Origin of the sequence: Campylobacter pinnipediorum subsp. pinnipediorum (genome assembly GCF_002021925.1) — a bacterium.
Taxonomy (GTDB): domain Bacteria; phylum Campylobacterota; class Campylobacteria; order Campylobacterales; family Campylobacteraceae; genus Campylobacter_A; species Campylobacter_A pinnipediorum.
In genome coordinates this window covers 1,672,473-1,730,143 of record NZ_CP012546.1, presented here as the reverse complement: position 1 = coordinate 1,730,143, position 57,671 = coordinate 1,672,473, and the positions used below count along the sequence as shown (strand labels likewise).

Sequence of the window (57,671 nt, the reverse complement as noted above, 5' to 3'; positions counted from 1 at the left end):
GGTTATTTTTACAGATATTTCAAATAAAATAACTTATGTAAATAAAGAGTTTGAAAGATCAAGTGGATATAAATCAGGTGAGATTATAGGCAAAAATCCGAGCATACTAAAATCTTCATTGCATGGTGATGAATTTTATGAGAATATTAGAAGTAGTATTATGAACCTTGAGGAGTGGGATGCTAATGAACTTGTAAGTAAAACTAAAAGTGGTCGATACATACACGAAAAAGTAAAATTTTTACCTTTTGTATATGAAAATAAACTTTCTGGTTTTATAGGCTTGAAAATGGATAGAACAAAAGAAACTCGTATGGTCTATGAGCTTGAATTAAAAAATGAACAACTAAAAGTGCAATCAGGTATAGACAAACTCACTGGTTTTGGAAATTATTTTGCGATGACAGAAAGACTTGAAGAGAAGAAAGATGGTATTGTTGTTAGTATAAATATTAAAAATTTTGATAATTTACGCTTTTTTTATCAAACAAATACAACTGAAGCAATGTTAAAAGCTTTTGCAAATACACTTAAGCTTTGTGTTGATACTTCTGAGATTAAAGGTGAACTTTTTAGGTTTCAAGATGATGAGTTTTTTATGTGGTATATTGGAGATGATATAGATAAAGATATAGGTTATATACAGGATTATTTTAGCTTTAATACTATAGAGGTTAAGGTTGGTAATAAGATAGAAAATTTACCTGGTGTAAAGATTGTGATAGGAGTAAGCTCCTTAAATGATACAGAACAAACAAATAGACTTATGCAAGCAATTCTTGCCAATCAGGAAGCAAGAAAAGAGGCTGTAGATATATATACCTATAAAGAAAATGATGCAATAGAATTAAGGTATTATAAAAATCAAAATATAACTCAACTTATAGAGTATGCTCTTGAAAATGATACTGTAGTTGTTGAGTGTCAGGGTATTTATGATGTATCAAAAATAGGCGAAAAAGCGACATATTATGAAATTTTAGTTCGTATTGTTGATGAAAATGGAAAGATAAGATATCCTGGAGAATTTTTGGAAATTGCAATGCAAGCGCAGCTTTATACTCAGATAACTAAAAAAGTTATAAGTCGTGCCTTTTTGCTTGTAGAAAAATATCCTGATTATATGTTTTCTGTAAATCTTTCCGGAATAGATATCATAGATAGTTCTGTTCGTGAGTTTTTAGAAGAAAAATTAGAACTGTGTTCTGATCCTAGTCGTATTTGTTTTGAGATATTAGAAAGTGAAGAGGTTAGTGATTATGGTATAGTAAATTCATTTATCAAGCACATAAAAGGCCATGGGTCTCAAATTTCTATTGATGATTTTGGCTCAGGATATTCAAACTATTATCGAATTTTAGAACTTGATATTGATAATATTAAAATAGATGGTTCGATTATCAAAAAATTACCTTATGATAAAAATTCCCAGTATTTGGTCGAAACTATATTAAATTTTGCTTCAAAACAAGGATATAATGTTGTTGCAGAGTATGTTAGCTCTGAAGAAATTTTAGAACAAATTAAGAAATTTAAAATACCTCTTGCTCAAGGCTTCTTGCTAGGTAAGCCTCAACCTTCCGATTCTCTTTAAAATTTTGGCTATTGTACTTCGGTACAATAGTATCATTTGTTTTTTAATAGTATTCTAAACATAGAATTGAAAAGGAGATACTACATGGCAACATCAGGTATTATAATACAGTTAGTAGGAAATGTTGTCGCAATTGATGCGACTGGAAAAGAAAGGGTTGTCCAAGTAGGCGATGAAGTAGTTTTGGGTGAAGTTATCAAAACGATAGGCGAATCAAGCAAAGTTACTATATCTACAAATGATGATAAGGATATAACATTACTAGGCAATGACACGCTTAGCTTTGATAATAGTGTTACTCAGGTTCAAAGTTTTGGAGATGATGCCATTGCTGATGCTAATTCTTTACAACAAGCAATTTTAAGTGGTGCTGATTTAACTCAACTAGAAGAGACTGCTGCTGGTGGCGACAGTGCTGCTGGAAACGGTGGGGAAGGAACAGGCCAGCTTAATGATAGTGTTTTTGCACAAGGTGGACATGAGTCAAATGTTTATGCTGATTATGGAGATTTAGAAAACATTGCTACAGTTGCAGCTTTAAATACTATCAATGGCGTAGATGGCGGAAGAAGCACTAATACTGACAATACTCCTCCTGTTGTAACCATAAATTCCATTAGCAACAATCATAATACAATCACAGGTATAACAGAACCAAATACTAAAGTTGTTGTAGCATTAGTAGATGGAACTAAAATACCTACAGTTTCAGACAGTGATGGTAAGTGGTCAGTTCCTGTTGATCCAACAAAAACTAAAACAGGTGATAAGGTTACTGCAACAGCTACTGATGGAGCTGGTAATAAAGGTGAAGATACTACGGATATAACTGATGGTACAGCTCTAAATGGTAACACTACAAAATTAATTATAGATGATATTACTGCAGACAATGTATTAAATGCAAAAGAAGCAAGCGAAAATATTAAAGTTACTGGTAAAGTAACAGGAGAATTCAAAGAAGGTGATAAGGTAATTATAACAGTAGATAATACACCATATGAAACTACTGTAGATAGAGATGGTAACTTTGTTGTTTCTATTCCAGGTGAAAAATTGGCAAATGAAAGTGATAAAATAATTGATGGTAAGGTTATTGCTACTGATGAAGCTGGAAATAAAGGCGAAATAACAGCTACTAAAGCCTATGGTGTTGACACAGTAATCCCAGGTGATAGTAACAAAGATGGTCAAATAAATGGTAGTGATAATAACAGTGGCGCTCCAGTAGTAACTATTACAGGAGATGTAAATAATGATGGCTTTATAAACGCTAAAGAATTAACTGATACCATTACTGTTAAAATCGATATACCAGCTAATACAGAAGTTGGAGACACACTAGTTATTACTAACCCAAACGGTTCAGTAGATAAAATTCCTGTCACAGAAGATATAATCAATAAAGGTTATACAAAAGAATATCCAAAATCAGATTTCCCAGAAGGAGTAAAAACAACTGTTTCAGCTAAAGTAGTTGATCTGGCAGGAAATGAAAGTGCAACAGGAACTGATAATGTAATAGTTGACACAACAGCTCCAAATACACCAACAGTAGAAATTCTAGATAGTAATAATATTATCAATATCAATGAAGCTAATAATGGTGTTAAGGTAAAAGTTACACTAGATAAACCTTTGGCAGAAGGCGAAAAAGTAAATATTAAAATTAATGGCGAAGATTTTCCTATAATTGTCAAAAATGGAGAAAAAGACATTGAATTTCTTATTCCTTCAGATAAAGTTCCAACGAATAATACTCCTATAAAAGTAACAGCAACTGTAATTGACAATGCAGGAAATAAATCAAAAGAAGGAGTGGACCAAGTTGATGTTGATACAACACCATTATCACCAAAAGTAACAGAAAATGAAAATGGCACTATAAATATCGACATAGATACAGATAAAGCAGGTGATGCCCAAGAAGCCGTTATAACATATACCCCAGCAGATAGTAATACTCCAGTAACTGCAACAATAAGCAAAGATAGCGATGGAAATTGGACAAGCAATGATTCAAAAGTTCATGTTGATCCTAATACGGGCAAGGCTACTATTAACCCCGAAGATATAAAAAATGATACCGATGTGTCAGTTGTTGCTACTGATAAGGCAGGAAATATAAGTGATGATTCTACGCATATAGCTAATCCAGTTATTAATATAGTAGTTGACAAAGATGAGATAACGGAAGGAAATAATGCAACATATACAGCAACTCTCAATAAGCCTTTAAGTGAAGATAAAACATTAATTGTTAACTTTAATAATGGTCGTGGAGAAACACAAAGCGTAGAAATTACTATACCAAAAGGTAAAACAAGTGTTAAAATTGATTTAGATACAAACTTATTTAGACCTGATGATGTATACAAAGAGTCACAAACTAATGTGGTTATAAGTAATGCTAGTGTTAAAGATAGCAATATTAAAGTAATTCTTGGAAAAGTAACAACAAATATAAAAGACGATCACGATGTTACAGATATATCTCTTGGATTAATAAAAGTATCTACAATTACATCAGGCAACATTAATAATAATAATGGCCTAGTAACAGTTATAGCTAAAAATGAACAAGGCGTAGATATTACAAATGAAAATGGTTTAGGGAAAGGTATATCTCATCATATAGATCCTGAAGGTTTTGGCGTAAAAGGTGATATAACAAATCCTAATAGTGATGGTTCAACTGGTCATCCAGATGAATTACAAAAAGGTGAGTCTTTAGAATTTGGATTTAAAAAACCAGTATTTAGTTTAGATGTTGCATTATCTTGGAGAGCTGGTCAAGAGCATGCAAAAGTTGAATTTTATGATGATAATGGCACTAAATTAGGAAGTGCTCTTATATCTGGTGGTCAGTCAGACTCAGCTCACAGTTTAGCTAATATTCAATATTTTGATGCATCTGGTGAACCAATAACTGTTCTTAAGGATATTCCTGGTGGCAGCGATAGTGTTGATCCTCTATATGCATTTACGCCTGGATATGAGTTTAGTAAAATTAAATTTACAGCACCAGAAGAAGGTGATGATTATTTAATTAATAAAATAGTCTACAAGGAAAAAGTTGATATAACAAGTGAAAATATTGAAACTTTATTAAATAGCTCATCAAAAGTAGAAAATTCACAAAACGAAGAGCATTTAGAATTAGTTGTTACAACATCAAACCCCCCACATAACAATACTACTGTGGTAAATGTTAATGTAAATGGGGAGATACAAAAAGTTCATATAGATGAATATAGTGGTATAGGCAAGATAAAAGGCAAAACAGACCTTAAAACATTTGATGCCAATATAGTAAGTATCGAAGGTGATAAATTTGAAGCTACAAATATAGTAGCAAACAGAATAGTATCGGCTCCAAAAATTAATTTTATAAATGATGGTGAAGATAATATCTTAAATAAAACAGAAAACGAAAATAAAAATGATGGTAATTCTGAAAATACAAAAGCAAACATAACGGTTCCCGATGGTGTTGTTGCTGGAGATAAAGTTTTTGTAACTATAGATTATGATAATGGCACTTCTCGAACAGGGTATTACACAATTGGCTATAACAATCAAGGAATTGGTGAGCATAAAACATTTGAAGCTTTATTACCTGTTGTTAAAGAGGGTGTTATGAAAGTCAAAGCTTATATTAAATCTTCTGACGGCACAAGAATTTCAGCTGATAGTGATGTTGATACAATAACAGTTGACTTAACACCACCAGAGTTAACATTAAACACATCTGATGATATACATAATAATACACCTACAATTAAAGGTGTTACAAATCTACCTAATGATTCAAAAGTTAATGTAGTAATAGTAGATAGTGATAATAATTCTCAAACTATCAAAGCTACTGTCAAAGATGGTCATTTCTCAGTAGCTCCAGAAAATCCTTTGGCTGATGGTGGCTATACTGTTATAGCAACTGCTACAGATGAAGCTCATAATACAACAACTGCTAAAATTTCAGGCAATGTTGATACAGGAGTTACATTAACTATAACTGCTCCAGAAACAGAAGTGGAAGGAGATCAAATTCCTTATACATTTACTTTGTCTAGATCAGTAGATACTAAAACAACAGTAGATGTTCAATTTGTAACAAATGATGGTAAAACTATGACTAGAGCAGTTGTTATAGAAGCTGGTAAAACAGAAGCTACTGTAAATGTTGCTTCTCCAAGAAGCGATAATCCATATCATGACAGCAACATAAATGTGGGTATTTCTAATGTAGCTGTAACATCAGATAATAGAAGTAAAATTATAATAACAAAAGATAGACCTATCACTACAATAGTAGATGATGATGATCCTACAACTGTTTCTATAGCGTTGGTAAAATCATCTGAGATAACAATAGAAAATATTGGGAAAAAAACGTCAGATGGTGTTACTGTTAAGGCTATAAGCGCCAATGGATATAATGCAGAAATTTCTACATATAATGATTACCAACGCGACGGATTTGGTGTGGATGGTGAAAATGGTGTCAAAAAAAGTGACTTTAGTGGAGATATAAGAGAGTTGCAACACGGTGAATCTTTAGAATTTACATTTCCTAAATCAACATTCAGTCTAGACGTTTCATTTGCATGGAGAAATGGCTCATCTGAGACCGCTAAAATTATATTTAAAGATGCCGAAGGTAAAGAGAAAGGAAGTGCTACAATATCTGGTGGTGAAAACGGTATAGATGACAACCATTCAACCACGGTTCAATACTATGATATAAATGGAAATAAAACTCATGCTGAGCTAAATATATCTGGAGGTACAGATAATAATGATAAATCATATACATTTGCTCCTGGATATGAGTTTAAAAAGGCTGAATTTACAGCACCAAATGAAAATGATGATTATTTGATTCACAAAATAGTTTATAAAGAAAAAGTTATAGATAATGAAACTATCAAAGATTTGATAGAAAATCATTCAGAAGATGTAGAATGGGTTGTTACAACTTCTAATCCTCCACATAATGATACCACTGTAGTTACAGTTGATGTAAACGGAACTACGCAAGAAGTTCGTATAGATGGTGCTAGTGGTATAGGTAAAATCAAAGATATGGAAAATCATAAAACTTTTAATGGCAATATTACTAAAGTTGAAGGTCATCCGTTTGAAAGTGTAAAAATAGAAGTGAAAGCCACTCCTACTGACACTAATGTTAGAGATACATTAGATGATGATTCTGATGCAGTGAATGTTACTTTAGATGGCATCATAACAAAATCAACAAGTATAACAGTGGATACAGTAACAGACAAAAAAGTAGAAGGTATAACACTAACCGCCGAAGGTCCATATGGAGAATCAGCTAGTATTTCTACTGTAAAAAATACAGAACACGATGGATTTGGTGTAGAAGGAGATACTTCTAGATATTATGATAAAACTGATTCCGATGGCGGTGCAGACAGTAAAGAACTTGGATATTTAGCCGATACAGGCAGTGAAAAAATTATACTAACATTAAAAGATAATCAAGCTGATAGTATTCAAGCTAAATTTGCTTGGAAAAATTCACAAGAAAGTGCAAAAATTGAGTTTTATAGAGGTGATGAATTAGTTGGAGAGCAAACTATTACAGGAGAAAATAGCAATGACCGAGTTGATGAGACAAGGATATTAAGACCAGAAGGTAAAAATAATAATACTTTCTTTGATAAAGTTGTATTCTCAGCTCCTAACAAAGGCGATGATTATCTAATCAACGAAATAAAAGTAAATACTATCACTATAGACAAAGATGCCAACATCACAAAAGAGATCATTAAAGAAGATGGCGGAGATGTTATACTTACCGTTAAAACTTCAGTTCCTCCGCAAGATAAGTATCCAGCAACAGCTGTTATCGAACTAAATAATGGTGTAAAAAAAGAAGTTGTGCTTGATGAAAAAGGCGAAGGAATAGTAAAAGTTAAACTTTCAGATATCCATCAAGAAGCTAATGCTAAAGATTTTATTATCAATGCAAAAGTTATTGAGATCAAAGGTGGAAATTTTGAAGATGTAAATCTTAAAAATGCAAATTGGGATCAAATTAAACATATAATAGATTCTGAAAATAACAAAGAAGAGCAGTCTGCAGAAAAAGAGACAGATGGCAAAGTTACATCTCTAACCGAAAAAGAAAATGGTGGTAAAGAGGGTGTTTCTCAAAGCATAGATGATGATCAAAATGATAATGGTTCTGTATATAAAGAAATATCTATTGATAGTAAATATAAGGGACTTTCTGGTGAAGCTTATTTGTATCAAAGTAGTATTTCAAGTGGTCACGCAAATCATGTGTTTGAGCCAAATAAAGATGGAAGTAGGAATAAAATAGCTTGGAAAGGCGGCGATGTATCAGATGAAAAATACATATCAAATGCTGAGTATTATTTAAGTGATCCAGAAAAGGTTGGTATCAAGTCAAATGCTTCATTTACTATAGATAAACTGGAAGCAAATCATGGAAATAATAGGAATTATCATGAAGATTTAATTAATGGTTTAAAAGGACAAAGCCACATTAAGAATTTTGAATCACATGAACATCATACAAAAGAATATGGTAAAGATACTATATTTAAGTATAGTGGCACTTTCCTTACTGCCGGTCATGATGCTAAAATGTTTATGGACTTTGGTCAAACTAACGGTCTTGCGGTAGTTAAGATAGATGGTCAAGTGGTTTCACGTTTCTCATCTAATGGTAAGTATGGATTTAATATATTTAATTGGCAAGGTAAATTACATAATGAATTTAATGTTCATTTTGATAACATAGAGCCGCATAAAATAGAAGTTATAATTGCACAGTCTGGAAGTAAGTCTACTGCTCCAATTAAAGTAGGCTTTATTGCACCAGATAAAACCCATGTTCCATTGGGAGAAGAGCATACAGGGCTTGATATAAAAGTATACAACAATGACTTTAAAGTTCCTGAAGGTGTTCATTATGATGCCGATACAAATTCTTATGTTTACGATGCTACTTCGGAAGGACATGCTTCTAGTGTTGTTTCTCATCCTCAACCAAGAATGGCTTCATCTTATGGTTCTGAAAATGACTATGAACAAATAGATAGCGAATTACTAGAGGATATAATCTCAGAACAAAAAACAGATGTTAAGTCTTTTGCGGCTACAAATACATTACTTATCAATGTAGATGATGGTAGTGTTGATTTGTCAAAACTTGATAGCATTAAAAACAATGATGAGCCTATCAAGCCAAGCATTGATAAGGTTAATCTTGTTGATGTAGGTTTAGATGATGATAAAAATTCTTTAGATACAGTATTGCCTGAAACTAAAGAAGCTCAAGACATTAAAACAGAAGTTTCTGAGATAAGCCCAGCTTCTGAGCTTAGTTCTGAGCAAAAAGTTGAGAATTTATTGTCTAGTAAAACTCAAAAAACAATTACAACACCACACTCAGACACTGATGTTGGTGGTGTTGACAATGTTCAGCCATTACAAGAAGTTAATTCTGCAGATGAGTTTGTAAACAAACATTAATCAGGGTAGTATAACTTCTATCTTTCTTGTTCGGGGTCTTTCTCGAACAAGAAAATTTATACGACAAGCATAGACTATCTTTGTTTGTCGTATCTTATAAATATAAAATCAACACTCTTTTTATTACATTTAACAACGATATGCTTATCTACTTATATTAAAGATATAGGTTAACCAAGTCTTATTATGAAAGCTTTTTATTACTAAAATAAATTTTTGCTAGGATGTTTTATAAAGACAACTATAACTTACAACTATATTGCAGTAGCCAAATTCATATCCAATTACCACTCAAAATCTTAAATTTACAAACAACAAATACCTATTTTTATCATTTTTTTGGTAAAATCTATACCAAATTTATAATCTTTAGGATTTATTATGAAACTTTTTGGAACAGATGGTGTCAGGGGAAAAGCCGGAGAAAAGCTATCAGCTCAAACGGCTATGAAACTCGCAATGGCAGCTGGAATTTACTTTAGAGATCATTCAAATACAAATACGATATTAGTCGGAAAAGACACTAGAAAAAGTGGCTATATGATAGAAACAGCCATAGTCGCTGGACTTACAGCGGTTGGGTACAATGTCCTTCAGATAGGCCCTATGCCAACCCCTGCGGTTGCATTTTTGACAGAAGATATGAGATGTGATGCTGGCATAATGATAAGCGCTAGTCACAATCCTTACTATGATAATGGCATAAAATTTTTTGATAGCAACGGTGATAAACTTGCAAAAGATATAGAAAAACAGATAGAAGATATATATTTTGATGATGAGATGATACTAAATGCACAAAAGACTATGGCACAAATCGGTGCAAACAAAAGGATAGATGATGTGATAGGGCGATACATCGTTCAGATAAAAAACTCATTTCCAAAAGAGCTAACATTAAAAAATATGAGGATAGTCCTAGATGTGGCAAATGGTGCGGCTTATAAGGTAGCCCCGACTGTATTTAGCGAACTTGGAGCAGATGTAGTTGTGCTAAACGATGAGCCAAATGGAATCAATATCAATCAAAACTGCGGTGCATTGCACCCTGAGTACCTTGCTAGTGAGGTGCAAAGACTTAGAGCTGATATAGGCTTTGCTTTTGATGGCGATGCTGATAGATTGGTTGTTGTTGATGAGCTTGGCGATATAGTTCATGGAGATGCTTTGCTTGGTGTTTTGAGCATGTTTTTATCACAGCAAGGAGCATTAAAAGGCAATGCACTTGTAGCAACGATAATGAGTAATCAGGCTTTGGAGGACTATCTCAAAGCGAATGATATAAAGCTACTTCGTTCAAATGTAGGCGATAAATATGTGCTTGAGATGATGAAAGAAAATGGCATAAACTTTGGAGGCGAGCAAAGCGGACATGTTATTTTTAATGATTATGCAAAGACTGGCGATGGCTTGGTGACTGCTATGCAAGTTGTTGCTATGATACTTAAAAAAGGTAAGAAAGTAAGTAAAATTTTTAGCGAGCTAAAGCCATATCCGCAAATTTTATGCAACCTTCAAGTTACGGATAAAAAACCACTTGAAGAGATTGACGGGCTTAAAGAGCTAGAACAAGAGCTTCAAGCACAGTCTATAAGGACACTTTTTAGGTATTCTGGGACAGAAAATGTCATCAGGCTTTTGCTTGAAGGCAAAAACGAAGCCTTGATAGATAATAAAATGCAAGAAGTTAAAGCATTTTTCAAAAAAGCTCTAAATAGATAAGCTTTGAAAAGACAAATTTATACTTTTTTATCGGTTTTTGTTGTTATCTTGGTTATAGACCAAGCTATAAAATACTTTTTTGTAAGCACAAACTATCAGCTTAACGGCGAGTATATCTCGCTTGTCCTTGCTTACAATACCGGTGTCGCTTTTTCTATGTTTGCATTTTTGGCCCAAAACTTGAAATTTGTGCAAATTGCACTTATTTTTGCGCTATTTGGCTATCTTTTGTATGAAAAAAAACTCCTAAAATCAAACCTAATAAACTTTGCGATGATTTTTGGCTCTGGGATATCAAACATACTAGATAGGTTTACTTATGGTGCAGTGGTTGATTATGTATTTTGGCATAAGTGGTTTGAGTTTGCGATATTTAACTTCGCTGATGTGATGATAAACATATCTGTGTTTTTGATTATTATAAAAAACTTCATTAAAAAGGAAAAAGATGAATAACCCTTATATAGCTTATGCTCTTTGGTTTTTTGTGGGTTGGCTTGGTGCCCATAGGCTCTATCTTGGAAGGTTTATAAGTGGCTTTTTTATGATGGGACTATTTTTTGTCGGAAGTGCTTTTGCTTGGATATTTATAGGTTGGATATTTTTAATCATCTGGGGTATTTGGTGGCTTATGGATGTGTTTTTGATAGGTGTTTGTATAGAACAAAACCTAAAAAAAGATAGTTTTAAAAAAGACCTAGAGCTAAAAGACAAAGAAGAAGAGCTAAAAAAGCTTTATGAACTTTACGAACAAAACAAGATAACAAAAGCCGAGCTTGAGGCCAAAAAAGAAATTTTATTTAGATAGGAGGAGAAGATGGCGGATTATTATTTATATTTTAAATTTTTACACTACATATTTTTTATATCTTGGATGGCTATGCTTTTTTATCAGCCAAGACTTTATGTGTATCACGCTGAAAATATCCACAATCCTGAGTATGTAAAGATAGTTGAGGTGATGGAATATAAGATGTATAAATATATAGGCTATCCAGCGCTTATAGGCTCTTTTGCTACTGGTGCTTTGATACTTTTGGCTATGCCTGACTTGCTTAAAACAGGACATATTCATCTAAAGCTTGTGATAGTTGTGCTTATGGCGGCTTATCATTTTCATCTTGGTAGCTATATGAAACAACTAAAAAACAAAACCTGTAAAAGAGATGGTATGTTTTTTAGAGCGTACAACGAAGTTCCTACGGTTTGTATGCTTGTAATTATTTGGATTATGATAGTAAATCCATTTTGATTTTGCATTTTGCTAGTGAAATATATCTTTTTGCTGGCAAATTTTATATTAAAATCTTTTGACTTTTTGTATCATTAATGATTTAATCAATAAAAAAATATTAAAGTAGCTATATAGTATAATGAAACCAACTTAGCAAACCACACACAAAAAGTTTGCAAGATGGGTTTTGGAAATAAAAACAAAATCAAGTGAAGGTATAGCGCGAAGTATCTATTGTTATCAAAAAAGCAAATTTTAGTATTAATAAGTGCAGTCAAAAAAAGATAAACTACCAAGATCAATAATACAAATAGCAAAAGCTAGATTAAAAGAATTTGAAAATGGGAACAATTAGTTTTGATAGTGTATTTAACGAGATGATGAAAGATGAAGAGTTTAAAAAAGAGTATGAAGCTTTAATACATGAATTTGAACTTAAAAAACAACTTATAAAAGCTAGAATCAAAAGCAATATGACACAAACACAGATTGCTAAAAAAATGAATATGAAGCAGTCAAATTTAGCTAGATTTGAACAGTCGATAGATTCAAAATTTAGCACGATTTTAAAATATGCTAAAGCTGTGGGGTTAAAAGAGCTTAAAATTTCTATACAATAATCTTTAATTTCATAATTCTTTGAATAATATAAAAAATCTTTATATGATTTTAGTATATGACTTTTTATGATAAGTTATATTTTTTGGTTTAAAATTTACTTTGTTTTTTTTATCATTTTTATTATAAATAATAACCAAATTTTGATATTTTTCAAAAATTTTGCATTTTTTACAAATTTTTTCATTTTAACTATAAAGTTTTTAAATTTTAAACCGATTTTATTAGCAAATAACCATAAGGATAGGTTATTAATTAAACATTAAAAGGATTTATAATGAGCTTTAGAATTAATACAAACATTAATGCTATGAACTCACATGCAAATGCAGTTGGTAACAACAGAAACTTATCTAACTCTCTAGGTAGACTTTCATCAGGTTTGAGAATTCAAACAGCAGCAGATGATGCTTCTGGTCTAGCTATTGCAGATAGTTTAAGATCACAAGCAAGTGCTTTAGGTCAAGCTATAGCAAATGGTAATGATGCTATAGGTATCATACAAGTAGCTGATAAAGCTATGGATGAACAACTTAAAATACTTGATACTATAAAAGTAAAAGCTACTCAAGCAGCTCAAGATGGTCAAACAACAAGATCAAGACAAGCACTACAAGCTGACATAGTAAGACTTATGGAAGAACTAGATAACATAGGTAACTCTACATCATTTAACGGTCAACAACTACTAAATGGAACATTCTCAAATAAAGAGTTTCAAATAGGTGCATACTCAAACCAAACAGTAAAATCTAGCATAGGTGCTACTACATCTGATAAGATAGGACTTACTAGGTTTGAGAGTAGCAAGCTGATAACAGCAGGTGCGGCTGGTGCAGTAACACTTACCTTTATAAACGTAGATGGTATAAACAATGTAAAAGTTGCAGCTACAGAACTATCTTATGGTCTTGGCAAAGGTATTGGTGCTTTAGCTGAAAACATCAACAAAGTAGCAGATCAAAGTGGTGTAAGAGCTACGTTTGATGTAACTATTATAGCCAGTAAAGCTATTACTGCTGGATCTATAGTTTCATTAAATATAAATGGTGTTAAAATAGGTGATCTTGAGGTTAAAGCAAATGATAGCAATGGAACCCTTGTAAATGCCATAAACTCTGTAAAAGATCAAACAGGTGTAGAAGCATCTATAGATCCACAAGGAAAGCTTGTGCTTACAAGTCGTGATGGTCGTGCTATAAAAATTTCTGGCGGAGAAAAAGCAGGTGATGATAAAATCGGTGCGCGTTTAGGTGTGTCAGATAAGATTTCACTAAGTAAAAACATGTTTATCGGTCGCCTTAACCTTGTAAGACTTGATGGTAGAGATATAAAGATAAGTAGTAGTGATAATAGTGGTAAATTTTCTGTCGCATTTAGTGCTGATGGTGGAAATCAAGCATCTGTATCACTAAGAGAGATAAAAGGACAGATAGCTTCAAATACTGCTGCAGCTATGGGATTTCAAAGAATGACAAAAGGAGAAATGACCTCTGCCCAATCAGCAGGTGTTATGACACTACGTGGTGCTATGGCTGTTATGGATATAGCCGAGTCAGCTCAAAGAACACTAGACTTTATTAGATCTGATCTTGGTTCTGTTCAAAACCAACTAGTAGCTACTGTAAATAACATAACAGTAACACAGGTAAACGTAAAATCAGCAGAATCACAAATAAGAGATGTAGACTTTGCAGCAGAATCAGCAAACTTCTCAAAATACAACATACTAGCTCAATCAGGCTCTTATGCTATGAGTCAAGCTAATAGTGTTCAACAAAACGTATTAAAATTACTTCAGTAATTTAATTATTCTTTACAGCCAAAAGTTTTGGCTGTAAAATTTATATCATAAAAAGCAAAAATTAAATTTTTCTTACCATCATATGATTTTATAAGCTTATTTTTATCTCTAAAAATTTATTATATTGTTTGTTGATCAAAAATAGATTTTGCTTAAGAAAAACTTGTAAATCATAGATAACAAAGGGTTTAATTATTTAAAAAACAATTAAGGATATAAAATGTCTGTTTTGACAAAAGAAGAGATACTTAAATATTTAGCTCAAATAAAGCCACAGCTTCAAGAAGATGGTATCAAAGAAATAGGACTTTTTGGAAGCTATGCTAAAGGATATGCAGATGAAAACTCAGATATTGATATAGTTATTTTTGCAGATAAGATAGATTTTTTAGATAGGCTTGATGTTTATGGTATACTTGAATATTTAGAAAAATTAAAGGCAAAAATTTCAGCTAAATTTCACAAATCTGTTGATATTTGTGATTATTACAATAAAGAAAGACTATATAACAACAAGATTACAAAAGGAGCTATTTTTGTCTAGTAAAGTAGTATATAGATTGTGTTTAGCTATAGAAAAAATAGATCAAATATTTGATATTTGTAAAGAAAAAGGCACGGTTGAAGCATTAAAAGATGAAAAACTTGCAAAACCAGCCATAATGAAACACTTTGATGTGATTCATCAGCAATTTGAAAAAATGGAAAAAGCACAAGAGTATAAAACATTAAGTAGATTTGATCAAAAAGATTTAAAGGGAATAAGAAGTATTAGAAATTGGTCTTCGCATGATTATGACAACATAGAAAACGAAATCATAGAAAAAATTATTCGTGAAATATTGCCAAATTTTAAAAAAAGCATACAAGAAGTTTTAAAAGAAACCAAAAAAGATTTGCAAAAAGATTGAATATTTTGATAAAAAAGTAAAGTATTTAAATTTTTGTAAATATCATTAAAATTAATTTCTAAATATTTTAAAACATATAAATTTATCCAAAATTCAATCAAACAATTTTTCATTTTACTCAACGTTTAAGCTGCAACGAAACTAATAAAATTTTTTAAAATCAGAATTTTGATTTATTAAATTTTTAAATCTATTTGAAATAATCTTTATCTTTAAAAAATTCTCATATAAATTTTAAAAAATTCACAAAATTCCTAAAAAATTTGCATTTTTTTCACATTTTCTTGCTCCCCCCCCCTAAAGGTTCTAAATTTTGAACCGATTTAATTATCAAATAACCATAAGGATAGGTTATTAATTAAACATTAAAAGGATTTATAATGAGCTTTAGAATTAATACAAACATTAATGCTATGAACTCACATGCAAATGCAGTTGGTAACAACAGAAACTTATCTAACTCTCTAGGTAGACTTTCATCAGGTTTGAGAATTCAAACAGCAGCAGATGATGCTTCTGGTCTAGCTATTGCAGATAGTTTAAGATCACAAGCAAGTGCTTTAGGTCAAGCTATAGCAAATGGTAATGATGCTATAGGTATCATACAAGTAGCTGATAAAGCTATGGATGAGCAACTTAAAATACTTGATACTATCAAAGTAAAAGCTACTCAAGCAGCTCAAGATGGTCAAACAACAAGATCAAGACAAGCACTACAAGCTGACATAGTAAGACTTATGGAAGAACTAGATAACATAGGTAACTCTACATCATTTAACGGTCAACAACTACTAAATGGAACATTCTCAAATAAAGAGTTTCAAATAGGTGCATACTCAAACCAAACAGTAAAATCTAGCATAGGTGCTACTACATCTGATAAGATAGGACTTACTAGGTTTGAGAGTAGTAAGTTGATAACAGGTGCGGCTGGTGCAGTATCACTTACATTTATAAACGTTGATGGTATAAACAATGTAAAAGTAGCTGCTACTGTTATATCAACGGGTCTTGGTAAAGGTCTTGGTGCTTTAGCTGAAAATATCAACAAAGTAGCAGATAAAACAGGTGTAAGAGCTACATTTGATGTTACAGCAATAGCAGAAAAAGCTATATCAGGTGGAACAATAAGATCTCTAACTATAAATGGTGTTAAAATAGGTGATCTTGATGTAAAAGCAAATGATGAAAATGGAACCCTTGTAAATGCCATAAACTCTGTAAAAGATCAAACAGGTGTAGAAGCCTCTATAGATCCTCAAGGTAAGCTTGTACTTACAAGTCGTGATGGTCGTGCTATAAAAATGACAGGTGATGATGGTCAAAACAATAAAGTAGGCGAAGCTCTTGGTATGTCTGCAAAGGTCGGCAAGATGCTAGGTGATAATATGTTTGTAGGTCGTCTTAACCTTGTTCGTCTTGATGGTAGAGATATAAAGATAAGTGGCGGAGATCAAGGTAAAAGCAATGGAGCTTTCTCTACAGCATTTAGTGCTGGACAGAATGGTGATGAGGGTGGCTCTCAGCATTCAGTATCACTTAGAGAGATAAAAGGACAGATAGATGCTAAGGTAGCTGCGGCTATGGGATTTCAACGTATGTCAAAAGGAGAAATGGAGTCCCCTCAATCAGCTGGTGTTATGACTCTACGTGGTGCTATGGCTGTTATGGATATAGCAGAGTCAGCTCAAAGAACACTTGACTTTATCAGATCTGATCTTGGTTCTGTTCAAAACCAACTAGTAGCTACTGTAAATAACATAACAGTAACACAGGTAAATGTAAAATCAGCAGAATCACAAATAAGAGATGTAGACTTTGCAGCAGAATCAGCAAACTTCTCAAAATACAACATACTAGCTCAATCAGGCTCTTATGCTATGAGTCAAGCTAATAGCGTTCAACAAAACGTATTAAAATTATTACAATAGTTTTTTAATACTCTTTTATCCCTACTGCTCTTGGTGGTAGGGATACTTTTATAGTATAATTCCTAAAATATTTTTAGGATATAAAATGACAGACGCAGACAAACAACAAGATATAGTAGATGAGCTTTCAACCTCCTATGATGAGATGACATATAAATCATCTGCTTTTGCTCAATGTTCCCCTTTGAAACTTGAAGCTTGTGCTAAGCTTTTATCGCTTGACACAAAACCATCAGAAAATGCAAAGATACTTGAGATAGGATGCTCTTTTGGTGGAAATCTCATACCATTTGCCCTGCATAATCCAAATGCTACCATAGTAGGCGTTGATCTAAGTCGTGAGCAGATAAAGCAAGGCAAAGAGATAGTGAGTAACTTAGAGCTTCAAAATCTAGAGCTTATATGTGGCGATATAACAAAAGCAGATGAGATTTTAGCTAGATATGAAAAGTTTGATTATATCATATGTCATGGGGTATATAGTTGGGTGCCTGATTTTGTAAAAGAGGCTATACTAAAAACTATAAAAAATTACTTAGCAAAAAATGGAGTAGCTTACGTATCTTATAATGTCTATCCTGGGTGGAAATTTAAAGAAGTTGTTAAAGACTATATGCAGTTTGTATCAAAAGATGGACAAACACTTATCGAAAAGCTGAGTCTAGCCAAAGAAGGGTTAAGGGTATACAAAGACTATCTTTTAAAAAAAGATGATAATGAGTCAAAAATATCATTAGAGTGGATAGAAAAAATTTTAAAATATGACAGTTCGTATATGGCACACGAATATCTTGAAACCATAAATGATCCCTTTTATTTTAGAGATTTTGCAAATGATCTTTCAAAACACTCGTTAGAATATCTGTGCGAGATTGATATGAATGATATATTTGCTCCAATGCTTGGAGATAGTGAAGGTGCAGATGAATTTATGAAACAAAACTTTAAAGATAGGATAGATGAAGAGCAGTTTATGGACTTTGCTACTTTTAGGACATTTAGACAAAGTCTTATTGTCCATAGTGATACCTTTAAGGAGCTAAAACAAGATATAGGGGTAAATGAGATAAGCAAACTTCATATTATCGAACACTTTACAAAAGATAATGATATATACACAAACAAGAAAAAACAGATAATGCCAAATGATTATAATTGGCTATATGAGCTTTTTAATAGCATGTATCCATCTAGTATAAATTTAGCAGATGTGTTGACTTTGATAGACCCAAAGCTCAAACTAGACTCATATCTAGGTTTTATAGAACTTCTTAAAAAAAATACTGTATTTTTATCAAAACCATATGAAACTATTCGTTATGAGATAAATCAAACTAGACTAAAGCCAAAGCTTGTGCCATACATAAGGTATTTTTTAAAAACAGATAATCCTGTCATAGGTTTTGCAACTGAGTTTAATGAGCTTTTTATAGATACCAAAAAATATGATTTTTATATCATGTTAAAATTTGATGGCAAAAATACCATTCATGATATAGCAGGTGATTTTATAAAATATCTAAAAAACAACAACATAACACTAAAAGATGACAATAAAAAAGATATAACAAGTAAAAGCAAACTAAATAAATTTGCACTTGAGTATGTTATGGATATTGAAAACATACTAGCACAGATGCATTTTTTTGAGAGATTTTAGAGATTATAAAAAGGTATAATAATTGCAGGAACTTATAAAAAAACTTTTTCCAATTTGTCGTTCTATAACCGGAGAAGGATTTAGAAAAAGCCTTGATATAATAAATCAAGAGCTAGGTGGCATTATAAATTTACACGAGATAAAAAGCGGTAGCGAGGTTTTTGACTGGGTTGTGCCTGATGAGTGGAATATAAATGATGCTTATATAATAGATCCAGATGGCAATAAAATTTGTGATTTTAAGGTAAATAATTTACATGTTTTAAACTACTCTGAGCCTACAGATAAGGTTGTAGATCTAAAAGAGCTTGAAGAGCATTTATACTCTTTGCCAAGTTTACCAGATGCTATACCATATACTACAAGTTATTATAAAAGAAGATGGGGTTTTTGTATAGCTCACAATGAAAGACAAAAACTAAAAGATGGCAAATACAGAGTTTTTATAGATTCTAGTTTTAACAAAGATGGTGTTTTAAACTATGGTGATTTTGTCATCAAAGCTAACACAGATACAAAAGAAGAAATTTTGATATCAACATATCTTTGTCATCCATCTATGGCAAATAACGAGCTAAGCGGTCCAGCTGTTAGTGCTTACCTTGCAAAATGGCTTATACAAAGAGATGATTTAAAATATAATTATAGATTTGTCTTTATACCTGAGACTATTGGCTCTATTGTTTATCTATCAAGAAATTTAAAAATCTTACAAGAAAATGTAAAAGCTGGTTTTGTTTTATCTTGTGTGGGCGATGATGATGCTTATTCGCTTATACATTCACCTAGTGAGGACAATCTAGCTGAAAAAGTAGCTTTTCATATAATGAAAGATAAGCAGAACTTTAAGGAATTTAGCTTTTTGGATGCTGGTAGTGATGAGAGACAGTATTGCTCTCCTTTGGTTGATTTGCCTGTTTGTGGGATTTGTAGGACAAAATACGGCGAGTTTGAGCAGTATCATACTTCAAAAGATGATTTAAGCTATGTAAGCCAAAAAGGACTTGAAAATAGCTTGCAAACTATGAAAGATATAATTATGTCTTTAGAGCTTAATGAAAAGTTTATATCAAATGTATTTTGTGAGCCAAATCTAGGCAAAAGAGGACTTTATCCGACATTTAATTCAGGCACTTCAGCTATACAAAACAATAGAGCTTATTTTTATAGAAAATTTTTAGCATTTTGTGATGGCAAAAATGATGCCATTGATATAGTGGATAAAATGGGCGATGGTATGAAACTAAATGAGTTTAAGTATATTATTGAAGCTTTGGTTGAAAATGATTTGATAAGAACTGTTAATTGATAATACAAGGATTTAAATGATAAAAAATGTTTGTGATTTCTTAGATAACACATCTAGTCTTTATCCGGATAAAATAGCTTTTGTTCAAGATGATAGAAATATAAGCTACTTGGAGTTTAATATATCAAGCAAAAAAGTAGCTAGTAAGATATTAGAATATGGTGTAAGCAGAAAGCCTGTATTGATCATGCTACCAAAATCAATAGAGTGCTTGGTGTCTTTTTTAGGTGTTGCAAGAAGTGGAAACTTTTATACACTTATAGATGAAAATACACCTAAAGAAAGAATACTTAAAATAGTAGATACATTAAAACCTAGTCTTTTGATAACGAGTAAAGAAAACAAGCTGGATTTTTTAGATTTGCCGACTATATTTTGTGAAGATTTTAAAAGCTTTAGTATAGATGAAAATAAATTAAAAATAGCAAAAGAAAATCAAATAGATACTGACTTACTTTATGTGTTTTTTACATCTGGTTCTACTGGCACACCAAAGGGTGTTAGTATAATGCACAAAAGTGTTATAGACTACACATCTTGGGTGTGCGAAACATTTGATATAACAAAAGATGAAGTGTTGGTCAATCAAGCACCTTTTTATTTTGATAATTCTATACTTGATATATTTAGCACCATTAAGACCGGAGCTACTTTACATATAGTTCCAAATAGTCTTTTTTCTTTTCCAATAAAAATAATAGAGTATATAAAAAAACATAAGGTCTCTTTTATATTTTGGGTTCCATCTGTATTAATCTATTTTGCAAATACCAATGCTTTTCAAGATGTGTATTTACCATATTTAAAAAAAGTTTTATTTTGTGGCGAACCAATGCCAAACAAGCAGCTTAATATATTAAGAAAGTGCTTAAAAGATACAATTTTTGCAAATTTATATGGTCCTACAGAGATAACCGATGTATGTTCTTATTATATATGCGATAGAGATTTCAAAGATGATGAGATACTTCCTATAGGCAGAGCTTGTAAAAATATGCAGCTTTTGGTATTTGATGATGATATGAGTTTGATTGATAATAACAATACACAGTCAAAAGGTAAGCTTTATGTAAGAGGCACAGGGCTTAGTGTTGGGTATTACGGCGATAAAGAAAAGACAAACAAGGCTTTTATACAAAATCCTTTGCATGATAATTATGAAGATAAAATTTACAAAACCGGCGATATAGTAAAGTATAATGAGCATGGAGAGCTTTTATGTCTTGGAAGATCTGACGGACAAATAAAAGTTTTAGGTCATAGGGTTGAACTTGGTGAGATAGAAAGCATTATAAACTCACATAAGGATATATTAAATTGTGCTTGTGTATTTTTAGATGACAAGATACATTGTTTTTATGAGTCAAAAGAAAAGATAGATATCAAAATTTTTTTAAAAGATAAGTTGCCATCTTATATGATTCCAAGAAAATATATAAAATTAGATGGTTTTAGGTATAATCAAAATGGCAAGATAGATAGACAACTCCTAGGAGTATGATAAAGATGAATGCTTGGGTTTAGTGCTTTATTCTAAAGTATAAAGCATTTTTCATCTTCTTTTAAGATTTCTAAAAACATATCTAAATTTTTCTTAGCATCTATTACACATATTACAGATCCGGCAAAATCTTTGATTTTTGATATCTTATATTCCCTTAGCATCGTTGCTCTTTTTTGTGTATCAGTTATAGGATTTATATCTAAATCTCTAACAAAATAATCTATACTCTTTTGCTTTTGCTTGCCATTCTCATCTACAATAATTCCACTAAATGTCTTAAAATATCTATAGCTTACTCCAGCTTTTTGTTCCACATACATATGAAAAGAATGCCCGCTTTCTTTTAGTCCAAACATAACAACCTTTCCATTTTTTTTAGCTAAAATATCATAAGGACTATTTTCTCCAAAACAATTATCAATTTCTACTAAAAACTCATCCGCTCTTTTTCCATATACTGCAAAAGAAAATATAGGATCGTTTGTTCTTTTAACTCCATTCATTTTTCTAAAAAACTCACCAAGCACCCCTACTGTGCTTTTTGAGTTTATTTTATCATATACCTGATTTTTACAAAAACTATATGTAAAGGTTGGCATAAGAACAGTTCCATCTTCTCCAACTGCTTTGATAAAAGTATTGCAAATACTTAAAAGTAAATCATCTGGTTTGGCAAGAGGTTTTCCAAATTTAAATATGCTACTATGTATACATATGATATCACCATTTTTTATACCAAGTTCACTTAAGCACTGAGATAAGTCTTCATTGGAAAAAGTTTTTCCATTAAAAGCAAATAATTCTTTCATTTAATTCTCGTTTTTTATTTTTATTAATGTTAGCAAATGTTAGCAAAAAATCAATAAATTATCACTTTTGTGACTTATTATTTTATATATAAATTTAAATAACTTGTGGTAATATATTATTATTTTAACATTAAGGATTTTAAGTGATCTATATAAGCGATAATGATGTTAAAAATATTATACAAGATAATATAGATTTAGTTGTAGAAGTAATGAAAGAATGTTTTATTGCTATTAGCAACAAAGACTACAGTTTAAGTGGTAGGTTTGGTTCATCACATGGCGCAAGAATATCTTATAAAAAACAAGATAAAGAAAGAATGTTTATAGCGATGCCAGGCTATCTTGGCGGTTCTTTTAATATTACTGGTATGAAATGGCATGGACCTATGCTAAAGTTAGTAGATTCAAATAAAGAATCAAATTATTTATTAGTTCTTAATGATTCATATAGTGGAATTCCTTTGGCTATTATGGATGCAAATTTAATAACACAATACAGAACAGCAGCTGTTAGCCTGTTGGCTGCAATGTTTTTAGCACAAAAAGAAGCAAAAAGTTTAGCCATAATAGGACCTGGTGTAATAAATACTTTAATAACTACTGGAATTTTAAATCATTTCAAGGGTATAAAAGATATTTTTGTAAAGGGAAGAGGTAAAAAAAGCATAGATGTTTTTGTACAAAATATTCAAGATAAATATAAAGATGTAAAAATACATATAGTTAGCAAAGTTGAAGATGCTGTAAAAGATGCTGATATAGTAAGCATAAATACTTTGTTATCTTTTGATAAAATATCTGATATGCCTTTTGTGAAAAAAGATTGGATGAAACCAAAATCATTATTTTTATGCTCTGCTTTTGCCCATTTTCCAGATAGTGTTTTAGTAAATGGTTCAAACAAAGTTTGTGATCTTTTTGCAATGTATGAAAGTTATGAAAATGAGCTAGGGTTTCCTGCATATAAGTATGCTGGTTTTATAGGAAATAAATTTGCTGATTTATATTTGGAAGGAAAAATAAAAAAGTCTGATATTTTTGATATTGGAGAAATAATTACTAAAAAAAATCATACAAAAGACAATGATTTGCCAACTATATTTTCAAGTAGTGGATTATCTTTAGAGGATTTAGCCTTGGGTTTTAACGTATATCAAAAAGCAAAAGAATTAAAAATAGGACACAAGATATTTTAGAGGCATTTATTTTATATATTTAATTAATATAAAATAAGGAGGTGGTATTGGAAAAACTTTATGAGATTTTAAAAAACATAAACGATGAGATTGATTATGAAGCTGAAGAAAAATTAATTGATGATGCTCTTTTTTCATCATTTGAGATCTTGGAAAGCATAACCGCATTTGAAGAAGAATTCGACATAACAATACCGATAGAATATGTAGTAGAGGAAAATTTTCAATCAGCAAAAGCAATGCATAAAATGATTAATAAATTGCAGCATACCACATCCAACTGTTTAATAATACAATAGTGAATTTTAAATAACATTAATTTATTTATTAATTGATTCTTGAGAACTTGTTTTAGAATTTATAATCTTTTGTAGCGATAAAGAGACTATTGATATACGTGGATAAAATAGCCTATGGTGTAAAACCAACGAGCTTAAGAAAGAGCATCGAAGCTTTGGTTTGGAAATGATTTTTAAAGAGATAAGCTACAAATGTATATGTTTTTTAATATAATTAAAAAACATCATTAAACATAATGGCTAAACTAGCCATTATGTATTATTTTGTTAGTATAACAATAAAGCTTTCATCTAAAATAGTATCATTTTGACGAGATATTGTTATTTTGTTGATTTCTATATTTTTAAAAGCTTTGGAATATATCCTAAAAACTTCTTCTTTGTCAAAGTTATGGCATTTCATGCCATTTTCTTTATAGCCTTGTCTAGAACTATCTTTTTCATCTACTATAACATCATATTTTCCATTTTGTATTGCATTTATATGTCTATAGTCGTTTGTGCTTCTTAGAATCAAGAAAGCTTTTCCGCCTTCTTTTAAAACTCTATATATTTCATGCGCATTTTGTTCCAATTCATCTTTTGTTGCATAAAATAATGCATTAGAAGATATTAGGGCATCAAATGTATTATTATCATAAGGTAAATTTGCTATGGTTTTGATAACCTTTAAATCGGCTTTTAAATTTAATGAGTTTATTAGATTGCTTGTGTATTCTATGGCACCTTCTGCTACATCGCAAGCATAAGTTTTAAAATCATTCTCCGATAAAAACCTTACATGTCTTCCGGCACCACAACAAAGATCCAAAACACTTGCTTTTTCTGTTAAATTTCTAAAACAAAATGCCACAAATTCTGTATCCGGATATCTTGTGTTGTCTTTTTTGTTTTTAAATGTGTCTGACCAAAAATCTTTGTTTGATTGCATATTTATTCCTTTTTTTATAAATTTAAATTATCATATTATATCTTATCTATCGTAAAGTATAAATTTAATAGTTATAATTTAAGATTAAAATACAACTCATCTAGTTTAAGTGTTGATAATGCAAGATCTAAATCTTTTTTTGCATCTATAGAGCATATGATAGAACCAGCAAAATTTTCAACTTTTAGTATATTATGATCTTCAAGTATTTTTAATCTTTTATTGGAATCCAATATAGGATTTATATCTAGGTTTCTAACATAGTATTTAATGGTTTTTTCTTTAGACTTTCCATGTTCATCTATGATAGTTCCACTAAATTCTTTAAAATATCTATAACTTACATTTGCTTGTTGCTCTGTGTAGATGTAAAATGTATATCCATCTTCTTTAAGCCCAAACATAACAACCTTTCCATTTTTTTTAGCTAAAATATCATAAGGGCTATTTTCACCAAAACAATTATCTGTTTCTGCTAAAAACTCATCTGCTCTTTTTCCATATACTGCAAAAGAAAATATAGGATCGTTTGTTCTTTTAACTCCATCCATTTTTCTAAAAAACTCACCCAATACCCCAACCCTGCTTTTCGAATTTATCTTGTCATATATCTCATTTTTACAAAAACTATATGTGAAAGTTGGCATTAAAACTGTTCCTTTTTCTCCAACAGCATCTAAAAATACATTACAAATACTATATAGTAGTTCATCCGGCTTTAAAAGAGGTTTTCCAAATTCAAATATTCTACTATGTATGCATATACAATCACCATCTTTTATACCTAATCTTTTTAGGTATAAAAGCAAATCCTTATCTGTAAATTTTTTATCATCAAAACTAAATAACTCTTTCATGTTTTATTCTTTTAATTTTTTTTATATTATATTATATTATATTTCAGATGTATTGAATAATAATTTTTTTAAAAAGTATATATAAATAAAATTTTAGTATAATATATTAAATTAATAAAATATTATCTTTTAGGCCAAATTATGAAAAAAATTAGAGATTTGCTACAAGAAATAAACGATGAGATTGATTATGATAAAGAAGAAAAACTGATAGACGATGGTCTTTTTTCATCTTTTGATATAATAGAATGCATTGCTTTGATTGAGAAAAATTTTAGCATAAAAATTCCAGCTAGTTATATAAAACAAGATAATTTTCAGTCAGAAAAAAATATTAGTAAAATGGTTAAAAAAATACAAACATTAAATTAAAATATATGATATCTATTATGCTCTAGTATTATATTAAAATTAAGCATCGTCAACAAGTTCCAGATTTTTAGATCAACCGCACATAATAAACTCACTAATTTCTTGGCTTTTGGTGTGCTATTTTTTAAGTGTTGCAACTCTTGCGGTCTATAAAAGACTAATTCATAATCCAAGATTTACCTTAATGAATTTTTATATAAAATACGTGATTTTTTGTAAATATTCAATAATAACCCATCGTGTTTAGTTATAGTATGTGCTATTGTATATTTTATCAAATCATCAAAAAATTCTGTTTTAATGGAAAACATTTTTTATTTTATATCTTTGATTTTATATTTTCTATCATTTTATGTATGTTTTGAGCAGAACTAAAATTATCATGATTTATATATTCTGGTGGAATTTCTATATTAAACTCTTCTTCAATTTCAGTAATGCATTGTAAGATATCAAATGATGAAAATAGTCCACGCTCTACCATGTTGATTTCTTTTTCGTAATCAATTGTGTTGTTTATCTTTTTTAAAATATTTATTATTTCTTTCATATTTTACCTTTGTCATCATTGTGTATTTTTTTATTTAATTTTGCTCTATCTATCTTGCCATTTTTATTTATAGGAAGTTTGTCCTCTTTGTAGATAATATTTGGCAGCATAAATATAGGAAGTCTTTGCTTTAGTGTATTTAAAATCTCATTTTTATCGGCATTTCCTTCAAAAAACAAGGCTAATTTCTCTTTTTCCCATACTGCGCAAGCCCTTTCTATATCAAGTCCTAAATTTAAAACCTCAGTTTCTATCTCTATTAGCTCTATCCTATGTCCTAATCTTTTTATCTGAAAATCAGCTCTACCTTTGTAGTGCAAGTCACCTTGCTCATCTAAAAAACCTAAATCACCAGTTTTATACACTCTCTCATTGTAGCTTAAATTCATAGGATTTTGTATAAAGGCGTCTTCTTTTATAAAATTTAAATACCCAATAGCTAAGCAACGACCAGATACGCAAATTTCGCCTATTTTATTTGGCTCGTTTATGATTTTTTCATCCTGCATTAAAAATACTTTTCTATTTTCAAAGGCCTTGCCTATGGCGACATTATCCTTATCAAAGTCTTCATCTTTTAGTATATGATAGGTGCAGTTGCAAGTAATCTCTGTTGGTCCATAAGCATTTATAAATGTGCAGTCTGGTAAATAATATTTTATTCTATTTAAATGCATTTTTGGCATTATTTCGCCACTATAAATTATCTTTTTTATATCTAACTTTTTATAGCTCAAAGCTCGCATAGTTGATAAAAATACTAAAGCACTAACGGCCCATATTAGAGTATTTACTTTTGAATTATGTAAATAATCCATCAAAGATATAGGGTTCGTAAAGTATTTTTTAGGTATCAATAGCACGGTTGCACCCAAATATAGCCCAGAATATATGTCTTTCACGCTTAAATCAAAATCAAATGGAGCTTGGTTTGCAAGTATATCTTCGCTTGAGATTTTTAATGTTTTAGTGAAAATCGGTATAAAATCAAGCACATTAGAATGGCTTATAAGCACTCCTTTTGGTTCTCCAGTACTTCCGCTTGTAAAATTACAGTATAAAGGTTTTAAATCTGTATGCGATTCTCTTGTAGCTTTTAATTTTTTATTGTTAATATTTGTATTTAATATAATATCGGCTTTTACAACCATATTAGTACCAAAAATTTCAATAGCTTTGTTATAATTATCATTATCGCATACTACTATAGAAGCATTTAGTGCATTTGCTATTTTTAATGCTCTTTGTTTTGGTAGCGATGTGTCTATAATGCTATAAAATCCACCAGCATAAACGCTACCAAACATTATAGCTAGGCATTTTATTGATTTTTCCATATATATAACTACTGGTTTTGCTTCAAGATAACTCCCGACCCTTTTTGATAGCTCTGTTAAATTTTTAAATGTAATTTCTTCGTGTATATCTTTGAAAGCTATCTTGTTTGGATTTTCGTTTGCCTGTTTTTCTAGCCAGTATAGTACATTATTTTCCAAAGATTTTATCCTTAATGTTTATGTTATGCGCAAGAATTATATTTTTTTATTTTGTCAATGTTATCAATAATTGATCATCTAAAAATGTATCGTTTTCGTGACTTAAAGAAAATCTGTCTATTTGTATATTTTTAAATGTCTTGGAAAATATCCTCAAGGCTTCTTCTTTGTCAAAATAATAACACTTTAATCCATTTTCTTTGTATGCTTGTTTTTTGTTATCTTGCTCGTTTATTATTATTTCATATTTACTATTTTTTATGCTATTTTTATATCTATAATCTTGTATGCTTCTTACTTTTATATATGCCTTAGCACCATTTTTTAAAATTCTATAAAATTCATAGGCTGATTTTTCTATCTCTTCTTTTGTTGCATAGTATAATGCACCATAACAAACTATGCCATCAAAAAAGTTATCATTATATGGTAAATCATCGCCAGCCTTGATAAATTGCACATCCGCTTTTAAATTTGATTCTTGTAATAGATTTTTAGTATGTTCAACACCGCTTGTGGTTACGTCACAAGCATAAGTATTAAATCCATTTTCGGCTAAAAACTTAGTATGTCTTCCTCCGCCACAATAAAGATCTAATACATTTCCATTTTTTGGAAAATTTATAAAGACAAAGCTTACTAACTCTGATTCTGGGTATCTTGCATGACGTTTTTTATCTTGTAAAAAATCATTCCAATGCGATATATTTGACATATTAGATCTCCCAGCTTTTAATTAATTTAGTATTATAAACAACATGATATTAATTAGGCATTAAATCTAAAAGTTGTTTTATTGCGATTTAAAGATGATATTTGTGATTTGATAAAAAAATACATGAGAAAAGAGTTTCATTGTATGTTTTTTGTAAATTATAATGTCTGTGTTGAAAAAATATGTATAAATTTTGAAAAATAGTGGTGGGTTCACCAGGACTCGAACCTGGGACCATCCGGTTATGAGCCGGATGCTCTAACCAACTGAGCTATGAACCCACATAAGTTAAGTTAAAGAAGTTGGAATTATACAAAAAATAACCTTATACAAAAATAAATTTTTTAGATAATTCAATTATTATTTTTCATAAGGTGTAGTTATATATCCTTGTTTGCTAAGAGCTCTCATTCCGCCTTCAAAGATAGTTATATTCAAATCAGGCGTATCTATGAGGTCAGCAACAAAAGCACTTCTTCTTCCACTTCTACAAATAATAGCAAATGGTTTTGTTATATCTACTTTATCGTTGATTTCGCTCCAAAGTTTTCTTTTGTCTTTACTAAACTCAATAATCTTTGCACCTTTTATTATCCCTGTTTCTCTTATTTCTATCGGCACTCTCATATCTATGATTTGATCAAATTTTTCTACATTTGCAGGGGTTGCTGGGATAGATGCAACTTGTGAAAACAGGTCTAGCACACAAAATGCTAATATGGATATCTTTTTCATTTTAATCCTTGTAAGGAACAGTTTTATAACCTTCGCTCATAATTTTCATCATTCCGCCCTCTAAATTTATAACTTTAATATCATGAGAATCTATCATGTGAGTAGCCATCATGCTTCTGTGTCCGCTTCTGCATATCAAAGCAAATGGCTTTTTTATGTCTATGCTTGATTTTAAGCTGTTGATGAACTCATTTTTGTTATTGATAAGAGTTATAGTTTTAGCTCCTTTGATTATTCCTGTTTCGCGCCATTCTGCAGGAGTTCTTATGTCTACTATTTGATCTATTTTTGATATATTATCAATATTAGCTGGCATGCTTACAATCTCTCCAAAAAGAGTGGCACAACACGCAAAAGGAAGTAGCGACTTATTCATAAATTTTTTATCCTTATATTTTTTATATTGAGCATAATATATAATAAAAAACTAAATAAAAACACAATTTTTTATTATAATATTTATACATAAAAAAAATAAAAAAATAAAAATATATTTAAAAGTACGTAATGCATAATATTAATAGCCATCGCATACAATTGAAAGATAATTAAAATTTAGTAAAATTGTAAAAATAAAAATAAATATTTTAGATTTGGTTGGTGTTTATGATAAGAAGATGTGAATGGTGCGAAAAAGATGAGATTTATAGAAACTACCACGATAATGAATGGGGAGAAATATTTGATGATGATAGGAAATTTTTTGAGTTTTTGGTCCTTGAGATAATGCAAGCCGGACTTTCTTGGCATACTGTGCTTAAAAAAAGAGAAGATATGAGAGTTGCTTTTGATGAGTTTGATCCAAATAAAATAGCTCTTTATGATGATAAAAAGATAGATGTTTTATTGCAAAATAGTGCCATTATCAAAAATAGACTAAAAATTTCATCTTTGTCTATAAATGCAAAAGCCTTTTTAAAAATATGCGATGAGTTTGGTTCGTTTTATAATTATATATGGAAATTTACAGATTTCAAGCAGATAAAAAACAGATACGATGATATAAAACAGATACCAGCCAAAACAAATTTAAGCGATGTTGTTTCAAAGGATTTGAAAAAGCGGGGATTTAAATTTGTGGGAAGTATAGGGATATACTCTTTCTTGCAAGCTTGCGGGGTTGTTAGCGATCATTTATCGTATTGTTTTAAATTTAAGGAAAATTAGCTAAAATTTTGTATAAAACTTAAAAAAGGCTAAATTTGAAAAAGGTTCATTTTATAGGCATTGGCGGTATTGGTATTAGTGCCATTGCTAGATTTTTAAATGAAAAAGGTTATAAAATAAGTGGTAGCGATATCGCAGATAGCAAAACCACAAAAGAGCTTAAAGATGAAGGCATTGAGGTCTTAGTACCACACTGCAAAGAGGCTATAAAAGATCAGGATTTTGTAGTGTATTCAGCTGCTATAAAAGATGATAATATAGAGCTAGTAACAGCAAGACAAAAGGGCATAAACTGCTTATCAAGAAAAGAAGCTTTGCCTTATGTGCTGGATGATAAAAAGGTATTTGCGATAGCTGGGGCACACGGAAAAAGCACTACAACAGCTATGCTTGCTAGCTTAATAGAAGGCTCCGCGATAATAGGAGCAGTTTCTAAACAATTTGGTTCAAATATGCGATATGCACAAAGTGAAAATATAGTCTTTGAAGCAGATGAGAGTGATTCTAGCTTTTTAAACTCAAATCCATACTTAGCCATAGTTACAAATGCTGAGCCTGAGCATATGGAGCATTATAACTATGACTTAGAAAAATTTTATGCTGCTTATCGTGGTTTTTTAGAAAGAGCAAAAGTTAGGGTTATAAATGCCGAAGATGATTTTTTAAAAACACTTGATATGGAAGCCATAAAGCTTTATCCAAGCAAGGATATAACCCAAATGAGTATGGTTGTAAGAGATTTTAAACCATATACAAGTTTTTTGCTTAAAGATTTGGGTAAGTTTGAAGTGTTTGGAATGGGCGAGCATATAGCTATCGATGCTTCGCTTGCTATTTTGGCGGCTATGCACGACAGACCGCTTAAAGAAATAAGAGAAAATTTACTAAATTTTTGTGGTATCAAAAAGAGATTTGATATATTATATGCCGATAAAAAATATGTTCTTATAGATGATTATGGACATCACCCAACAGAGATAAAAGCCACTTTAAGCTCGGTGTTTGAGTATGCGAAATTGCTTGGTATTACTCGTGTAACTGCTATATTTCAGCCACATAGGTATTCAAGACTAAAGGCAAATTTACAAGGCTTTTCAGAGTGCTTTGAGGGTGTTAGCGGACTTGTTATACTTCCTGTTTATGCAGCTGGTGAAGCCGAGGAGCATATAGAGATAAAAGAGAGCTTTAAACAATATAACCCGATATTTGCAGGTGAGATAAAAAGGGTTGATGATGGCATTGAGTTTGATGATGAGTTTGGTGTAAAACATCGTTTAAATGATGGTATAGTTGTTGGATTTGGTGCTGGGGATATAAGTATTCAACTAAGGGGAAATAAATAGTGCAAGAAATTTTAGACCTAGAAACAAAACAAGAAAACGAGATTTTAAAAATCATAAAAAACGAAACAATAGATGAAGCTATTATCCAAAAGCTTATAAACACGGGTAAAAAAGATATACTAATACACCTTGCTAGACATCAAAAACTAACACAAGAGCATATATCTACAATGATAGAAAACTCGCCATATATGGGTATAAAGATGATTGTAAAAAATCAAGAGATAAGCTCTGAAAATAAAGAGTTGATACTAAAAAAGATGAATAAAATGCCAAAATTATACGAAGAACTTTTGCAAGAGGCAAAGGAATTAAAATGGTAAGAATTTTATTTTTGGTAGTTGCTTTTGTGATTTTTCTTATGGCTATTTGGGCTATAAAAGATGAACAACTTAATAAAAAATTTAAAGCTTTTATTGTTTTTATCGTGCTACTTTTTATAGGGTTTGCATATTTTTATGAGAGCAAGGTTGATGATAGAAGTGAGAAAAATATAAGTATTTTAAATAAATTTAGACAGGGTAAAACTATAATTTGTCGCGATCAAAATGTTAGCAAAGATAAATTTAACTATGAGTTTGGAACCTCTTCCTTTATGCCAAAGCGAGAATTCACAGAGCTTTCAGGGGTTATAATAACTATTTCAGAGTGTGAATATGAAAAATAATTTAGATGAGATTTTTTCAAAGCTTGATTTGAATGAGTATTTGGAGCATTTAAACTCTTTTTTATCAAGAGAGAAGACACTTTTTATAAGCGGAGATAGAAATATACACTATGAAAATATTTTAGAGCTTTGCAAATATGATTTTGATTCGCCGCAAAAGATACAAAATTTAGATGATGCTCTTGCTAGACTCGGAAAACAAGGCATTTTACATATAACAGAAATAGGCGAATTTTCTAAAATTTTAAACTATTTTTTGTATTTAAAAGGTTTGAAATTTGAAAATAGACTTGGCGAATGGATAGCAAAAATTGATATATTTCCAACAATGCTTGAACTTGCAAAAAGCTTTGATAAAAAAGGCGAGTTAAAAGATAGCATTGATGAGAGATTTTTGCAGATAAAAGAGAGTATAGGCATAAAGAAAAAGCAGATAGATGCCGAGCTTAGAAGGCTTATTTATACAAAAAGTTTAAGTCCTTATCTTGTAGATACTCAGGTGCATTTTATAAACGATAGTGAAACTCTTTTGGTTAGGGGTGGATTTAATCACTTTTTAAAAGGTGTCGTTATAGCAAGAAGTTCTGGCGGGTATTTTTATGTTATGCCAAGTAGCATTGAAAATCTAAAAAAAGAGCAAAGCGAACTTATCAGCAAAAAAGAAGAGATAGTTTTTGAATATGCAAAACAATTTAGTGCTTTGATGAATAAAGCCTTACCGTTTTTGAAATTTATAAACAATGCTTTTGATATTTTTGATGCTTATCAGGCTAGGGTTTTGATGGCTAAGACTTATGATTTTGACTTTGTTTTACCTGATAATAGCAATGATATAAGGCTTAAAGATTTCGCTCATCCGGCACTAAAAAATCCAAAAAGTATAAGTGTGGATTTTTCTAAAAAGGTTCTTTTAATAACCGGTGTAAATGCCGGTGGAAAATCAATGCTTTTAAAGTCTATAATAACATCTTGTTTGTTAGCAAAATACCTAATGCCTATGAGAATAAATCCAAATGAGTCAAAGATAGGCTCTTTTAAAGAATTTGATGCAATCATAGAAGATCCACAAAATGTAAAAAATGATATTTCAACATTTGCTGGAAGAATGGTAAATTTTTCAAAACTTTTTTCAAAAAAATCTTTGGTTATAGGTGTTGATGAGATAGAACTTGGAACTGACTTTGAAGAGGCTGCAAGTCTGTATAGTGTGATTATACAAAAGCTTATTTCACAAGATATAAAGATGGTTATCACAACACATCACAAACGTCTTGCAATGCTTTTGTCAAAAAATGAAAATGTAGAGCTTGTAGCTGCACTTTATGATGAAGTTTTACAAAGACCAAAATTTGAGTTTTTAAAAGGAACTATAGGTAAGTCTTATGCTTTTGAAACGGCTTTGAGATACGGCATACCTTCAAATTTGGTAAGTGAGTCAAAAAAGGCTTATGGCGAAGATAAAGAAAATCTAAATGAGATTATTACAAAGACATTAAATCTACAAAGCGAGCTAAAAACCAAGCTTGATGAGACAAATAAAAAAGAGCAAAAACTAGATAACTTGCTTGCTAATTTAAAAGAGCAAAAAGAAAAAGATGAGCTAAAAATTTCACAAACCATAAGCAAATTAGAACACGAATACATGATGGCTATAAACAAGGCAAAAGAGTCAATAGATCTAAAAGACATAAAAGAAAAACATAGAGTTATAAATGCCGCTCATGAGATGAAAAAATATATACAAAAGCCACAAAATCAAAAACCAAAAGAGCTAAAAGTAGGCGACAATATAAAATACAATAAAATAAAAGGTGTGATTATATCTATCACTAAAAGCGATGCTATGATACAAAGCGATGGAATCAAGCTTCGTGTGCCTCTTAGTTTTTTATCAAAAAATGAAAATGCACAACAACCACAAACAACAAAATCCCAAGTAAAAGTTAAGGTTCAAAAACCAAAAACAGCAAATGTTGTTTTGGATTTGCACGGTTTAAGAGCTGATGAGGCGATAGAAAAACTTGATAGGTTTATAAGCGATAGTCTTATTATGGGATTTGATGAAGTTAGTGTTTATCATGGTATTGGAACTGGAAAATTGGCTTTTGCTGTTAAGGAATTTTTAAAATCTCATCCTAGTGTTAGGGAATTTTTTGATGCTCCACCAAATCAAGGTGGATTTGGTGCAAAAATAGTCCGGTTTTAGGTCTAAAATTTTTAAAAAAGCAAAAATAGTGGTATAATTTTGCGACTGGTAAAAAGGAATTTGATGGTGCAATCTGGGAAAAATAAAAAAACTGCTACAGTAATTATTTGCTTAAATCTAATCTTATTTACACTTTTGGTTGTTGATATATCAATTTTTTATTACAAATACTCTAATTCTATTACTTATAATAAGGTTGATTATCAAAAAAATTCACAATTTTTATTAGATAAATATTCTGATGAGTTTGAAGCACTAAACAAAGACAAAGATAAATTTCAAAGTTTTTTAGACTCTAATTTAATTGGCGATATTTATTTGCTAAAAACCGATATTGAAAGTAATCTGAATTTATTAGCTTCGAGCAATCATGGTGATGAAAAAAGATTAAAGCGAGATTGTGGGGAAATTTTTAATCATAATTTTAAAAAAATATTTTACTCAAAACAGGTTTTGCCTGAAAATAAAATTAATATTTGTCTCTTTGAAAAAAAACATGATTATATAATGGGTCTTAGTGTTTCTTTTTATCATACCGTATCTGATAGCCATGACAGTGAGTTTAAGCAATGGGTGTTAAAAAATGTTGCTCCGTATTTTATTCTTACTGGTGTTATAACTATTTTTCTAATTCTTGCTGCTTTGTGGTCTATAAATAGATATTATGATTTAAGAGCCGAGTATATAAAAGATAAGTTGAAATTAAAAAATGAGCTTAAGGAGATAAAAAAACAGCTTTATATCGATCCTTTGACCAACTTATCAAATAAAACCACGCTAATGAATAATCTGAAAAAACTTGATAAACCAAAAGTTATTATTTTGGATATAGATGATTTTGGTGTAATGAATGATTATTATGGTAAAGATATTTGTGATGCGATATTGGTATATATAGCTGGTTTGATAAGTGATTTTGCAACCACAAATAAGATGAAAGCTTATTGTTTGGGTGCTGATAGATTTGCATTAGTTGAAAATGGAGAGTTTATTGTAGAAAAATATGAAGATTTGGCAAATGAACTTATAGGTAGATTTAAGGGTCGAATGACTTCAATAAAAGTTCCAAATAGTAGTGATAGTATTAGTATTGAAATACATACTACCATAGGTTTTTCCGTTGATGAGGATGATACTTTGATGAAAGCTACAACGGCTTTAAAGGTTGCTAAAAACACAGGAAAAGACTATGTTTGCTATTTTAAAGGTCTTAATAAAAAAGATGAATATAAAATACAGATAGAGCGATCTTTAATGATAAGACAAGCAATAATCGGCGATAAAGTGCTTCCTTATTATCAGCCAATTTTTGACAGAGATGGTAACATAACAAAATATGAAAGTCTTATTAGGATGATAAATAGTGATGAAATTCTCTCTCCTCATAAGTTTTTAGATATTGCAAAAAAAATAAAAAGATACACAGAGTTGCAAAAAAAGTTGTAGAAAAAGCTATTGATGAATTAAGTCAAAATTTAAATTTAGTATTATCTGTAAATTTATCTGGAAGAGATATGATTGATGGAGATGTTAGTCTTACTATCTTGAAGTTATTAGCAAATAATGATGTTGCTGATAGGCTTATTTTTGAGCTTGTAGAAGATGAGAACTTGGAAAATGTTGAGAGAATTGAGAAATTTATAGATAAAGTTAAAAAGATGGGTGTGCGTATAGCTATAGATGATTTTGGTTCAGGATATTCAAATTTTTCTTACATTTTAAAACTAAAACCAGACTTTATTAAAATCGACGGCTCTATAATAAAAAATATTGATTCAAGCAATGATTCTTATATGATTACTCGTGCTATTGTGTATTTTGCAAGAGATTTGGGTATTAAAACAGTAGCAGAGTATATACATTCAGCTGATGTTTTAGATATTTGCAAAAAGCTTGGCGTTGATGAGTTTCAGGGATTTTATCTAGGCGCTCCTGGCGAGAAAGTTGAAATGTGATAGAACTGCTGTCAACATTGTTAAAATTTAAATCAATAACACCAGATGATGACGGCGCTTTAGAATTTATAAAAAACTATATGGATGGTTTTGGGTTCAGAAGAATAGATCAAAATGGTGTTAAAAATTTACTTCTAACAAAAGAATTTAGTCCAAAAGGTGTCCATTTTGCCTTTGCGGGACATGTTGATGTTGTCCCTGCTGGAGATGGATGGGACAGTGATCCTTTTTCCCCAACTACAAAAGATGATTATATTTATGCTAGAGGCGCTCAAGATATGAAGAGCGGAGTAGCTGCATTTTTATATGCTTGTAAAAAAATAAAAAATTTTAATGGAAAAATAAGTATCATATTAACAAGTGATGAAGAGGGCGATGCTATATATGGGACTAAAGAAGTATTAAAGTATATGAAAGATGTTGATGAGCTACCAGATTTTGCTTTAGTCGCAGAGCCGACATGCAATGAAAAATTTGGAGACAGCGTTAAGATAGCAAGAAGAGGATCTATAAATGGTAGCTTTGTTATAAAAGGGTTACAAGGTCATGCTGCATATCCAAATAAATGTGTAAATCCCATACATCAACTTGCAAAAGTAATAGACAAAATCGCAGATCATGATATGGACAGTGGAAGTGAGGTTTTTGAACCAAGTAAGATTGTGATTACTGATATTCGTGGTGGAATGCAAGTTTGTAATGTAACAGCAGGTGATGTTAAAGTTATGTTTAATGTAAGAAACTCCAACTTAACAACACTTGATGACATAAAAACATATATACAAAATACACTTAGTGATTTTGATTTTGAACTGGATATAAAACAAAGCTCTAATTATTATTTTACAGATAAGGATAGTTTGATTGTAAAAAAACTATGTGAAAGCATAAATGAAGTTCTTGATATAAAACCTTTGTTAAATTCCAAAGGTGGGACAAGTGATGCTAGATATTTGTCTGAATTTGGTGTAAATGTTGTTGAGTTTGGTGTGATAAATGATAGAATTCACTCTATAAATGAAAGAGTTAAGATAACTGAGGTTAAGCAACTTTGTAGTATTTTTGAAAAGCTATTAATTAAATTTTAATTTCTTTATAATATTATAAAAAGTAAAGCTTTGATAAAATAGTAACTTATAAAAAATGATTAATAAGGTTTAAGCGATTTATGTTAAAAATTCTAAAAAAATTTAGTAGAAATGGCATATTTTCAAATATTATTTTTAGATTTTTATTCACTTATCCTCTTGTAATTATTGCAATTATTTCTCTTATTGTGTATATGTTAACATCAAATATAGATGAAGCAAAATACCAGCTTAGGGTTTTTAATTTTAAAATACAAAAAACCATAGATGATAGTTTTGATAAGATAAAAAAACAAGTTGAATTTTATGGTCAAATCATAAATTCAAATGCAGATATTTTTTATTTGGAAAATATCAAGGATTATTCTATCCATGATTATTTTAAAGCCTTATATGTTCTAGATAAAGATAAAAATATTATTTATGAAAAAAAATTTAGTCATTCTTCTCATATAAATTTTAATACTCCTTGGATTGATAGGCTTAAGAACAAAAGATATGTAATATCAAATTTTGTGTTTAATGATGATAAAGTATTGGACACTTTTTTTGTTGCATATAATATCTCGTTTGATTTTATATTGGTTGCTGAGGTAGATGTAAACTATATAAAATCTAATATAAATAAAATTATACAAAAAGAAGAAAAGTCAGCTTTTGTGATAGATTATAATGGTAATTATATAGGCGGTGTGTATGGTAGACATGGTTACACCAAGGAGGATTATCAAGATCCTCAAAATATAGATAAATTATTTGTTGATGACAAAGATGTTATTTTTCATTATTTTGATATGAGTTCCGAGCTTTCGGAATATATGAGTGACTATAATTTATTTGTTATAAGCAAAGAATTAAACAACAAAAGCATATTGATTCATCTTGTAGTAATTTTCTTTGCGTTTGTTACTTTAATTGTATATACTGTAAGCACACTTATTAATTTGAAATTTGTAAAAGATAAAATTATTTTCCCTGTTAAATCTATTTCTGATTTTTTAAAAGATAAAGAATTGGAGCAAGATTGTAACAGCGCTTTAGAAGATTTTAAATCAATAAAATTGGGCATAAAAGGATTGTACGAAAAAATTGATAACTTAAATGGAATGTTGGATGATTACAAGACAAGATTTGGTTATATATTTGAAAAAAGTCCTTTGATTTTACTTCTTTATGATGCATATAGCGGAAAAATAATTGATGCGAGTAATGCGGCTTTAAAATTTTATGGTTATTCTTACAATGAGATAACTTCTATCACCATGACTGAAATATCTAATATAAATCTTGAAAATGATTTATTTTTTAGAAAAAATTTAATTGAGGACAACGAGAGCAAAATAGCATTAAGAACAACTCATAAAACAAAAGATGGGAAAGTTTTAGATGTTGAATGTAAAGCTAGTATGATAAATTTAAAAGATTCAAGATACGTATTTTTAACAGTTGAGGATGTTGGTTATTATAAAAGAGTAGAACAAAATAGTGATATTGTGTATAAGTCTGTGTCTTTTTTTAAAAATATTATTATGATTTCAAGCAAAGACGATCCTTTTTTTATCAAATATGCCACTAACAATATTAAAAATATATTAGATATAGATTATAGTAATATTCTTTTAAAAGGTCTTGATATTAGAGATATTATTTTTGAATCTGATAGGGTGTCTTTTGCAAATGAGATTAAGCTTAATAAGCGGTTGTTTTTAAATATACATGCGGCGAAAGATAAAATAAGCTCAATTTATAAAGTCATAAAAAATAAAAATGAGATTATTCCTTTTAAAATAGAAACTAAGTTCTTGAAAGATACAGATGGTAAATTTAAAGGAGCCGTTTATTCTATCAGTGATTGCTTGGAACAGCAAACTATGAAAGAAAAGTATGAAAAGGAAATTAATCAATGCAAAAATATCATATTAGCTTCAGATGTTGCTACTTGGGACTATAATTCAAAATTAAAAACCATTAGGATTAATAGTAAGTTTGCATCATTATTAGGGTTTGACAATCAAGATAGCATGTCTTTTAATGAAGACAAAATGAGACATTTGATTGTTGATGAATTTGAATCATTTGACATTTTCTTTTCTTCCATAAAATCTGAAAACAACACATTTAAGACAGACATTAAACTCTACACTATCAATAAAGATATTATATGGTTGAGCTTAAGTGGTAGGGTTTTGGAATTTTGTAAAAATGAAAAACCTATTTTTATCAGCGGAGTGGTTGAAAATATTACAGACAAAAAGTTATCCTTTATATATCAAGATTTGGTTGCAAAGTTGTTTTCTTATTCACAAGATGGAATATTAATTCTTGATTTAGAGTGGAATATCACAGATGCAAATGATACTTTTTTATTGCTGAGTGGTTATTTAAAAGAAGAAACTTTGGGTTCAAATATTAGTTTACTTAAATCAAAATTTAATGATAGTGAGACATACGATAAAATTATATCTGATGTTGAAAAAAATGGTCAATGGTATGGCAAAATGTGGTTTAAATATAAAAATAGTGAAGATTGTTTGCATTTTGTAAATATAACATCGGTAGATGATGCTGATAATAACTTTTCTTGCTATGCTGTCATAATATCAAGTGTTGGCGAAATTAAAAATAATCAAGACTATTTAGAACATATTGCATATCACGATCCTTTAACAAAACTGCCTAATAGATTTTTATTTTCACAAAAGCTCGAAGAGCTAATTAGAACTACAAAAAACAACAAAGAAGTTGCTATTGCTTATCTTGATTTGGATGGTTTTAAAGAGATTAATGATACCTATGGGCATAAAGTTGGAGATAAGTTTTTGATTGAAATTTCATCTCGTATCGATTCTATTTTTTACGAAAAAGATATGTTTGCAAGAATTGGCGGGGATGAGTTTGTTGCCATCATACTTTATGAAAAATTTGGAGAAGTTTATGAATTTGTTGAAAACATACTCCGTATTGCTAGAGAAGAGGTTTGTCATGAAGGTGTTAAATTAAAGATTAGTGCTAGTATAGGTGTAAGTATGCGTAGTATTGAAAATAGAGTTACACCAGAAAATCTTTTAGAACAAGCAGATTGGGCTATGTATCAAGCAAAACTTAGTGGTAAAAATCGCTATTATGTGTTTGATATTACCAAAGATAGGCATTTTAAAAATCAGTATGAGGATAATAATAAAATTTTAACAGCTTTATCTAATGATGAATTTTTTATGCAATATCAGCCAGAAATTGATATAAGAACGAATAAGATTATTAGCTATGAAGCTTTGATAAGATGGAAAAGAAATGGAGAAATGGTTTATCCTAATGATTTCTTTCCGTTGATTAAAAAACAAAAAGTTATAGATGATTTGTCATTTTTCTCATTAAGTAGTTCTTTGAAGGCGCAAAGTGAGTGGAGTGCAAAAGGTGTTGAAGCAGGCGTATGTGTAAATTTAAGTATAGAACAACTTTGCAAGCCTTTGTTTTTTGAGAAATTTAAAAATCTAATAAGTCAAGACAAAAAGTTAAACCCTAGCGCATTACAGATAGAAATAATTGATGCTAATTCAACTCCAAGTTTGGAGTATGCTAGTAAATTTTTACATAAATATAAAAGATTTGGTGTTAAGTTTGTATTGGACGATTTTGCATCAAAATCAAGTTCTTTTGATGCTTTAGAGCTTTTGCCTATAGATAAGATAAAGATAGATAAAAATATATGTACATATATGTTTTTTAATAAAAAAGCATTTATAACAGTTAGAATGCTTAAGAATTTATCCGATATTTTTGATAAACATGCAACCATAAAAAACCTACAAAATATAAGCACTCTTAAAGTGTTGATTGGTCTTGGTTTTTATACCTTTCAGGGTAATTTCTTTCAACAACCAATAAGCATTGAAGAGGTAATTGATTATAAATTTAAAGGAATAGATGGGCTGGATCTTAATAATCATATAAATGATAATAAATTTAATGAATTAAAAGATTGTATAATGCTAAAAGAGTATGCTCAGAGTATAATAAATTATCTTGTTAATAAAGATTTCAATAGTGATGAAGATAGTTTTGAAGGTATTAGACAAGAGATATTAACAAAGCTTAATACGCAAGATAATTCTTATAAAAATATAAGTAGTATAATTGTAGAAAGTTTAAATACATCAGATAAAGAGGAGTCTTTGCATTTGGCTAGATTAGCAAATATAGAGTGTATGAAAATTTTAGATATTGGTCAAAAATAATTCACTTTTGGTTTTTATAAAATTTATAGTAGAGTTGTTGTATAAAATAATTTTTAATAAAAAATAATTGAAAGGTAAAAAATGAGAAAAGCTGATATAGTAGTTGGCGTGCAATGGGGGGATGAAGGTAAAGGAAAGATAGTAGATATGCTATCTCAAAATTATGATATGGTTTGTCGTTCTCAAGGTGGTCATAATGCTGGCCATACAATATGGGTAGATGGTGTAAGGTATGCGCTTCATCTAATGCCAAGTGGTATTTTGCATGAGAACATAGTTAATATAATAGGCAATGGAGTTGTTGTAAATCCAGAAGTTTTGATAGCAGAAATGGCTCAATTTGAAAATATAAAAGGCAGACTTTATATAAGCGATAAGGCTCATTTGAATTTAAATCATCATAGTTTGATTGATCAAGCAAAAGAGAGATTGAAAGGCGAAAAAGCGATAGGAACAACTGGAAAAGGTATAGGGCCAACTTATGCTGATAAAATAAGCAGAACAGGACATAGAGTCGGAGAACTTTTAGAACCAGAAAGGCTTTGTGAGTCTTTGATGAGCGATTTTGAGACAAATAAGACAATTTTTGAAGCACTTGGCGTTAAAATTCCAAATGGGCAAGAGCTTTTGGCTGATCTAAAACGCTACAAGGAAGCATTAGAACCGTATATAGCAAATACTACTCAAATTGTTTGGGAAGCTATAGACAAAAATAAAAAAGTGTTATTAGAAGGTGCGCAAGGCACTCTTTTAGATATAGATCACGGAACATATCCTTATGTAACTAGCTCAAATACTATAAGTGCTGGAGCTTGTACGGGGCTTGGCCTAAATCCAAAAGAAATAGGCGATGTTGTAGGTGTTATTAAGGCATATAGCACACGAGTTGGTTTTGGACCTTTTCCAACAGAGGATAATACGAAATACGGCGATATGCTTTGCGAGATAGGTAAAGAGTTTGGAACTACCACGGGAAGAAAAAGACGTTGCGGTTGGTTTGATGCTGTTAGTGTAAAATATGCTTCAAGGCTGGATGCTGTTGATAAATACGCGCTTATGAAGCTCGATGTTTTGGATGGATTTGATACGATAAAAATATGCAAAGCTTATCAATACAAAGGCGAAACAATAGACTATGTTCCTACTGATTTAGAAAATGTTGCACCTATATATGAAGAGATTCCTGGATGGGGTAAAACAGCTGGTATTACTAGATATGATGACCTACCAGAAAATGCAAAAAGATATATAGAAAGAATAGAAGAGCTTACGGGTGTTAAAATAGGACTTATATCAACAAGTCCTGAAAGAAGCGATACTATTATCAAATGACAAATAAATTTAGCTCTATAGTGCGTGTAAAAAAACAGATTTTAGATAAAGTTGAGGCGAAATTGGCAAAAGCTAGAAATAATGTGCGCACTTGTGAGCTAAATATTCAAACAGCGAAAGATAGACTTTCACAAACCTTGCTTCCAAAAACCGGAAATATAAGTGAATTGAGACAAGAGCTTCACTTAATAAATATAATGAAAAATGATATTTTGTTGCTGAATGAAAAGTTAAATATAGCCCAAAAAGAGGTTATGCACTTTACTCATCAATATAAAAATGCTAATTTAGAATATGAGAAAATGAAATACTTAGAACAAGAAGAATTTAAAAAAGAAATCAAAAAGATAAAGCAAAAAGAGATGATGGAATTAGATGAATTTGCTACAATAAAATTTAGTTCCGGGAGGACTGATATATGAAAAATATATTTTATATTTTTATATTTTTATATAGTTTTGTATATGCTGATAATACATCTATTGACTGCAATCAAATTTTTGAAGCAAGAAAAGGCGAGATATTAAAAGAGCTTGATAGAATTGATGAGCAAAGACAAGCCTTAGAAGCGTTTAGAGCCAGTGTTAAGTCTTTGTATGATGAAAATTTAGCAAATTTAAACAAAAAAGAATCAGATATAAATGCTACTTTAAAAATAGTAGAAAATAAAAAAAAAGAAATAGACGCTCTGATAGAAAAAAATAATAAAATTTTAGAAGAATTGAAAAATATGACAACTGATAAAGTTAGTGCCTCATATGCAAAGATGAAAGATCAGGCAGCAGCAGATATTCTTTCTGATATGAGTGTAGCTCAAGCTGCTAGTATCATGTATGCCCTTGAGCCTAAAAAAATATCTGCCATAATGGCTAAAATGCAACCAAATGTTGCCTCTAATATAACTATAATGCTTACTAAGGGACCCCCCTTTAAAGACATTAAAAAACAAGATGAGAAACAAGCCCCAGAAGGAAATATTTTAGATTTTTAGTTTATTTGATTTTTTATTTTTATATAAAGATCTAGTATTTCATTTTTTTATTAGAAAACTATTTTTGTTTGATATTATGTAGGCAGAACTTCTTATAATTGTTTCTGTTGTCTCGAGACCATTTTGTTTCAATTGTTGCACCTGTTTTTTGCAATATCAACTATAGTATCGCTAAAAACAACTAGCTGTGCTAGCTCTATAGAGGCTGTATAGAATTACTTTAATACTATAAGCTTTTTTACCATAAGAGCTTTGGCTTAATTTGGCATTTTAGTAGCTATTTTGAATTACGGTTGTGCATAGTCTAGTTTAGAACCTTTTTGTAAACATCGCATTTTCTTATTTTGTAAGCTTAATAGTCTTACTATGTTAACTTTTTGTTCTTCTTATACATCAAGCCCAATTACTTCTGTATCGCTTTGCGCCTTTTAGTGATGTCTTGATTCCTAACCATTAAAAAAGTGAAATTGTCTTTTTTAAGATAAGGTTTCTATTTTAAAATGCAAAGTTAGAATTAAAAAAATTTTCAAAGATTTATAGTGTGTAATTGGCTATCACCCTTTTTTAATATAAAGCCATTGTCAATATGCTAATACTTTTTCGTTTATAATTTTTTGCATAGATCTAAAAACAAGCATTCTATCATATATTGCATTTTTAAAAAATTTTGATAAAAATTGTCCATCACCACCAGTAAAATATACATTTTGTCCAAAAGCAACCTTTTCTAGTAGCGTTATTATAGGTTTTATTATTCCATAACTTATAGCATCTGTTGTTCGCTGTGGAAAAGCATCTAGATCTATTTGTGAGTTTATTGGTATTTTGAGTCTAGGCGATATATTTTCATAAGCTTTTAACATATGAGCTATTCCTGGTAAAATATATCCACCTATATGCAGAGAGTTTAGCATAATATCAACAGTTATAGCACTTCCGGCATCCACAACAACACCAGTTGTTATATTAGAACATGCTGCTATTCTATCTATTCCTAAACCTTGATATATTGTATCTATTTCATAGTAAGGCTCTAAATTTATAAAATATTTTTGTTCTTTAATTATTTTTTGTATTTGGTCATTTACACATATGTAATAAACTTTTTGATTTGGCTTGTATTCTTGAAATTTATCTATACCAATTTGTGATATTTTACCATCTTCACAAAAAGTAGCATTTGTATTGCCTATATCACACAAAATCATAGCATCTCCAGCTATTTGATTTTAATTCATGCAGGGTTTTAGAACAAATATTTGATTTATAAAACAAAATTCGCTTTTTTATAGCTGTGTCGAATTTCTTTTCATACTTATCACAAATATCATCTAAAAAAATATAATTTTTTTTCATAAACCTAGATTTTGCCACACTTATGAAAACAATTGTATAAAAACCTTTCATATCAACACCAAAATAAGCACTAATAGTGCGAATTTTGGTAAATTCTGATAAATTAAGTTTTTGTAAGTTCCTTAAAAGTATTTTTTTATTTTCAAAAAGCTCAAAAACTTTTTCATTCATTATTTGAACTTCATATACTCTTTATCATGATATAAAATATCTTTTGCAACAAAAATTTTATCTTGTATTTCGCTATTGATTTTAATAATATTTTGATTTTTTAAGTTTAAATCAGTTTGGAAAATATATCCAGTTTTTTCCACTATATATAATTTGTCGTTTACAACGGTCGCGTTTGAAAAAATAGCAAATTTAAAATAAGTATCTGCTAATTTTGTTAATGTTAGGTCTGTTTTTGTTATTTTTCCATCTTTTTCAAATATATAAATATCTTTTTCATTTCTTAATATATTTTTTATTTCTTTGTTTAAAAAGACAGTTTGTCCCGGCGTTATAACCATAATTTTCTTCGCGGTAGCTGCTATCATGTAATCATCTATAACATCTAGATATATTATATTATTAAAAAATGATTCAGAGCTTATTACTATATCTTTTATAATTTGTCCATTTTTTTGCGTTACATAAATTTTCCCATCTAGCGAAGGATATATGATTATTGAGTTTAAAAATAGTGGTTGAGCAACTCTAGAATCAATTGCAAAAACATCTTCTGATTTGTATTCCATTATTGTTTTAGCTGAATATATGTCTATCAAATAAATACTATTTGCTGCACTTACTGCTGCTAGAAGATTGTTTTCTATTGCTGCAGAAACTATAGCTTCAGGGAATTTTTTTGAAAAGACATCGCTATTATCTTTTTTATTTATAACTTTTAATTCGCCATATATATCACTTGCTATAACATTGTTATTATCAACACCAAGAAGTTTAAAACCTTTTGGTAGCTTAATATTTTTATTAATTCCATCAATTGTTATGATTTCCCCATTTTCTAATGTAGCTCCTGAAATACTTGTATGTATTATTTTTGAGTCTAAAGATGAGTCAAATTTGGCGTTCATATCTACTTTTTCTGGCTCAAAATATTGTCTTTTTGTGCTACATCCAGAGATTATTAAGACTATAGATATGCTAGCTAATATTAATATTTTTTTCATTTTTTATATCCTTGATAATGTTGTAGGCTTTTTACTAAATTTGTTAGAGGTGAGTTTGGTGGAATTTTAGCAAACTCGGCATTAGCTTCTTTGATTTTATTTTGTTTTAGGTAGTTAAAAGCGTTCATTAATATTGCATAATCAGAACCTATTTCTGAATCGCTATCCCCAATTTGCATAGAAAAAATTTCTTTTAACATAGGATCTATTGGTTCATTTAATAATTTTTTTATCTCTGATTGGTTATTGTCTCCATATGTTTTAAATTTAAAAAGAGCATATAAAGATGGCTCTTTATCTTTTAATATATTTAGCGCATTTTGGTTATTTGGATCCAAAATAAGTTCCGAGTATGCTTTATTTGCTGCTTCTATTCTATTTTGATTTATAAATTTATTTGTGTAAAAAGCAACACATACAATAACTGCAATTATAACTAAAGATATAAAAAACTTTTTGTATCTTTTAAAAAATCTTTCACCTTTAATTATATTTTCCAAAAAATGTTCTTCTGTGCTAATTTCTTGTTTAATTACTTTCAAGTCATCTTGTATGGCCAAAATAATTCCTTTTTTATAAATTTTAGAAGCTAATTGTAGCATAAATAATACAAAATAGGCACAAAATTAAAGCTTAATGTGTTATAATGCTAAAAATTTAAATTTAAAAGTTAGGATTATTTTGTGAATATAGATGATAGATTGCTTGATAAACTAGAAAAACTTTCCTCGATAAAAATAAAAGATGAAAAGAGAGAAGAGATAAAACAGCAACTTAGCGAAATAGTATCTTTTGTTGATATTTTAAATGAGCTTGATTTAAGTAAAGATAATGCAGTTGTAAGTATTACAAGTGGCGGAACACCTTTAAGGGAAGATAAGATTACCGCATCTTATGTTATAGATGATGTTTTAAAAAATTCCCCATCTAGAGAAGTGAATTTTTTTGTGGTTCCAAAAATAATAGAGTAAAAATGGAAAAAATATGGATAATCTGGAAGTAAGAAGTAATATAAATGCAGATATAGAAACTTTATTAAAAACAGTTGTCTTTAATAAAGCAAGTGATTTACATCTTATAACTAACGCAGAACCTCAAATAAGAATAGATGGTGTTTTAAGGCCTTTGGAACTTGGTGTTTTATGTGGTAAAGATATAGAAAATCTTTGTTACGCCCTTATAACAGATACTCAAAAAAGCGAACTTGAGAACAACAAAGAACTTGACTTTGCAATAGAGTTGCCAAATATAGGTCGTTTTAGAGGTAATTATTATTATACAAATAATGGTGAATTGGCAGCAGCTTTTCGTATCATTCCTTTAGATGTGCCATCGTTGGATCAATTAAAATCCCCTGCTGTTTTTAAAGAACTTATAAGAAGAGAAAAAGGTCTTATTCTTGTTACTGGGCCAACAGGGAGCGGAAAATCAACGACACTTGCTGCTATGTTAAATGAGATAAATCTAAGAGAACGAAAGCATATAATTACCGTTGAGGATCCAGTTGAGTTTGTTCATGAAAATAAAAAATCTTTATTTTCATATAGAAATATAGGCACTGACACGCAATCTTATGCAAGAGCCTTAAAATATGCATTGCGCCAAGATCCAGATATTATACTTGTTGGTGAGTTGAGGGATAGAGAGACTGTTTCAACTGCTATTACAGCTGCCGAAACTGGACACTTGGTTTTTGGAACACTGCATACAAACTCAGCAATACAGACTATAAATAGAATTGTTGATAGTTTTGATGGTAGCGAGCAAGTTCAAATTAGAAATATGCTTAGTATATCACTCGCCACTATTATATCTCAGAGTCTTATACCAAAAGTTGGTGGGGGCAGGGTAGCTGTTCATGAAATTTTTTTAAACAATGCTGCAACTTCGAATCTTATTCGTGAAAATAAGATCCATCAAGTTTATTCACAGATGCAATTAAACCAGCAACAAACTGGTATGCAGACACAAACGCAGGCGTTGTTAAAAGCTTTAAAAAGTGGCTATATAACAAAGGAAAATGCTCTAAGGTATTCTACAAACCAAACAGAGCTTTCAAATTTAATTAATTCGGGAATATAATGCAAATAGTTGAATGGTTTGATATCGCGATAGTAGGAATTGTTTTAATACTAGGTATTAAGGGTCTTATAAACGGTCTTATAAGAGAAGTTTTTGGTCTTATAGGTCTTATTGGTGGTCTTATTGTATCTAGTAGGTTTTCAAATTTAGCTGGCGAGTTTATTGATAAAAATATTTATAAAATAAATAATTCATCAATGCTTGAGTTTATAAGCTTTATTTGTTTGTGGATTTGTTTTTGGATACTTTGTATATTAATAGGTAAGTTTTTGGCAAAATTGGTTGGTGCTAGTGGTCTTGGTTTTGTAGACAGAGTTGGTGGATTTTTAGCTGGAAGTGGTAAAATTTTCCTAACTCTTGCTGCTGTTTTAGCGGTTATTTCAAATACTAACTTAAACTCTACAATAGCTCCATTTTTTACAAATAGCAAGGTTTATCCAGTGCTTTTACAGTCTGGAAAATGGATAATAAATATGGATGTGCAGGCTATTAAAAATGATGTTGCAAATATAGTCAATAGACCATCGAAGGACACCAAGGTTGATAATTTAATCAATCTATCACCAGAAGAAATAATAAAAGACAACAACATTAGTAATGAAAAATTACTAATAGAAATGGGAGACATAAATACTACCCAAGGAGAGCAAAAATGATAGAAAATTTAGAATATGATGCAATACTTGAGAAGTTTAAAAAAATTCTTCGTGACAATGGTCTAAAATACACGAAGCAAAGAGAAGTTTTAATAAAAACTCTTTATAATAGCGATGAGCATTTTACCCCAGAAAAATTATATATAGCAATAAAAGAAGAGTATCCTGAACTTAATGTAGGAATAGCAACAGTTTATAGAACATTAAATTTATTAGAAGAATCAGACATGGTTACCTCTATAAGTTTTGGTTCTCAAGGTAAAAAATTTGAACTTGCTACTAAGCCACATCACGATCATTTGATTTGCAAAAAGTGTGGTCTTATAGTTGAATTTGAAGATTCTATAATTGAAAAAAGGCAAACAGCTATTGCTAAAGAGAATGGATTTAGACTAACTGGACACATGATGCAATTATATGGTGTGTGTGAACAATGTTCAAAAAATAATATAAAAGGTAAATAATAGTGATTTCTTATAACCAACTCGAAACTCAAAGACTTAAAACAGCAAATGAATTAAAAGAAAAAGGTATAAATCCTTATCCTCATTTTATTAGAAAAGATATGAGCATAGCCAAGTTTAAATCAAAATTTAACTATATCACAGAACTTGACGATAAAAAAGAAGATAGTATTTTGGTTTCTTTGGCTGGGCGTATAAAGCTTATGCGTATAGCGGGCAAAGCTGTTTTTGCAAATATAGAAGATGAAAGCGGAAGCGTACAAATATATTTTAACAAAAACACTTTGGGCGAAGAGTGGTTTAATGAGGTTAAAAATAATATTGAAGTAGGTGATATTATAAGGGTTAGAGGATATGCTTTTGTTACTCAAAAAGGTGAGTTTTCGCTGCATGTTAATGAGCTACAGCTGGCAACAAAGGCTATATCTCCGCTTCCAGAAAAATATCACGGACTTGTGGATATAGAGATAAGATATCGCCAAAGATATCTTGACATGATAATGAATCCAGAAGTTAAAAAAGATTTTAAAACCCGCTCAATAGTTATTAGTACTATTAGAAAATTCATAGAAGAAAAGGGCTTTTTGGAAGTTGAAACTCCAATGATGCACCCTATAGCTGGCGGCGCAAATGCAAGACCATTTGTTACATTTCATAATACCTTAGGTGTTGATAGATTTTTAAGAATTGCTCCAGAGTTATACTTAAAACGTTTAGTTGTTGGTGGTTTTGAGGCCGTTTATGAGATGAATAGATGTTTTAGAAACGAGGGCATGGATTTAACCCATAATCCCGAGTTTACAAGTATAGAGTTTTATTGGGCCTATCATACTTATAGGGATTTGATGAATTTGACAGAAGAGTTATTTAGCACGCTTTTAGATGCACTTGATATGGATAAGATTATTGAATTTGATGGTATGAAATTGGATTTTTCAAAACCATTTGCAAGAATAAACTATAAAAAAGCCATTACTGAAATAGGTGGAATAGATCCTGAAATAGTTGAAGATAGAGAGAAAATTTTAGAAAAGCTAAATGCTGATGGATTTTTAGCTAATGATAAATTAGACTTAGGCCATCTTCAGGCAGAACTTTTTGACAACTATGTTGAAGAAAAATTAATTAACCCAACATTTATAGTTGATTTTCCTATATCAATAAGCCCGCTTTCAAGAAGAAGTGATGATAATCCAATGGTTGCGGAAAGATTTGAGCTTTTTATCGCAGGAAGAGAACTTGCAAACGGATTTAACGAATTAAATGATCCTATTGATCAATATGAACGTTTTGCTGCTCAGATTGAGGGTAAAAAAGCAGGCGACGATGAAGCTCATGAAATGGATGAAGATTATGTTAGAGCTTTGAGCCATGGTATGCCTCCTACCGCTGGAGAAGGTCTTGGTATAGACAGGCTTGTTATGCTACTTACAAACAAAAAATCAATTAGAGATGTTATATTGTTCCCAGCGATGAGACCTTTAAAATCTGAAAATAAAAAAGGAGAATAGAGATGAGTGTTGAAAATTTTGATAAAGAGATTTGTGATTTAGCACAAAAAGAGTTACAACGTCAAACACATCACCTTGAAATGATAGCAAGTGAAAATTTTACATATCCCGAGGTTATGGAAGTTATGGGCTCTATTCTTACAAACAAATATGCCGAAGGATATCCAAATAAAAGGTATTACGGCGGATGTGAATTTGTTGATCAAATTGAACAAATTGCTATAGATAGATGCAAGCAACTTTTTGGATGTGAGTTTGCAAATGTTCAACCAAATTCAGGTTCTCAAGCAAATCAGGGTGTTTATGGAGCTTTCTTGCAGTCTGGAGATAGAATTTTAGGTATGGACTTGAGTCACGGAGGGCACCTTACTCATGGAGCAAAAGTTAGTAGTTCTGGTAAAATTTATGAGAGCTTTTTTTATGGTGTCGAATTAGATGGTCGTATAAATTACGATAAAGTTTTGGAGATCGCTAAAATAGTAAGACCAAAGCTTATAGTTTGTGGCGCTAGCGCTTATGCTAGAGAGATAGATTTTTCTAAATTTAGACAAATTGCTGATGAAGTAGGTGCATTTTTATTTGCTGATGTGGCACATATTGCCGGTCTTGTTGTTGCTGGTGAGCATAATCATCCTTTTCCTTATTGTGATGTTGTTAGTTCAACAACTCATAAGACATTGCGTGGACCAAGAGGTGGTATCATTATGACAAATAATGAAGAATATGCAAAGAAAATAAACTCTAGTATTTTCCCTGGTATCCAAGGTGGACCATTAATGCATGTTATTGCTGGTAAAGCAGTCGGATTTAAACACAACCTAAGCCCTGAGTGGAAACAGTATGCAAAACAAGTAAAAGCTAATGCAAAAAAATTAGGCGATGTGATGATTTATAGAGGTTATGATTTGGTAAGTGGCGGAACTGACAATCACCTTATATTGCTAAGCTTTTTAAATAAAGAATTTAGCGGAAAAGATGCGGATATTGCTTTAGGAAATGCTGGCATAACTGTAAATAAAAACACAGTTCCAGGAGAGACAAGAAGTCCTTTTGTAACAAGTGGTGTTCGTATAGGTTCTCCAGCTTTAACAGCAAGAGGTATGAAAGAGCAAGAATTTGAGTTTATAGGAAACAAAATTGCCGATGTTTTAGATGATATAACTAACATTTCTTTACAAGAAAAGATTAAAAGTGAGCTTAAAGAACTTGCTAGTAAATTTATTATATATGATAAAGCGATGTTTTAATGCAAAATATAGATATAACTCTTATAAAAATGATTACCAATCATTATTATATAAAAAGAGATAATATAGTAAATAAAATTGAGTATAAGGGCAAGACTTTTTTTGATAAATTTGAAAAAGTCGATGAAATACTAAACTATAAAGTCATTAAAGAACATGATGATAAAAATATAATAGCAGCTCATTCACTTATCAATAACTTTGATAAAGTTGAAAATATAGTGTTTGATTATAATGGTAGAACACCTGAGCGTTTTTGGCATAGAGCCCAACTTTTGCTTAGGGAAGAGGGTTTTATAAACTTCACCGCCTATGAAAGCAAGACTGAAGGTCATTTACATCTTTATGTTCATAAAGGACATACTACATTTAATGAAGCTTGTCAACTTGCAAATATGTTAAGTATGAAGTTATCGCAGCGATTGCCTAGAGAATGGAGAATGTTTCCAACAATGGAACTACCAAAAGAATTTAATATACTAGCATTGCCTTATAAGCTGTATCAAAAAGAGCGCGGGGCTAGCTGGTCAAAACATATGTAAAAAGGAATATTATGCAAAATAGTGACGAATTAAAAGATATACTTTTAGATAATGAGGATGATACCAAGAATTTAAAGCTTAAAAAAGTTTTAATATTAGTTGCTGCTTTGAGTATACTTTTTTTAATAGTTATAGCTACAATGAAAATTATAAATTCTAACGATAATAATGTTTCTTCTGATAATGAGCTGGATTCTAGATTAGCTTTGCCTCCTATACCTGATGAAAAATCTGAACAAAATTTAATTTCTTCTGTAAATAACTCGGGTAACAATGAGCAATTATTTGAACAAGTTCCAATATTACCGGAAAATAAATCGCAAGATGATTTTGAAGATATGGTAAAAAGATTGAAAGAAAAAGAAAATATTAAACAAGAAACAGCACCAAAAGAAGCAATTAAAGAACAAAAAATTAACAAAGTAATAAAAGAAGTTCAAGATCAATTACCTGAAACAGTAAAACAACTAGAGAAAGAAACAGCAAAGCAAGAGATAAAAGATAAAAAAACAAATAAACAATCTACTGCTAAAAAACCTGTTGTAGAAAAAGTCATAAAAGAAACTAGACCTTCTTTAAATCAAAAGACAAAAGATGTAAAAAAGGTTCAAAATAATGTTTCTAAAGAAAGTAAAATAACAGCAGGTGCTTATATTCAGGTTTCAGCAACTTCAAAGGTAGAGCCAGATAAAAAAGAATTAAATAATATCTTAATTAAGGGATATGAATATAAGACTCTAAGAGTTGGAAGTACTACAAAGGTGTTAATAGGTCCTTTTGATAGTTCTAAACTAAAAATCGAATTAGAAAAAATCAGAAAAACTATAAATAAAGGTGCATTTGTTTACAGAGTAAAATAAAATGAAATTATTTGCTGTTATTGGTAATCCAATAACACATTCCATATCGCCTATTTTGCACAATAAGGCGATGTTGGATTTAGGATTAGAGTGTTCATACTCTAGGTATGAATTGTCTAACGGTAGTGATATTATTTCTAAATTTAAAGCACTCTCTTTATCTGGTGCAAATGTTACAGTTCCATATAAAGAGTTTGCTCTAAATTTAAGCGATAAAGTGTGCGATACAACAAAATCAATAGGTTCTGCAAATACGCTTGTCTTAAAAAATCAAAAAATATATGCATACAATACAGATGCTGATGGTTTTTTTAAGTCCATAAAAGATTTTAAAGGCATAAAAAAAGCATTGGTTATAGGTGCTGGCGGGACAGCAAAAGCTATATCTTATATACTTAATAAAAATAATATAGAAGTTTGTATTTTAAATAGGAGCAAGCATAGATTTTCTGATTTTATAAATTTTAGATGTTATGATTGGGTAGATTTTAAATCAGAGCAATTTGATATAGTTATAAATACAACATCTGCTGGTTTAAAAGATGATAATTTATGTGCACCTATAGAATTGTTAGAACAAGTTTTATGCGATAGTAAATTTGCATTTGATGTCATATATGGTAAAAAAACACCTTTTTTAAAACTCGCAGACAAATACAATCTTACATATAAAGATGGTAAGGATATGCTATTATTTCAAGCTGTATTAGCTTTTAATTTGTTCTTTGATAATGCTTTTGATGAAGAAAAAATAGAAAAATCAATGAGAGAAGTTTTAAATCTTAAATTATAAAATACTATTTGAGATTTTTTGGAATATAAATTATATTTTTTATAAGTAAAGTTTCCTAATAATTAAATCCAAACTAGTAACTAATATAAATTCTTTGATATATTTCTTCTTTTTTGTTATTTGAATTTATAGCTTAAAACTCTGTATATAGTTCTGTAGGCTTGTAATAAGTAATTATATAATCAAATACCGAAGTTCTAAAACAATGTAAGACAAGCTTTGAAAGATATGGAAATTTGTTTCATAAATTAGCTCTGTAAAACATTTATAAACTTGGCCTAAAAGTAAAAAACTAACGCAAGCCAAACTAGAAAGCTCTACTCTAATACATAATCATCTCAAGCTCATTAAAATAAGTGTTAAACAAATTTGAAGTTTTTTGGATAAAAAATCATATAGTTTTAATGTTTCAAATCTTAATGCTAGAGTAGTAAAATATAAATTCAATAAAGATTTTTTAATTTATAAGATTTTGTGTGTAGAATACGACCGAGATTTTGTTCGGTCGTATCGTGATAAATTATAGAGCAGCGAAAACTGCTTCGTAATCAGGTTCTTCTGTTACTTCAGGAACTATTTGAGTATATGCTACTTTACCATCCTTAAGAACAAAAATAGCACGAGCAAGCAAACCTTTAAGAACAGAATCTTCAATAAGAACACCATAGGCCTTACCAAACTCAGCACCTCTAAAGTCACTACCTACTTGTACATTTTCTATGCCTTCTGTGGTGCAGAAACGACCCATAGCAAACGGTAAGTCCATGCTTACAACAACAACCTCTACGCCAGTCTTGCTTGCAGCTTTTTCATTAAATTTGCGAGCTTCTGAAGCACATACAGGAGTATCTAGCGAAGGCACTACTACAACTACTTGAGTTTTGCCAGCCTCGCCGATTTTAATAGTGTTAAGATCTTTTCCTACTACTTCTACTACTGGTGCTTTGTCACCTACTTTAATTTGTGTTCCGAATAATTTTACTGGGTTTCCTTGAAATTTTGTCATTTTCTCTCCTCTTTTTATTAAAATGATTTTAATTTTACCTAAATAAACTTTAAAATATTAAATTTATTTTGCTTTGCTATTTGGTAATACTGCCGCTGTTTTTGTCATCAAGTCATGCAAATTTAATCTATCTTTTCTAAAAAAACAAAGCAATAAACCAACTATGCTACATCCAGCAAATACAAAGCATATGTATCTAAAAACCGCTTGCAAAAATGTTATCTTTTTTCCACTTTTTAAACTTATTAGATATATTTGTTGTGACTTATAGCCAGGTGTTTGTGCTAATTTTGCAAAAAATATAGATAGCGCAATACAAAACATTGCATTGCAAGCAAAGATTGCTATTTGAGAGTTTTGAAAGTCTTCTTTTCCATCTAGTATTATGTATGTTGTGATGTATAAAATAGGCATAAGAATCATAAACGTATCAACAATGAAAGCTTTGATTCTTAGGCTAATAGGAGCAATTTTTGCTTTGGCTTTTTGTGCCAAATTAGTTGTTACCTCTGCTTCCAGGCTTTATGGCTTTTGTGCCATTTTTGCAAAGAGGGCAATTTTCTTCATCATAAATTTCAAACTCAAAATTTCCAAGTGCAAATAATGGCTTATCAAATGGTAGTTTACATTCTGGTTTTGAGCCCGTATCTAAATTTGTTAATTTACAAAATCCTCTATTTGCTAAAGCCGCAAAACCAACAACAACTCCGCCAAGTTCTTCAATAATTTTTGCACTTTCTAAGGCAGAACCACCAGTCGTAATAATGTCTTCGCAAATTATAAATTTTTCTCCATTTAAAACTTCAAATCCACGCCTTAAAGACATTTTACCTTCTACTCTTTCGGTAAAAATAAACCTTTTCTTGCTAGCTCTTGCTAACTCATATCCGGCAAGCAAACCACCAAGTGCTGGCGAACAAACACTATCAAACTCAATGCTTGAATTATTTATAATGCTAGCCAATTCATCCGCTAAGATTCCAGCCAAAGATGGATTTTCAAGAACTTTTGCACTTTGCAGATAAAACTCAGAGTGCTTTCCACTACTAAGCAAGAAATGACCCTGTAAATATGCCCCGCACTCTTTGTAAATTTTTTCTATATTCACAGTTATTATACCTTTAAAAGTTCTGCTTCTTTTTCTTTGACTATAGCATCAATTTTAGAGTTATAATCATCAGTAATTTTTTGAATTTCATCTTGAGCTTTTTT

General features: G+C 30.3%; 54 protein-coding genes and 1 tRNA gene (2 of these 55 cut by a window edge). 38 read left to right on the top strand and 17 right to left on the bottom strand.

The genetic code is table 11. The features are described 5' to 3' along the window. The 14 genes from CPIN17260_RS08785 to CPIN17260_RS08720 form a co-directional block, all read left to right on the top strand. A protein-coding gene (locus tag CPIN17260_RS08785; RefSeq protein ID WP_078388137.1) for an EAL domain-containing protein crosses the window boundary here: on the top strand, positions 1 to 1,594 show its 3' portion. Its footprint begins 836 nt before the window's first position; the window shows 1,594 of its 2,430 coding nt (coding positions 837-2,430); the start codon falls outside the window, past its left edge; it ends in the stop codon at positions 1,592 to 1,594. 84 nt (positions 1,595 to 1,678) lie between these two features. Continuing rightward, positions 1,679 to 9,127, top strand: a complete 7,449-nt coding sequence (locus CPIN17260_RS08780) for a retention module-containing protein (RefSeq protein ID WP_078440900.1) — start codon at positions 1,679 to 1,681, stop codon at positions 9,125 to 9,127. Between the two features lie 381 nt (positions 9,128 to 9,508). Continuing rightward, complete coding sequence (glmM, locus tag CPIN17260_RS08775) at positions 9,509 to 10,849, top strand: phosphoglucosamine mutase (RefSeq protein ID WP_078440899.1); 1,341 nt, start codon at positions 9,509 to 9,511, stop codon at positions 10,847 to 10,849. 3 nt (positions 10,850 to 10,852) lie between these two features. Continuing rightward, positions 10,853 to 11,305: a signal peptidase II gene (lspA, locus tag CPIN17260_RS08770; RefSeq protein ID WP_078388131.1), complete on the top strand. Its 453-nt coding sequence runs from the start codon at positions 10,853 to 10,855 to the stop codon at positions 11,303 to 11,305. Beyond that, a complete protein-coding gene (locus CPIN17260_RS08765) occupies positions 11,298 to 11,657 on the top strand; it encodes an NINE protein (RefSeq protein ID WP_069633369.1) in 360 nt (119 codons plus the stop codon). The genes lspA and CPIN17260_RS08765 overlap by 8 nt, the downstream gene beginning before the upstream one ends. A 9-nt stretch (positions 11,658 to 11,666) precedes the next feature. Continuing rightward, on the top strand, positions 11,667 to 12,101 hold the full coding sequence (gene hemJ, locus CPIN17260_RS08760; RefSeq protein ID WP_069633368.1) for a protoporphyrinogen oxidase HemJ: 435 nt from the start codon (positions 11,667 to 11,669) through the stop codon (positions 12,099 to 12,101). 323 nt (positions 12,102 to 12,424) lie between these two features. After that, positions 12,425 to 12,703, top strand: coding sequence for a helix-turn-helix domain-containing protein (locus CPIN17260_RS08755; RefSeq protein WP_078440898.1), 279 nt, complete (start codon positions 12,425 to 12,427; stop codon positions 12,701 to 12,703). Positions 12,704 to 12,978: 275 nt separating this feature from the next. Beyond that, positions 12,979 to 14,505, top strand: a complete 1,527-nt coding sequence (locus tag CPIN17260_RS08750) for a flagellin B (protein ID WP_078440897.1) — start codon at positions 12,979 to 12,981, stop codon at positions 14,503 to 14,505. Positions 14,506 to 14,725: 220 nt separating this feature from the next. Beyond that, the gene (locus tag CPIN17260_RS08745; protein WP_069633445.1) at positions 14,726 to 15,049 is read left to right on the top strand and encodes a nucleotidyltransferase family protein; all 324 of its coding nucleotides are present in this window, start codon (positions 14,726 to 14,728) and stop codon (positions 15,047 to 15,049) included. Further along, positions 15,042 to 15,416, top strand: coding sequence for a HepT-like ribonuclease domain-containing protein (locus CPIN17260_RS08740; protein WP_078388125.1), 375 nt, complete (start codon positions 15,042 to 15,044; stop codon positions 15,414 to 15,416). Before CPIN17260_RS08745 ends, CPIN17260_RS08740 begins: the two co-directional genes overlap by 8 nt. 380 nt (positions 15,417 to 15,796) lie before the next feature. Further along, the gene (locus CPIN17260_RS08735; RefSeq protein WP_078440896.1) at positions 15,797 to 17,347 is read left to right on the top strand and encodes a flagellin B; all 1,551 of its coding nucleotides are present in this window, start codon (positions 15,797 to 15,799) and stop codon (positions 17,345 to 17,347) included. An 85-nt stretch (positions 17,348 to 17,432) separates the two neighbouring features. Further along, positions 17,433 to 19,007 carry a class I SAM-dependent methyltransferase gene (locus CPIN17260_RS08730; protein WP_078440895.1) on the top strand — a complete coding sequence of 525 codons (1,575 nt, stop codon included), beginning with the start codon at positions 17,433 to 17,435 and terminating at the stop codon, positions 19,005 to 19,007. 22 nt (positions 19,008 to 19,029) lie between these two features. Beyond that, on the top strand, positions 19,030 to 20,316 hold the full coding sequence (locus tag CPIN17260_RS08725; protein WP_078440894.1) for a DUF4910 domain-containing protein: 1,287 nt from the start codon (positions 19,030 to 19,032) through the stop codon (positions 20,314 to 20,316). Positions 20,317 to 20,332: 16 nt separating this feature from the next. Continuing rightward, positions 20,333 to 21,817 (top strand): amino acid adenylation domain-containing protein, encoded by a 1,485-nt coding sequence (locus CPIN17260_RS08720; protein WP_078440893.1) that lies wholly within the window; start codon positions 20,333 to 20,335, stop codon positions 21,815 to 21,817. 32 nt (positions 21,818 to 21,849) lie between these two features. Here the strand turns inward: CPIN17260_RS08720 and CPIN17260_RS08715 are convergent, their stop codons facing one another. Next, positions 21,850 to 22,629, bottom strand: a complete 780-nt coding sequence (locus CPIN17260_RS08715; protein ID WP_069632711.1) for an AAC(3) family N-acetyltransferase — start codon at positions 22,627 to 22,629, stop codon at positions 21,850 to 21,852. Positions 22,630 to 22,772: 143 nt separating this feature from the next. Here CPIN17260_RS08715 and CPIN17260_RS08710 point away from each other — a divergent pair, with 143 nt between their 5' ends. Both CPIN17260_RS08710 and CPIN17260_RS08705 read left to right on the top strand, forming a co-directional pair. Beyond that, the gene (locus CPIN17260_RS08710) at positions 22,773 to 23,828 is read left to right on the top strand and encodes a Rossmann-fold NAD(P)-binding domain-containing protein (protein WP_078398169.1); all 1,056 of its coding nucleotides are present in this window, start codon (positions 22,773 to 22,775) and stop codon (positions 23,826 to 23,828) included. A gap of 41 nt (positions 23,829 to 23,869) precedes the next feature. Then, a complete protein-coding gene (locus tag CPIN17260_RS08705; protein WP_141080337.1) occupies positions 23,870 to 24,127 on the top strand; it encodes an acyl carrier protein in 258 nt (85 codons plus the stop codon). Positions 24,128 to 24,386: 259 nt separating this feature from the next. Here CPIN17260_RS08705 and CPIN17260_RS08700 read toward each other — a convergent pair whose 3' ends face one another. Continuing rightward, positions 24,387 to 25,058 carry a class I SAM-dependent methyltransferase gene (locus CPIN17260_RS08700; RefSeq protein ID WP_078440892.1) on the bottom strand — a complete coding sequence of 224 codons (672 nt, stop codon included), beginning with the start codon at positions 25,056 to 25,058 and terminating at the stop codon, positions 24,387 to 24,389. 71 nt (positions 25,059 to 25,129) lie between these two features. Continuing rightward, a complete protein-coding gene (locus CPIN17260_RS08695) occupies positions 25,130 to 25,915 on the bottom strand; it encodes an AAC(3) family N-acetyltransferase (protein ID WP_078440891.1) in 786 nt (261 codons plus the stop codon). Between the two features lie 141 nt (positions 25,916 to 26,056). Here CPIN17260_RS08695 and CPIN17260_RS08690 point away from each other — a divergent pair, with 141 nt between their 5' ends. After that, positions 26,057 to 26,287, top strand: a complete 231-nt coding sequence (locus CPIN17260_RS08690) for an acyl carrier protein (RefSeq protein WP_069632716.1) — start codon at positions 26,057 to 26,059, stop codon at positions 26,285 to 26,287. 319 nt (positions 26,288 to 26,606) lie between these two features. Here CPIN17260_RS08690 and CPIN17260_RS08685 read toward each other — a convergent pair whose 3' ends face one another. The 6 genes from CPIN17260_RS08685 to CPIN17260_RS08660 form a co-directional block, all read right to left on the bottom strand. Continuing rightward, on the bottom strand, positions 26,607 to 26,837 hold the full coding sequence (locus tag CPIN17260_RS08685; protein WP_069632717.1) for a hypothetical protein: 231 nt from the start codon (positions 26,835 to 26,837) through the stop codon (positions 26,607 to 26,609). After that, positions 26,834 to 28,333: an AMP-binding protein gene (locus tag CPIN17260_RS08680; RefSeq protein WP_157887350.1), complete on the bottom strand. Its 1,500-nt coding sequence runs from the start codon at positions 28,331 to 28,333 to the stop codon at positions 26,834 to 26,836. The genes CPIN17260_RS08685 and CPIN17260_RS08680 overlap by 4 nt, the downstream gene beginning before the upstream one ends. A gap of 46 nt (positions 28,334 to 28,379) precedes the next feature. After that, entirely contained in the window at positions 28,380 to 29,048 is a 669-nt protein-coding gene (locus CPIN17260_RS08675; protein ID WP_078388112.1) for a class I SAM-dependent methyltransferase, read from the bottom strand. A gap of 204 nt (positions 29,049 to 29,252) precedes the next feature. Beyond that, positions 29,253 to 29,329: transfer RNA gene (locus tag CPIN17260_RS08670), tRNA-Ile, on the bottom strand. Between the two features lie 79 nt (positions 29,330 to 29,408). Further along, positions 29,409 to 29,783 carry a rhodanese-like domain-containing protein gene (locus CPIN17260_RS08665; protein WP_078440890.1) on the bottom strand — a complete coding sequence of 125 codons (375 nt, stop codon included), beginning with the start codon at positions 29,781 to 29,783 and terminating at the stop codon, positions 29,409 to 29,411. Between the two features lies 1 nt (position 29,784). Then, on the bottom strand, positions 29,785 to 30,159 hold the full coding sequence (locus CPIN17260_RS08660) for a rhodanese-like domain-containing protein (RefSeq protein ID WP_078406266.1): 375 nt from the start codon (positions 30,157 to 30,159) through the stop codon (positions 29,785 to 29,787). A 230-nt stretch (positions 30,160 to 30,389) separates the two neighbouring features. On the opposite strand from CPIN17260_RS08660, the gene CPIN17260_RS08655 reads away from it, so the two are divergent. The 12 genes from CPIN17260_RS08655 to CPIN17260_RS08605 all read left to right on the top strand — a co-directional run bounded on the left by CPIN17260_RS08655 (position 30,390) and on the right by CPIN17260_RS08605 (position 44,767). Beyond that, on the top strand, positions 30,390 to 30,950 hold the full coding sequence (locus CPIN17260_RS08655; RefSeq protein ID WP_078440889.1) for a DNA-3-methyladenine glycosylase I: 561 nt from the start codon (positions 30,390 to 30,392) through the stop codon (positions 30,948 to 30,950). A gap of 35 nt (positions 30,951 to 30,985) precedes the next feature. Next, complete coding sequence (gene murC, locus CPIN17260_RS08650; RefSeq protein ID WP_078440888.1) at positions 30,986 to 32,293, top strand: UDP-N-acetylmuramate--L-alanine ligase; 1,308 nt, start codon at positions 30,986 to 30,988, stop codon at positions 32,291 to 32,293. Continuing rightward, complete coding sequence (locus CPIN17260_RS08645; RefSeq protein ID WP_078440887.1) at positions 32,293 to 32,616, top strand: hypothetical protein; 324 nt, start codon at positions 32,293 to 32,295, stop codon at positions 32,614 to 32,616. Before murC ends, CPIN17260_RS08645 begins: the two co-directional genes overlap by 1 nt. Further along, a complete protein-coding gene (locus tag CPIN17260_RS08640; RefSeq protein ID WP_078440886.1) occupies positions 32,610 to 32,960 on the top strand; it encodes a hypothetical protein in 351 nt (116 codons plus the stop codon). Before CPIN17260_RS08645 ends, CPIN17260_RS08640 begins: the two co-directional genes overlap by 7 nt. Continuing rightward, a complete protein-coding gene (locus CPIN17260_RS08635; protein ID WP_078440885.1) occupies positions 32,950 to 35,166 on the top strand; it encodes an endonuclease MutS2 in 2,217 nt (738 codons plus the stop codon). Before CPIN17260_RS08640 ends, CPIN17260_RS08635 begins: the two co-directional genes overlap by 11 nt. A gap of 63 nt (positions 35,167 to 35,229) precedes the next feature. After that, on the top strand, positions 35,230 to 36,612 hold the full coding sequence (locus CPIN17260_RS08630; RefSeq protein ID WP_099046663.1) for a diguanylate cyclase domain-containing protein: 1,383 nt from the start codon (positions 35,230 to 35,232) through the stop codon (positions 36,610 to 36,612). Beyond that, positions 36,585 to 37,121: an EAL domain-containing protein gene (locus CPIN17260_RS09045; protein WP_099046662.1), complete on the top strand. Its 537-nt coding sequence runs from the start codon at positions 36,585 to 36,587 to the stop codon at positions 37,119 to 37,121. The genes CPIN17260_RS08630 and CPIN17260_RS09045 overlap by 28 nt, the downstream gene beginning before the upstream one ends. After that, positions 37,118 to 38,209, top strand: coding sequence for a succinyl-diaminopimelate desuccinylase (gene dapE, locus CPIN17260_RS08625; RefSeq protein WP_078440884.1), 1,092 nt, complete (start codon positions 37,118 to 37,120; stop codon positions 38,207 to 38,209). Before CPIN17260_RS09045 ends, dapE begins: the two co-directional genes overlap by 4 nt. Positions 38,210 to 38,289: 80 nt before the next feature. Further along, complete coding sequence (locus tag CPIN17260_RS08620) at positions 38,290 to 42,444, top strand: EAL domain-containing protein (protein ID WP_078440883.1); 4,155 nt, start codon at positions 38,290 to 38,292, stop codon at positions 42,442 to 42,444. A gap of 81 nt (positions 42,445 to 42,525) precedes the next feature. Beyond that, the gene (locus CPIN17260_RS08615) at positions 42,526 to 43,776 is read left to right on the top strand and encodes an adenylosuccinate synthase (protein ID WP_069636538.1); all 1,251 of its coding nucleotides are present in this window, start codon (positions 42,526 to 42,528) and stop codon (positions 43,774 to 43,776) included. Continuing rightward, positions 43,773 to 44,198 carry a flagellar FliJ family protein gene (locus CPIN17260_RS08610; RefSeq protein WP_069632731.1) on the top strand — a complete coding sequence of 142 codons (426 nt, stop codon included), beginning with the start codon at positions 43,773 to 43,775 and terminating at the stop codon, positions 44,196 to 44,198. The genes CPIN17260_RS08615 and CPIN17260_RS08610 overlap by 4 nt, the downstream gene beginning before the upstream one ends. Continuing rightward, a complete protein-coding gene (locus CPIN17260_RS08605) occupies positions 44,195 to 44,767 on the top strand; it encodes a MotE family protein (protein ID WP_069636536.1) in 573 nt (190 codons plus the stop codon). The genes CPIN17260_RS08610 and CPIN17260_RS08605 overlap by 4 nt, the downstream gene beginning before the upstream one ends. Before the next feature lie 581 nt (positions 44,768 to 45,348). Here the strand turns inward: CPIN17260_RS08605 and CPIN17260_RS08595 are convergent. The 4 genes from CPIN17260_RS08595 to CPIN17260_RS08580 are packed head-to-tail and all read right to left on the bottom strand — an operon-like array spanning position 45,349 to position 47,858. Beyond that, positions 45,349 to 45,975, bottom strand: coding sequence for a type III pantothenate kinase (locus CPIN17260_RS08595; protein WP_069632733.1), 627 nt, complete (start codon positions 45,973 to 45,975; stop codon positions 45,349 to 45,351). After that, complete coding sequence (locus CPIN17260_RS08590) at positions 45,962 to 46,294, bottom strand: hypothetical protein (protein ID WP_069632734.1); 333 nt, start codon at positions 46,292 to 46,294, stop codon at positions 45,962 to 45,964. The genes CPIN17260_RS08595 and CPIN17260_RS08590 overlap by 14 nt, the downstream gene beginning before the upstream one ends. Continuing rightward, a complete protein-coding gene (locus CPIN17260_RS08585; protein ID WP_069636535.1) occupies positions 46,294 to 47,298 on the bottom strand; it encodes a PQQ-binding-like beta-propeller repeat protein in 1,005 nt (334 codons plus the stop codon). The genes CPIN17260_RS08590 and CPIN17260_RS08585 overlap by 1 nt, the downstream gene beginning before the upstream one ends. After that, positions 47,295 to 47,858: a hypothetical protein gene (locus CPIN17260_RS08580; RefSeq protein WP_069636534.1), complete on the bottom strand. Its 564-nt coding sequence runs from the start codon at positions 47,856 to 47,858 to the stop codon at positions 47,295 to 47,297. The genes CPIN17260_RS08585 and CPIN17260_RS08580 overlap by 4 nt, the downstream gene beginning before the upstream one ends. Positions 47,859 to 47,981: 123 nt before the next feature. Here CPIN17260_RS08580 and gatC point away from each other — a divergent pair, with 123 nt between their 5' ends. Genes gatC through CPIN17260_RS08535 form a run of 9 tightly spaced genes read left to right on the top strand, consistent with a single transcriptional unit; the run spans position 47,982 to position 55,453 of the window. Further along, on the top strand, positions 47,982 to 48,269 hold the full coding sequence (gene gatC / locus CPIN17260_RS08575; protein WP_069632737.1) for an Asp-tRNA(Asn)/Glu-tRNA(Gln) amidotransferase subunit GatC: 288 nt from the start codon (positions 47,982 to 47,984) through the stop codon (positions 48,267 to 48,269). A gap of 13 nt (positions 48,270 to 48,282) precedes the next feature. Further along, on the top strand, positions 48,283 to 49,380 hold the full coding sequence (locus CPIN17260_RS08570) for a type IV pilus twitching motility protein PilT (protein ID WP_069632738.1): 1,098 nt from the start codon (positions 48,283 to 48,285) through the stop codon (positions 49,378 to 49,380). Further along, entirely contained in the window at positions 49,380 to 50,036 is a 657-nt protein-coding gene (locus tag CPIN17260_RS08565) for a CvpA family protein (protein WP_069632739.1), read from the top strand. Before CPIN17260_RS08570 ends, CPIN17260_RS08565 begins: the two co-directional genes overlap by 1 nt. Then, positions 50,033 to 50,500, top strand: a complete 468-nt coding sequence (locus CPIN17260_RS08560) for a Fur family transcriptional regulator (protein ID WP_069632740.1) — start codon at positions 50,033 to 50,035, stop codon at positions 50,498 to 50,500. The genes CPIN17260_RS08565 and CPIN17260_RS08560 overlap by 4 nt, the downstream gene beginning before the upstream one ends. 2 nt (positions 50,501 to 50,502) lie before the next feature. Next, on the top strand, positions 50,503 to 52,011 hold the full coding sequence (gene lysS, locus CPIN17260_RS08555) for a lysine--tRNA ligase (protein WP_069632741.1): 1,509 nt from the start codon (positions 50,503 to 50,505) through the stop codon (positions 52,009 to 52,011). Positions 52,012 to 52,013: 2 nt separating this feature from the next. Next, a complete protein-coding gene (locus CPIN17260_RS08550; protein ID WP_078388101.1) occupies positions 52,014 to 53,258 on the top strand; it encodes a serine hydroxymethyltransferase in 1,245 nt (414 codons plus the stop codon). Next, positions 53,258 to 53,800 carry a DUF1882 domain-containing protein gene (locus tag CPIN17260_RS08545; RefSeq protein WP_069636532.1) on the top strand — a complete coding sequence of 181 codons (543 nt, stop codon included), beginning with the start codon at positions 53,258 to 53,260 and terminating at the stop codon, positions 53,798 to 53,800. The genes CPIN17260_RS08550 and CPIN17260_RS08545 overlap by 1 nt, the downstream gene beginning before the upstream one ends. Positions 53,801 to 53,811: 11 nt before the next feature. Beyond that, positions 53,812 to 54,660, top strand: coding sequence for an SPOR domain-containing protein (locus CPIN17260_RS08540; RefSeq protein WP_078398157.1), 849 nt, complete (start codon positions 53,812 to 53,814; stop codon positions 54,658 to 54,660). A 1-nt stretch (position 54,661) separates the two neighbouring features. Beyond that, positions 54,662 to 55,453 carry a shikimate dehydrogenase gene (locus tag CPIN17260_RS08535; protein WP_069632744.1) on the top strand — a complete coding sequence of 264 codons (792 nt, stop codon included), beginning with the start codon at positions 54,662 to 54,664 and terminating at the stop codon, positions 55,451 to 55,453. Between the two features lie 520 nt (positions 55,454 to 55,973). On the opposite strand, the gene tpx is transcribed toward CPIN17260_RS08535, so the two are convergent. From tpx to frr, 4 genes are all read right to left on the bottom strand, one after another. Further along, a complete protein-coding gene (tpx, locus tag CPIN17260_RS08530; protein WP_069632745.1) occupies positions 55,974 to 56,459 on the bottom strand; it encodes a thiol peroxidase in 486 nt (161 codons plus the stop codon). A 63-nt stretch (positions 56,460 to 56,522) separates the two neighbouring features. Next, positions 56,523 to 56,954, bottom strand: coding sequence for an RDD family protein (locus CPIN17260_RS08525; protein ID WP_069632746.1), 432 nt, complete (start codon positions 56,952 to 56,954; stop codon positions 56,523 to 56,525). A gap of 1 nt (position 56,955) precedes the next feature. Beyond that, positions 56,956 to 57,567, bottom strand: a complete 612-nt coding sequence (gene pyrE / locus CPIN17260_RS08520; protein ID WP_069632747.1) for an orotate phosphoribosyltransferase — start codon at positions 57,565 to 57,567, stop codon at positions 56,956 to 56,958. Positions 57,568 to 57,572: 5 nt separating this feature from the next. Then, positions 57,573 to 57,671, bottom strand: partial view of a ribosome recycling factor gene (gene frr, locus CPIN17260_RS08515; protein WP_069632748.1) — the end only. 459 nt of this gene lie beyond the right edge of the window; 99 of the gene's 558 nt are visible here — the last part of the coding sequence; its start codon lies off the right edge, out of view; the stop codon is at positions 57,573 to 57,575.

What these genes read in the sequence shown, in the direction of transcription:
- CPIN17260_RS08780 (WP_078440900.1), top strand. Translation starts at nt 1,679, where the DNA reads ATGGCAACATCAGGTATTATAATACAGTTAGTAGGAAATGTTGTCGCA.
- glmM (WP_078440899.1), top strand. Translation starts at nt 9,509, where the DNA reads ATGAAACTTTTTGGAACAGATGGTGTCAGGGGAAAAGCCGGAGAAAAG.
- CPIN17260_RS08765 (WP_069633369.1), top strand. Translation starts at nt 11,298, where the DNA reads ATGAATAACCCTTATATAGCTTATGCTCTTTGGTTTTTTGTGGGTTGG.
- hemJ (WP_069633368.1), top strand. Translation starts at nt 11,667, where the DNA reads ATGGCGGATTATTATTTATATTTTAAATTTTTACACTACATATTTTTT.
- CPIN17260_RS08755 (WP_078440898.1), top strand. Translation starts at nt 12,425, where the DNA reads ATGGGAACAATTAGTTTTGATAGTGTATTTAACGAGATGATGAAAGAT.
- CPIN17260_RS08750 (WP_078440897.1), top strand. Translation starts at nt 12,979, where the DNA reads ATGAGCTTTAGAATTAATACAAACATTAATGCTATGAACTCACATGCA.
- CPIN17260_RS08745 (WP_069633445.1), top strand. Translation starts at nt 14,726, where the DNA reads ATGTCTGTTTTGACAAAAGAAGAGATACTTAAATATTTAGCTCAAATA.
- CPIN17260_RS08735 (WP_078440896.1), top strand. Translation starts at nt 15,797, where the DNA reads ATGAGCTTTAGAATTAATACAAACATTAATGCTATGAACTCACATGCA.
- CPIN17260_RS08730 (WP_078440895.1), top strand. Translation starts at nt 17,433, where the DNA reads ATGACAGACGCAGACAAACAACAAGATATAGTAGATGAGCTTTCAACC.
- CPIN17260_RS08720 (WP_078440893.1), top strand. Translation starts at nt 20,333, where the DNA reads ATGATAAAAAATGTTTGTGATTTCTTAGATAACACATCTAGTCTTTAT.
- CPIN17260_RS08715 (WP_069632711.1), bottom strand. Translation starts at nt 22,629, where the DNA reads ATGAAAGAATTATTTGCTTTTAATGGAAAAACTTTTTCCAATGAAGAC.
- CPIN17260_RS08700 (WP_078440892.1), bottom strand. Translation starts at nt 25,058, where the DNA reads ATGCAATCAAACAAAGATTTTTGGTCAGACACATTTAAAAACAAAAAA.
- CPIN17260_RS08695 (WP_078440891.1), bottom strand. Translation starts at nt 25,915, where the DNA reads ATGAAAGAGTTATTTAGTTTTGATGATAAAAAATTTACAGATAAGGAT.
- CPIN17260_RS08690 (WP_069632716.1), top strand. Translation starts at nt 26,057, where the DNA reads ATGAAAAAAATTAGAGATTTGCTACAAGAAATAAACGATGAGATTGAT.
- CPIN17260_RS08685 (WP_069632717.1), bottom strand. Translation starts at nt 26,837, where the DNA reads ATGAAAGAAATAATAAATATTTTAAAAAAGATAAACAACACAATTGAT.
- CPIN17260_RS08675 (WP_078388112.1), bottom strand. Translation starts at nt 29,048, where the DNA reads ATGTCAAATATATCGCATTGGAATGATTTTTTACAAGATAAAAAACGT.
- CPIN17260_RS08665 (WP_078440890.1), bottom strand. Translation starts at nt 29,783, where the DNA reads ATGAAAAAGATATCCATATTAGCATTTTGTGTGCTAGACCTGTTTTCA.
- CPIN17260_RS08660 (WP_078406266.1), bottom strand. Translation starts at nt 30,159, where the DNA reads ATGAATAAGTCGCTACTTCCTTTTGCGTGTTGTGCCACTCTTTTTGGA.
- CPIN17260_RS08655 (WP_078440889.1), top strand. Translation starts at nt 30,390, where the DNA reads ATGATAAGAAGATGTGAATGGTGCGAAAAAGATGAGATTTATAGAAAC.
- CPIN17260_RS08640 (WP_078440886.1), top strand. Translation starts at nt 32,610, where the DNA reads ATGGTAAGAATTTTATTTTTGGTAGTTGCTTTTGTGATTTTTCTTATG.
- CPIN17260_RS08635 (WP_078440885.1), top strand. Translation starts at nt 32,950, where the DNA reads ATGAAAAATAATTTAGATGAGATTTTTTCAAAGCTTGATTTGAATGAG.
- CPIN17260_RS08630 (WP_099046663.1), top strand. Translation starts at nt 35,230, where the DNA reads ATGGTGCAATCTGGGAAAAATAAAAAAACTGCTACAGTAATTATTTGC.
- CPIN17260_RS08620 (WP_078440883.1), top strand. Translation starts at nt 38,290, where the DNA reads ATGTTAAAAATTCTAAAAAAATTTAGTAGAAATGGCATATTTTCAAAT.
- CPIN17260_RS08615 (WP_069636538.1), top strand. Translation starts at nt 42,526, where the DNA reads ATGAGAAAAGCTGATATAGTAGTTGGCGTGCAATGGGGGGATGAAGGT.
- CPIN17260_RS08610 (WP_069632731.1), top strand. Translation starts at nt 43,773, where the DNA reads ATGACAAATAAATTTAGCTCTATAGTGCGTGTAAAAAAACAGATTTTA.
- CPIN17260_RS08605 (WP_069636536.1), top strand. Translation starts at nt 44,195, where the DNA reads ATGAAAAATATATTTTATATTTTTATATTTTTATATAGTTTTGTATAT.
- CPIN17260_RS08595 (WP_069632733.1), bottom strand. Translation starts at nt 45,975, where the DNA reads ATGATTTTGTGTGATATAGGCAATACAAATGCTACTTTTTGTGAAGAT.
- CPIN17260_RS08590 (WP_069632734.1), bottom strand. Translation starts at nt 46,294, where the DNA reads ATGAATGAAAAAGTTTTTGAGCTTTTTGAAAATAAAAAAATACTTTTA.
- CPIN17260_RS08585 (WP_069636535.1), bottom strand. Translation starts at nt 47,298, where the DNA reads ATGAAAAAAATATTAATATTAGCTAGCATATCTATAGTCTTAATAATC.
- CPIN17260_RS08570 (WP_069632738.1), top strand. Translation starts at nt 48,283, where the DNA reads ATGGATAATCTGGAAGTAAGAAGTAATATAAATGCAGATATAGAAACT.
- CPIN17260_RS08565 (WP_069632739.1), top strand. Translation starts at nt 49,380, where the DNA reads ATGCAAATAGTTGAATGGTTTGATATCGCGATAGTAGGAATTGTTTTA.
- CPIN17260_RS08560 (WP_069632740.1), top strand. Translation starts at nt 50,033, where the DNA reads ATGATAGAAAATTTAGAATATGATGCAATACTTGAGAAGTTTAAAAAA.
- CPIN17260_RS08550 (WP_078388101.1), top strand. Translation starts at nt 52,014, where the DNA reads ATGAGTGTTGAAAATTTTGATAAAGAGATTTGTGATTTAGCACAAAAA.
- CPIN17260_RS08545 (WP_069636532.1), top strand. Translation starts at nt 53,258, where the DNA reads ATGCAAAATATAGATATAACTCTTATAAAAATGATTACCAATCATTAT.
- CPIN17260_RS08540 (WP_078398157.1), top strand. Translation starts at nt 53,812, where the DNA reads ATGCAAAATAGTGACGAATTAAAAGATATACTTTTAGATAATGAGGAT.
- CPIN17260_RS08535 (WP_069632744.1), top strand. Translation starts at nt 54,662, where the DNA reads ATGAAATTATTTGCTGTTATTGGTAATCCAATAACACATTCCATATCG.
- tpx (WP_069632745.1), bottom strand. Translation starts at nt 56,459, where the DNA reads ATGACAAAATTTCAAGGAAACCCAGTAAAATTATTCGGAACACAAATT.